The sequence below is a fragment of the Actinosynnema sp. NPDC091369 genome, assembly GCF_044757065.1.
Taxonomy (GTDB): Bacteria; Actinomycetota; Actinomycetes; order Mycobacteriales; family Pseudonocardiaceae; genus Actinosynnema.
The window spans coordinates 173,015-230,209 of record NZ_JBIVUG010000008.1 but is presented as its reverse complement, the minus strand read 5'-3'; the positions used below and the strand labels follow the sequence as shown (position 1 = coordinate 230,209).

General features: G+C 74.5%; 50 protein-coding genes (2 of these 50 only partly in view). 30 read left to right on the top strand and 20 right to left on the bottom strand.

Annotation, left to right across the window (positions count from 1 at the left end; genetic code table 11):
* Together ACIQMJ_RS28555 and ACIQMJ_RS28550 are read right to left on the bottom strand one after the other, a co-directional pair.
* Positions 1-485, bottom strand: the 5' end (the start) of a protein-coding gene (locus ACIQMJ_RS28555; RefSeq protein ID WP_499764090.1) for a permease prefix domain 1-containing protein. The gene continues 877 nt to the left of window position 1, outside the view; 485 of the gene's 1,362 nt are visible here — the first part of the coding sequence; the start codon lies at positions 483-485; its stop codon lies beyond the left edge, outside the window.
* Positions 482-850, bottom strand: coding sequence for a PadR family transcriptional regulator (locus tag ACIQMJ_RS28550; RefSeq protein ID WP_499764089.1), 369 nt, complete (start codon positions 848-850; stop codon positions 482-484). Before ACIQMJ_RS28550 ends, ACIQMJ_RS28555 begins: the two co-directional genes overlap by 4 nt.
* Before the next feature lie 211 nt (positions 851-1,061).
* On the opposite strand from ACIQMJ_RS28550, the gene ACIQMJ_RS28545 reads away from it, so the two are divergent.
* Positions 1,062-1,709: a response regulator transcription factor gene (locus ACIQMJ_RS28545; RefSeq protein ID WP_499764140.1), complete on the top strand. Its 648-nt coding sequence runs from the start codon at positions 1,062-1,064 to the stop codon at positions 1,707-1,709.
* Positions 1,706-2,974: a sensor histidine kinase gene (locus ACIQMJ_RS28540; RefSeq protein ID WP_499764088.1), complete on the top strand. Its 1,269-nt coding sequence runs from the start codon at positions 1,706-1,708 to the stop codon at positions 2,972-2,974. The genes ACIQMJ_RS28545 and ACIQMJ_RS28540 overlap by 4 nt, the downstream gene beginning before the upstream one ends.
* Positions 2,975-3,160: 186 nt before the next feature.
* Here ACIQMJ_RS28540 and ACIQMJ_RS28535 read toward each other — a convergent pair whose 3' ends face one another.
* Positions 3,161-4,657 (bottom strand): aromatic amino acid ammonia-lyase, encoded by a 1,497-nt coding sequence (locus tag ACIQMJ_RS28535; RefSeq protein ID WP_499764087.1) that lies wholly within the window; start codon positions 4,655-4,657, stop codon positions 3,161-3,163.
* 63 nt (positions 4,658-4,720) lie between these two features.
* Here ACIQMJ_RS28535 and ACIQMJ_RS28530 point away from each other — a divergent pair, with 63 nt between their 5' ends.
* From ACIQMJ_RS28530 to ACIQMJ_RS28505, 6 genes are read left to right on the top strand one after another with little or no spacing between them, the layout of a single operon-like run.
* Positions 4,721-6,277, top strand: coding sequence for an FAD-dependent oxidoreductase (locus ACIQMJ_RS28530; RefSeq protein ID WP_499764086.1), 1,557 nt, complete (start codon positions 4,721-4,723; stop codon positions 6,275-6,277).
* Positions 6,264-7,703 (top strand): class I adenylate-forming enzyme family protein, encoded by a 1,440-nt coding sequence (locus ACIQMJ_RS28525; RefSeq protein ID WP_499764085.1) that lies wholly within the window; start codon positions 6,264-6,266, stop codon positions 7,701-7,703. Before ACIQMJ_RS28530 ends, ACIQMJ_RS28525 begins: the two co-directional genes overlap by 14 nt.
* A gap of 11 nt (positions 7,704-7,714) precedes the next feature.
* Positions 7,715-9,292: an NAD(P)-binding domain-containing protein gene (locus ACIQMJ_RS28520; protein ID WP_499764084.1), complete on the top strand. Its 1,578-nt coding sequence runs from the start codon at positions 7,715-7,717 to the stop codon at positions 9,290-9,292.
* A complete protein-coding gene (locus ACIQMJ_RS28515) occupies positions 9,289-10,368 on the top strand; it encodes an alpha-hydroxy acid oxidase (protein WP_499764083.1) in 1,080 nt (359 codons plus the stop codon). Before ACIQMJ_RS28520 ends, ACIQMJ_RS28515 begins: the two co-directional genes overlap by 4 nt.
* Positions 10,359-11,744, top strand: a complete 1,386-nt coding sequence (locus ACIQMJ_RS28510; RefSeq protein WP_499764082.1) for a cytochrome P450 — start codon at positions 10,359-10,361, stop codon at positions 11,742-11,744. Before ACIQMJ_RS28515 ends, ACIQMJ_RS28510 begins: the two co-directional genes overlap by 10 nt.
* Positions 11,741-13,027, top strand: coding sequence for a cation:proton antiporter (locus ACIQMJ_RS28505; RefSeq protein WP_499764081.1), 1,287 nt, complete (start codon positions 11,741-11,743; stop codon positions 13,025-13,027). Before ACIQMJ_RS28510 ends, ACIQMJ_RS28505 begins: the two co-directional genes overlap by 4 nt.
* Before the next feature lie 19 nt (positions 13,028-13,046).
* Here ACIQMJ_RS28505 and folE read toward each other — a convergent pair whose 3' ends face one another.
* Positions 13,047-13,616: a GTP cyclohydrolase I FolE gene (gene folE / locus ACIQMJ_RS28500; protein WP_499764139.1), complete on the bottom strand. Its 570-nt coding sequence runs from the start codon at positions 13,614-13,616 to the stop codon at positions 13,047-13,049.
* 62 nt (positions 13,617-13,678) lie between these two features.
* The gene (locus ACIQMJ_RS28495; RefSeq protein ID WP_499764080.1) at positions 13,679-14,116 is read right to left on the bottom strand and encodes a hypothetical protein; all 438 of its coding nucleotides are present in this window, start codon (positions 14,114-14,116) and stop codon (positions 13,679-13,681) included.
* A gap of 82 nt (positions 14,117-14,198) precedes the next feature.
* On the opposite strand from ACIQMJ_RS28495, the gene ACIQMJ_RS28490 reads away from it, so the two are divergent.
* From ACIQMJ_RS28490 to ACIQMJ_RS28465, 6 genes are all read left to right on the top strand, one after another.
* Positions 14,199-14,906 (top strand): helix-turn-helix transcriptional regulator, encoded by a 708-nt coding sequence (locus tag ACIQMJ_RS28490; RefSeq protein WP_499764079.1) that lies wholly within the window; start codon positions 14,199-14,201, stop codon positions 14,904-14,906.
* A 196-nt stretch (positions 14,907-15,102) separates the two neighbouring features.
* On the top strand, positions 15,103-16,152 hold the full coding sequence (locus ACIQMJ_RS28485; RefSeq protein WP_499764078.1) for a sigma-70 family RNA polymerase sigma factor: 1,050 nt from the start codon (positions 15,103-15,105) through the stop codon (positions 16,150-16,152).
* Positions 16,153-16,213: 61 nt separating this feature from the next.
* Positions 16,214-16,771, top strand: coding sequence for a PadR family transcriptional regulator (locus tag ACIQMJ_RS28480; protein WP_499764077.1), 558 nt, complete (start codon positions 16,214-16,216; stop codon positions 16,769-16,771).
* Complete coding sequence (locus ACIQMJ_RS28475) at positions 16,768-17,382, top strand: GyrI-like domain-containing protein (protein WP_499764076.1); 615 nt, start codon at positions 16,768-16,770, stop codon at positions 17,380-17,382. The genes ACIQMJ_RS28480 and ACIQMJ_RS28475 overlap by 4 nt, the downstream gene beginning before the upstream one ends.
* Positions 17,383-17,658: 276 nt before the next feature.
* Positions 17,659-19,029: a glutamate decarboxylase gene (gene gad, locus ACIQMJ_RS28470; RefSeq protein WP_499764075.1), complete on the top strand. Its 1,371-nt coding sequence runs from the start codon at positions 17,659-17,661 to the stop codon at positions 19,027-19,029.
* Positions 19,030-19,033: 4 nt separating this feature from the next.
* A complete protein-coding gene (locus ACIQMJ_RS28465; RefSeq protein ID WP_499764074.1) occupies positions 19,034-20,212 on the top strand; it encodes a cytochrome P450 in 1,179 nt (392 codons plus the stop codon).
* Positions 20,213-20,245: 33 nt separating this feature from the next.
* Here ACIQMJ_RS28465 and ACIQMJ_RS28460 read toward each other — a convergent pair whose 3' ends face one another.
* Entirely contained in the window at positions 20,246-20,719 is a 474-nt protein-coding gene (locus ACIQMJ_RS28460) for a hypothetical protein (RefSeq protein WP_499764073.1), read from the bottom strand.
* Between the two features lie 433 nt (positions 20,720-21,152).
* Here ACIQMJ_RS28460 and ACIQMJ_RS28455 point away from each other — a divergent pair, with 433 nt between their 5' ends.
* From ACIQMJ_RS28455 to ACIQMJ_RS28445, 3 genes are read left to right on the top strand one after another with little or no spacing between them, the layout of a single operon-like run.
* Positions 21,153-21,479, top strand: a complete 327-nt coding sequence (locus ACIQMJ_RS28455; RefSeq protein ID WP_499764072.1) for a hypothetical protein — start codon at positions 21,153-21,155, stop codon at positions 21,477-21,479.
* A complete protein-coding gene (locus tag ACIQMJ_RS28450) occupies positions 21,476-22,531 on the top strand; it encodes a WXG100-like domain-containing protein (protein WP_499764071.1) in 1,056 nt (351 codons plus the stop codon). The genes ACIQMJ_RS28455 and ACIQMJ_RS28450 overlap by 4 nt, the downstream gene beginning before the upstream one ends.
* A gap of 31 nt (positions 22,532-22,562) precedes the next feature.
* Positions 22,563-24,116: a hypothetical protein gene (locus ACIQMJ_RS28445; RefSeq protein WP_499764070.1), complete on the top strand. Its 1,554-nt coding sequence runs from the start codon at positions 22,563-22,565 to the stop codon at positions 24,114-24,116.
* On the opposite strand, the gene ACIQMJ_RS28440 is transcribed toward ACIQMJ_RS28445, so the two are convergent.
* Positions 24,016-26,127, bottom strand: coding sequence for a hypothetical protein (locus tag ACIQMJ_RS28440; RefSeq protein WP_499764069.1), 2,112 nt, complete (start codon positions 26,125-26,127; stop codon positions 24,016-24,018). The genes ACIQMJ_RS28445 and ACIQMJ_RS28440 overlap by 101 nt on opposite strands.
* A 123-nt stretch (positions 26,128-26,250) precedes the next feature.
* On the bottom strand, positions 26,251-26,883 hold the full coding sequence (locus tag ACIQMJ_RS28435; RefSeq protein ID WP_499764068.1) for a GNAT family N-acetyltransferase: 633 nt from the start codon (positions 26,881-26,883) through the stop codon (positions 26,251-26,253).
* A gap of 163 nt (positions 26,884-27,046) precedes the next feature.
* Between ACIQMJ_RS28435 and ACIQMJ_RS28430 the strand changes: the two genes are divergently transcribed.
* On the top strand, positions 27,047-28,114 hold the full coding sequence (locus tag ACIQMJ_RS28430; protein WP_499764067.1) for a questin oxidase family protein: 1,068 nt from the start codon (positions 27,047-27,049) through the stop codon (positions 28,112-28,114).
* Positions 28,115-28,118: 4 nt separating this feature from the next.
* On the opposite strand, the gene ACIQMJ_RS28425 is transcribed toward ACIQMJ_RS28430, so the two are convergent.
* Positions 28,119-31,319, bottom strand: coding sequence for a CHAT domain-containing protein (locus ACIQMJ_RS28425; RefSeq protein ID WP_499764066.1), 3,201 nt, complete (start codon positions 31,317-31,319; stop codon positions 28,119-28,121).
* A 302-nt stretch (positions 31,320-31,621) separates the two neighbouring features.
* Here ACIQMJ_RS28425 and ACIQMJ_RS28420 point away from each other — a divergent pair, with 302 nt between their 5' ends.
* From ACIQMJ_RS28420 to ACIQMJ_RS28395, 6 genes are read left to right on the top strand one after another with little or no spacing between them, the layout of a single operon-like run.
* Positions 31,622-32,890 carry an ATP-binding protein gene (locus ACIQMJ_RS28420; protein ID WP_499764065.1) on the top strand — a complete coding sequence of 423 codons (1,269 nt, stop codon included), beginning with the start codon at positions 31,622-31,624 and terminating at the stop codon, positions 32,888-32,890.
* Positions 32,887-33,285, top strand: coding sequence for a roadblock/LC7 domain-containing protein (locus ACIQMJ_RS28415; protein WP_499764064.1), 399 nt, complete (start codon positions 32,887-32,889; stop codon positions 33,283-33,285). The genes ACIQMJ_RS28420 and ACIQMJ_RS28415 overlap by 4 nt, the downstream gene beginning before the upstream one ends.
* Positions 33,282-33,635 (top strand): DUF742 domain-containing protein, encoded by a 354-nt coding sequence (locus ACIQMJ_RS28410; protein WP_499764063.1) that lies wholly within the window; start codon positions 33,282-33,284, stop codon positions 33,633-33,635. Before ACIQMJ_RS28415 ends, ACIQMJ_RS28410 begins: the two co-directional genes overlap by 4 nt.
* Positions 33,613-34,224: a GTP-binding protein gene (locus ACIQMJ_RS28405; RefSeq protein ID WP_499764062.1), complete on the top strand. Its 612-nt coding sequence runs from the start codon at positions 33,613-33,615 to the stop codon at positions 34,222-34,224. Before ACIQMJ_RS28410 ends, ACIQMJ_RS28405 begins: the two co-directional genes overlap by 23 nt.
* A 47-nt stretch (positions 34,225-34,271) precedes the next feature.
* On the top strand, positions 34,272-35,612 hold the full coding sequence (locus ACIQMJ_RS28400) for a cytochrome P450 (RefSeq protein WP_499764061.1): 1,341 nt from the start codon (positions 34,272-34,274) through the stop codon (positions 35,610-35,612).
* A complete protein-coding gene (locus ACIQMJ_RS28395) occupies positions 35,549-36,709 on the top strand; it encodes a cytochrome P450 family protein (RefSeq protein ID WP_499764138.1) in 1,161 nt (386 codons plus the stop codon). The genes ACIQMJ_RS28400 and ACIQMJ_RS28395 overlap by 64 nt, the downstream gene beginning before the upstream one ends.
* 577 nt (positions 36,710-37,286) lie before the next feature.
* Here the strand turns inward: ACIQMJ_RS28395 and htpG are convergent.
* Positions 37,287-39,107, bottom strand: coding sequence for a molecular chaperone HtpG (gene htpG, locus ACIQMJ_RS28390; protein ID WP_499764137.1), 1,821 nt, complete (start codon positions 39,105-39,107; stop codon positions 37,287-37,289).
* 189 nt (positions 39,108-39,296) lie between these two features.
* On the opposite strand from htpG, the gene ACIQMJ_RS28385 reads away from it, so the two are divergent.
* From ACIQMJ_RS28385 to ACIQMJ_RS28375, 3 genes are read left to right on the top strand one after another with little or no spacing between them, the layout of a single operon-like run.
* Positions 39,297-40,988, top strand: a complete 1,692-nt coding sequence (locus ACIQMJ_RS28385; protein ID WP_499764060.1) for an RNA ligase family protein — start codon at positions 39,297-39,299, stop codon at positions 40,986-40,988.
* A complete protein-coding gene (locus ACIQMJ_RS28380; protein WP_499764059.1) occupies positions 40,988-43,633 on the top strand; it encodes an RNA repair domain-containing protein in 2,646 nt (881 codons plus the stop codon). The genes ACIQMJ_RS28385 and ACIQMJ_RS28380 overlap by 1 nt, the downstream gene beginning before the upstream one ends.
* A gap of 31 nt (positions 43,634-43,664) precedes the next feature.
* A complete protein-coding gene (locus ACIQMJ_RS28375; protein WP_499764058.1) occupies positions 43,665-44,252 on the top strand; it encodes a nitroreductase family protein in 588 nt (195 codons plus the stop codon).
* A 48-nt stretch (positions 44,253-44,300) separates the two neighbouring features.
* Here the strand turns inward: ACIQMJ_RS28375 and ACIQMJ_RS28370 are convergent, their stop codons facing one another.
* The 4 genes from ACIQMJ_RS28370 to ACIQMJ_RS28355 all read right to left on the bottom strand — a co-directional run bounded on the left by ACIQMJ_RS28370 (position 44,301) and on the right by ACIQMJ_RS28355 (position 49,140).
* The gene (locus ACIQMJ_RS28370) at positions 44,301-44,732 is read right to left on the bottom strand and encodes a PPOX class F420-dependent oxidoreductase (protein ID WP_499764057.1); all 432 of its coding nucleotides are present in this window, start codon (positions 44,730-44,732) and stop codon (positions 44,301-44,303) included.
* A 91-nt stretch (positions 44,733-44,823) separates the two neighbouring features.
* The gene (locus tag ACIQMJ_RS28365) at positions 44,824-45,924 is read right to left on the bottom strand and encodes a hypothetical protein (RefSeq protein WP_499764056.1); all 1,101 of its coding nucleotides are present in this window, start codon (positions 45,922-45,924) and stop codon (positions 44,824-44,826) included.
* A 7-nt stretch (positions 45,925-45,931) separates the two neighbouring features.
* Positions 45,932-47,671: an ABC transporter permease subunit gene (locus tag ACIQMJ_RS28360; protein ID WP_499764055.1), complete on the bottom strand. Its 1,740-nt coding sequence runs from the start codon at positions 47,669-47,671 to the stop codon at positions 45,932-45,934.
* On the bottom strand, positions 47,668-49,140 hold the full coding sequence (locus ACIQMJ_RS28355) for an ABC transporter substrate-binding protein (RefSeq protein ID WP_499764054.1): 1,473 nt from the start codon (positions 49,138-49,140) through the stop codon (positions 47,668-47,670). Before ACIQMJ_RS28355 ends, ACIQMJ_RS28360 begins: the two co-directional genes overlap by 4 nt.
* Positions 49,141-49,285: 145 nt before the next feature.
* Between ACIQMJ_RS28355 and ACIQMJ_RS28350 the strand changes: the two genes are divergently transcribed.
* Entirely contained in the window at positions 49,286-49,939 is a 654-nt protein-coding gene (locus tag ACIQMJ_RS28350; RefSeq protein WP_499764053.1) for a pentapeptide repeat-containing protein, read from the top strand.
* Positions 49,940-50,158: 219 nt separating this feature from the next.
* Here the strand turns inward: ACIQMJ_RS28350 and ACIQMJ_RS28345 are convergent, their stop codons facing one another.
* The 3 genes from ACIQMJ_RS28345 to ACIQMJ_RS28335 all read right to left on the bottom strand — a co-directional run bounded on the left by ACIQMJ_RS28345 (position 50,159) and on the right by ACIQMJ_RS28335 (position 52,712).
* Complete coding sequence (locus ACIQMJ_RS28345; protein ID WP_499764052.1) at positions 50,159-50,572, bottom strand: hypothetical protein; 414 nt, start codon at positions 50,570-50,572, stop codon at positions 50,159-50,161.
* A 124-nt stretch (positions 50,573-50,696) separates the two neighbouring features.
* Positions 50,697-52,061 carry a serine hydrolase domain-containing protein gene (locus ACIQMJ_RS28340; protein ID WP_499764051.1) on the bottom strand — a complete coding sequence of 455 codons (1,365 nt, stop codon included), beginning with the start codon at positions 52,059-52,061 and terminating at the stop codon, positions 50,697-50,699.
* A gap of 75 nt (positions 52,062-52,136) precedes the next feature.
* On the bottom strand, positions 52,137-52,712 hold the full coding sequence (locus ACIQMJ_RS28335; protein ID WP_499764050.1) for an LOG family protein: 576 nt from the start codon (positions 52,710-52,712) through the stop codon (positions 52,137-52,139).
* A gap of 36 nt (positions 52,713-52,748) precedes the next feature.
* On the opposite strand from ACIQMJ_RS28335, the gene ACIQMJ_RS28330 reads away from it, so the two are divergent.
* Positions 52,749-53,363 carry a class I SAM-dependent methyltransferase gene (locus tag ACIQMJ_RS28330; RefSeq protein ID WP_499764049.1) on the top strand — a complete coding sequence of 205 codons (615 nt, stop codon included), beginning with the start codon at positions 52,749-52,751 and terminating at the stop codon, positions 53,361-53,363.
* 139 nt (positions 53,364-53,502) lie between these two features.
* On the opposite strand, the gene ACIQMJ_RS28325 is transcribed toward ACIQMJ_RS28330, so the two are convergent.
* Entirely contained in the window at positions 53,503-54,222 is a 720-nt protein-coding gene (locus ACIQMJ_RS28325) for an SDR family NAD(P)-dependent oxidoreductase (RefSeq protein ID WP_499764048.1), read from the bottom strand.
* A gap of 228 nt (positions 54,223-54,450) precedes the next feature.
* On the opposite strand from ACIQMJ_RS28325, the gene ACIQMJ_RS28320 reads away from it, so the two are divergent.
* A complete protein-coding gene (locus tag ACIQMJ_RS28320; RefSeq protein WP_499764047.1) occupies positions 54,451-54,933 on the top strand; it encodes an allene oxide cyclase barrel-like domain-containing protein in 483 nt (160 codons plus the stop codon).
* Here ACIQMJ_RS28320 and ACIQMJ_RS28315 read toward each other — a convergent pair.
* Positions 54,930-55,976 carry an ABC transporter substrate-binding protein gene (locus tag ACIQMJ_RS28315; RefSeq protein ID WP_499764046.1) on the bottom strand — a complete coding sequence of 349 codons (1,047 nt, stop codon included), beginning with the start codon at positions 55,974-55,976 and terminating at the stop codon, positions 54,930-54,932. The genes ACIQMJ_RS28320 and ACIQMJ_RS28315 overlap by 4 nt on opposite strands.
* Positions 55,977-56,030: 54 nt before the next feature.
* Positions 56,031-57,195: the 3' portion of an RICIN domain-containing protein gene (locus ACIQMJ_RS28310; protein ID WP_499764045.1), read on the bottom strand. Its footprint extends 101 nt past the window's final position; the window shows 1,165 of its 1,266 coding nt (coding positions 102-1,266); its start codon lies off the right edge, out of view — the gene reads right to left on this strand; the stop codon is at positions 56,031-56,033.

Sequence of the window (57,195 nt, the reverse complement as noted above, 5' to 3'; positions counted from 1 at the left end):
AGCACGCCGACCAGCCGGGCCGGCGCGCCGCGCCGCCACGCCAGGAAGCCCGCGAGCCACGGCAGCACGAGCACGCCCGCGTTGAGCGGGTAGAAGCCGCTGTCCTCCGCCAGGCTCGCGCCGAACAGCTCCGGCGCCCGCACCGACACCGCCGCGCCCAGCGCGCAGCCCACCATCACGGCCAGGTCCCGCCGCGACCGGGCCGCCGGGCCGTCCGACCCGCCGGTCAGCACGAGCTGCTTCCACAGCCGCTCCGAGTGCTCCCGGGCGAACTCGCGGGACAGCTCGTCCAGGCTGCCCATGCGCTTGACCGCCACCAGGAACGCCTCGTCGGCGTGCAGGCCGGCGCCCATCAGGTCGTCCACCGAGCCGCGCAGGTGGTCCTCGAGCTCGTCCACGTCGGTCTGGCGCAGCTCTCGGCGGCGCTGCACGTAGTGGCGCCACTCGGCGAACTGCGCCTCCAGCCCGCCCCGGTCGTCGGTCATGCGAACTCCCCTCGCGGGAACGTGGCCAGCAGCCGGGTGTCCCCGGGCCAGATCTCCTTCAGCGCGCCCACCACCGCGTCCCACTGGCGGCGCTGCTCGGCCAGCTCGGCCAGGCCGCCGGCCGTGATCCGGTAGTACTTGCGCCGCCGCTCCCCCGCCACCGACCGCCAGCTCGACTCGACGTGCCCGAGGCGTTCGAGCCGGTGCAGCAACGGGTAGAGCAGCCCCTCGGTCCAGTCGAGCTCGCCGCCGGACAGCTCGTTGATCCGCCGGAGGATGGCGTAGCCGTAGCTGTCCTCCTCGGCCAGGATGCCCAGCACCATCGGCGTCGCCGAGGCGGCCACGAGATCCTTGGCGACCTTCACCGAGCTTCCTCCCGACGACGTACCCTAGAAGTACAAGGCATAGTACTTCTAGGTATCGCGGAGGAGCAAACAGGGCGGAACGCGCCAGTTGGGACGCAGGCGGCGGAAGTCCGATGGAACGACCCCGCCATCACGTTGACCCCACACCCGGAAGTGGGATTCTGGTGGCGTGCAGGGCAACTCCAGATCCTGGCCGGCCGACTGCTTCCGGTTGTTGCTGGTGGAGGACGACCGCGAGCTCGTGGAGTTGCTCGCCGCCGCGCTGCGCGGCGAGGGGTACACCGTGGACGTCGCGCTGGACGGGCAGCGGGGCCTGCACCTGGCGCTGACCCGCCCGTACGACGTGGTGGTCATCGACCGCGGCCTGCCCGCCCTCGACGGGCTCGACCTGCTGGTGCGGCTGCGCGCGAAGTCCGTGCGGGCGCGGGCGTTGATCCTGACCGCGCTGGGCACCGTCCACGACCGGATCGACGGGCTGGACGCGGGCGCGGACGACTACCTGGTGAAACCGTTCGACCTGGACGAGCTGAGCGCGCGGCTGCGAGCGCTGTGCCGGCGGTCGGTGGAGCTGGCGGACGTGCTGCGGATCGGGGCCGGACACCTCGACGTCGGGCAGCGGGAAGTGGTGCTGCCCGACGGCGGGCGCGTGCCGCTCACCGCCCGGGAGTTCTCGCTCCTGCGCGTGCTCGCCAGCTACCCGGACACCGTCCACACGCGCGCCTCGCTGCGGCGCGCGGTGTTCCCGGACTCGTCCGCACCATCCATTGTGGACACCTACGTGTACTACCTGCGGAGCAAGATCGACCGTTCGGTGGTGCACACGGTGCAGGGGCTCGGCTACCGGTTGGGGGCGCTGTGACTCGTTCGTGGGCCGAGGCGGAACGGGCGGTCGTCGGGCGGGCGCGGCTGCGGATCAGCGTGCTGGTGGCGCTCGCGATCACGCTGCTGGTCGCGTTCGTCGGCGGGATCGCCTACGTGGTGATGTCGCACGCGCAGGAAGCGCAGGCCAAGCGCGAGCTCTGGTACAACGCCACGTTCGGCGCGCCGTCGACGCCTCCCGGGTGCACGTGGCTGTTCATCCTGGACGACGGGGAGCTGGACGACGGCCTGCTGAAGACGCCGTTGGGCTTCCCGCTGCACGAGGACATGGAGGCGGTGCGGGCGTCGGGCCGGACCGTCGAGCGCGACCTGGAGCTCAACGGCACCCGGTACCTCGTGCTGACCCAGCGCGGCGCGGGCGACCGGGTCGCGCAGGCCGTGTTCGACATGCGCTACCAGCTCGCCGACCGGCGGCACCTGCTGCTGGCGCTGGCCATCGCCGAGCTCGGCGGCCTGCTCGCGGCGGCCGTGCTGGGGTTGTGCGTGGGACGCGGCACGGTCGCGCCGCTGGCGGAGGCGCTGGCCCGGCAGCGGCGGTTCGTCACGGACGCGAGCCACGAGCTGCGGACGCCGATCGCGCGGGCCTACACGCGGGCGCAGGTGCTGGCGCGCCGGGCCAGGGCCGCCGACCTGCCCGACGACCACCGCGACAGCCTCGACCAGCTGGCCAGCACGATCCGCGGGCTCGGCGACGTGGTGGACGACCTGCTGCTGTCGGCGCGGCTGAGCCGGCAGTCCGAGGGGCCGGCCGGGCGACCGGTGGACCTGGCCGCCGTGGCGGAGGCCGCGGTGGCGACGGAGGACGAGCGGGCGGCCGAACGGCGGATCACGCTGACCGTCGACCGGCCCCCGGGCCCGCTGGTCGTGGTCGGCGTGGAGACCGCGTTGCGGCGCGCGGTGGACGAGCTGCTGGCGAACGCGGTGCGGCACACGCCGGAGGGCGGCCGGATCGACGTGCGCCTCGGGCGGCGGGGCGACGAGGTGGAGCTGACGGTGGCGGACACCGGCGAGGGCTTCGACCAGGTCGAGGCCGACCGCCTCTTCGACCGCTTCCACCGCGGGCCGGGCGCACCGGAACGGCGGTTCGGCCTGGGGCTGGCGCTCCTGCGCGAGGTCGTGACCGGCCACGGCGGCACGGTGGAGGCCGTGGGTCACCCGGGCGAGGGCGCGCGGTTCACGCTGCGCCTGCCGGCCGCCACCTCGGCCGCCGTCGTCGGGGGCGCACTGACCACCGGCCGCCGGTGAGCCGCCCGACGGGACGGATGCTCACCGCTCGCGGCGGGAAGCGACCGCAACAGACGGCCGGCGGCAGCTGGTGGCCGGCGACTTCTGACGGCTGGCGGCCGGTGGCAGCGGCTTGCGGCGGCTGTGCCGCTGGCAGACAGTGGCTGACGGCTGGTGGCGGCAGGCGATGGGTGGGCGGCAGGCGGGTCAGTAACGGCCCGCGGTGACCAGGTCGGCGGCCAGGCGCACGTCGCCGTCCAGCGGCCGGTCCGGGTCGACCGGGGCGATGGCGTCCGAGAGCGCGTCCAGCAGCGCGGCGCAGCGGGGAGCGGTCGGGCGGCGACCGCCCACGTGGACGGCTTGGCGCAGGCCCAGGGCCAGTGAGCCGCACAGCAGCCGCAGCAGGTCGGCCAGGTCGAGGGCGCGCAGCGCCGCCTGCGTGCCGAACGGCACGACGTCCTGGTTGTGCAGGTTGGTCGGCAGGCTCTGGGTGCTCGCGGGCACGGCGGCGCGGCGGATCTCGGCGACGAACGCCGTGGTGGCCAGTTGGACGCCCTGCAACCCGTGCTGCCGCCCCGGTCCCGCGGCCAGCATCGGCGGCAGGCCGGTGTTGCGGGACGGGTCCACCAGCAGGTCCAACTGGCGTTCCGCGAGGTTGCCCACCGACGCCGTGACCACGGCGAGCAGGTCGGCGGCGTACGCGGCCGGTTGGCCGAAGAAGTTGCCGCCGTGCGCCACGAGGTCGTCGCCGGGGAAGAACAGCGGGTTGTCGCTGACACCGCCCAGGTCGGCCGCGACCACCCCGTCGACGTAGCGCAACGCGTCCTCGGCCGCGCCGAGCAGCTGCGGCGAGCACCGGATGCTGTACGGCTCTTGGAGCGCGCGCTCACCGGTCGGGACCGTGCCGGCCAGCCGGGACCGCATGCGGTCGGCGACGGTGACCGCGCCGGGGTGGCCGTACGCGGCGATCAGCCGCGGGTCGAGGAACCCCGGATCACCGCCCAGCACGTCCACGAGCAGGCACGTCAGGTCCTGCACCGCCCGGTGCGACGCGCGCACGCTCGCCACCGCCAGCGCCAAAGCGGCCGTCGTCACCGACGTGCCGTTGACCAGCGCCAACGCGTCCCGCCCGTCGAGGGTGAGCGGTGTGAGCCCGGCGCGGCGCAGCGCGTCACCCGCGGGCAGCCGCTCGCCGTCCAGGTAGGCGTGCCCCCGGCCGCGCAGCGCCTGCGTCGCGTAGGCGAGCGGGATCAGGTCGCCGCTCGCGCCGACCGAGCCGTACCGGGGAACCGCCGGCGCGAACGTCGTCGCGAACATCGCCGCCAACCCGTCCACCACGTGCCCGGACACGCCCGACAGCCCGCGGGCGAGCGACCACGTCCGCACGAGCAGCGCGGCGCGGACGACGTCGACGGGCAGGTCCGGTCCCTGGCCCGCGCCGAGGTGTGCCAGGGTGTTGTCGCACTGGTCGGCCTCGTCGTCGCGGCCGGCGAACCCGATCAGCGCGCCGAACCCGGTCTTCGCGCCGTACACGGGTCGCCCGTCGTCGGCCAGCACGGTGCGCAGGTACTCGCGGCCCCGGTCGACCCGCTCCCGCACGGCCGGTCCGACCACCACGGGCAGCGGGGCCGCCGCGCGGGCGAGGTGGTCGCCGGTCAGCGGCGCGTCGAGGTCAACCGGGGCGTCGGTCGCGGTCGTCGTCACGGCACCGACGGTAGGCAGCCGATCTCAGAGAGTTCTGAGATCCGCTGCGTAGCTTCCGAGCCCATGGCGCACGACTACCTGATCATCGGGGCGGGACCGGCCGGCGTGCAGCTCGCCGCCCTGCTGGAGCACGACGGTCGCGACTACGTCGTCCTGGAACGCGGCACCGGGCCGGGCGCGTTCTTCACCCGCTACCCCCGGCACCGCACGCTCATCTCCATCAACAAGGTCCACACCGGGCACACCGACCCGGAACGGCGGCTCCGGATGGACTGGAACTCGTTGCTGACCGACGACCCGGAGCTGCTGTTCACCCGCTACAGCGACCGGTACTTCCCGTCCGCCGACGACATGGTCCGCTACCTGGCCGACTTCGCCGCCGCGACCGGCGTCCGGGTCCACTACGACACCGAGGTCACCCGGATCTCCCGCGACGGCGACGGCGACGGGTTCGCCGTGCTCGACCGGAGCGGGCGGACCTGGCGGGCCGCGCGGGTCGTGGTGGCGACCGGGGTGTCGCAGCTGCACGTGCCGCCCATCCCCGGCATCGAGCACGCCGAGCGGTACGACACGTTCGACACCGACCCGGAGTCGTTCACCGACCAGCGGGTGCTGGTGATCGGCAAGGGCAACTCGGGGTTCGAGACCGCCGACGCCCTGGTGGAGCACGCGGCGGTGATCCACGTGGCCGGCCCGCACTCGGTGCGGTTGGCGTGGCAGACGCACTACGTCGGCCACCTGCGCGCGGTGAACAACAACTTCCTCGACACCTACCAGCTCAAGTCCGGCAACGCCGTGCTCGACGGCACGGTGGAGCTCATCGAACCCCGGCCCGGCGGCGGGTTCCGCGTCCTGTTCCGCTACGCGCGCACGGTCGAGGCGTTGCGGGAGCTGGAGTACGACCGGATCGTGGCGTGCACCGGGTTCCGGTTCGACGCCTCGGTGTTCGACGAGGGCTGCCGCCCGAAGCTGGTGATCGACGACCGGTTCCCGGAGCAGACGCCCGCGTTCGAGTCCACCACGGTGCCCGGCCTGTACTTCGCGGGCACCCTCACCCAGCAGCGCGACTTCAAGAAGTCCACCAGCGGGTTCATCCACGGCTTCCGCTACGGCGTCCGCGCCCTGCACCGCATCCTCAACGCCCGCCACCACGACACGCCGTGGCCCTCGACGGACTTGCCGGCCTCACCGGAGGCGATCGGCGACGCGCTGGTGGCCAGGGTGAACCGCTCGTCCGCGCTGTGGCAGCAGTTCGCGGTCATCGGCGACGTGGTGACCGTGTCCGGCGACGTCGCGCGCTACGAGGAGGAGGTGCCGGTCGCGTACCTCGCCGACGGCGGCCTCGGCGAGGCCGAGCACCGGTTCGTCGCGACGCTGGAGTACGGGCCGGACCACGACACCGTGGACCCGTTCGACATCACCGTCCCGCGCGTGGCGGAGAACGACGCGGCCAACGCGCACGACGCGAGCTACCTGCACCCGGTCGTGCGCCACTACCGCGACGGCGTGCTCGCCGCGACCCACCACCTGGCCGAGAACCTGGAGAACGACTGGAACCTGCCCGCGGTGCACCAGCAGCCGCTGGCCGCGTTCGTGAAGGAATGCCTTGCCGGCGCGTGACGCCGAGCCGTTCCCGCGCGCGGTGCTCGACGTCCTCGCCGCCGCGGCGGACCGGCCGGTGTTCGAACACGGCTCTCGCGCGGTGACCGGGGCGGAGCTGCTCGACCTGGTCGCGCGGATCGCGGCCGGGCTGCGGCGGGCCGGGCTGGGCCCGGGTGACGGGATCGCGCTGCGGCTCGGCGTCAACCCCGAGGCGTTCGCCACGATCCTCGCCGCGCACGCGGTGGGCGCGCGGGTGCTCGGCGTGCGGCCCGGCCTGACCGACGAGCAGGTGCGGCACCTGCTCGACCTCGACGTCGCCGCCGTGGTCACCGAGTCGGACGGGCTGACCGTCGAGGCGCTGGGCCGGACCCGCGCGAGCGGTCCGCCGGTGTGCGCGGGCCGGCCCGGCGACGTGGCCCGGCTGCTGCACACCAGCGGCAGCACGGGTGAGCCCAAGGCGTGCGCCCAGACCTACGCCGCGATGACGGCGGCGTGGACCGCGCGACCGGACGCGTGGCCGCCCGCGATCCGCGAGCTGGCGTCCCGGCTGGACCGCTACCTGGTGTTCGGGACGCTGTCGAGCCAGGTGATGTTCGAGTACGCCGTGCTGGCCCTCGCCGCCGGCGGCACGGTGGTCGTCGCCGAGCAGCCCGCGCTGCCCGACGCGATCACCCGCCACCGGGCCTCGGCGAGCGTGGTCACGGTGCCGCGGCTGGCGAAGCTCGTCGCCGCGCAGCGCCGGAACCCTGCCGACCTGTCGTCGTTGCGGGCGCTGCTGGTGTCCGGGTCGCCGCTGACCGCCGACCGGCACCGCGAGGCGCTGGACGTGCTCGGGCCGGTGGTGTTCCACGGCTACGGCCAGACCGAGACCGGCACCATCTCGATGGCGACCCCGGCCGACCCGCCCGGCACGGTCGGCGTGCCGCCGGCGTCGGTGCGGGTCGAGGTCCGCGACGCGGACGGCGCACCGGTGCCCGCCGGCGTCGACGGCGAGCTGTTCGTCCGCACCCCGGCCCAGGCCGAGGGGTACTGGGCCGACCCGGAGCGGTCGGCCGAGGTGTTCACCGGCGGCTGGGTGCGCACCCGCGACCTGGGCCGGCTCGACGCCGACGGCCACCTGACCCTGACCGGGCGGACCCGGGACGTGGTCATCGTCAACGCCACCCCGCACTACGCGGGCCCGATCGAGCGCGTCATCGCCGAGCACCCGGACGTCGCCGAGGCGTACGTGGTGGCCGTGCCGGACGACGACACCGGTGAGGCGGTGCACGCGTTCGTCGTGCCCGCCGGCGGCCGGTCACCCGACCTGGCCGCGCTGCGCGCGTGGGTGACCGCCCGGTTGGGCGCGGCGTGCGCGCCCGTGCGCGTGACCCCGATCGCGGCGCCGCCGCTCGCGCCCAGCGGCAAGCCGGACAAGCGCCTGCTGCCCCACTCCCCGAAGTAGAGGAGAAAGTCGTGTCCAGCGAGGTTTCCACGGACTGTCTCGTGCTCGGCGCCGGCCCGGCGGGGCTCCAGGCGTCGTACCTGCTCTCCCGCGCCGGGCGGGACCACCTCGTGCTGGAGGCCGGTGACGCGCCCGGCGCGTTCTTCACCCGCTTCCCCCGGCACCGCACCCTGATCTCCATCAACAAGCCGAACACCGGGTGGGACGACCCCGAGCTGAACCTGCGCACCGACTGGAACTCGCTGCTGTCCGACGACCCGGCGCTGCTGTTCACCGCCTACACGCCCCGCTACTTCCCGCACGCCGACGACCTGCTCCGCTACCTGGGCGACTTCGCCGCCAAGCACGACCTGCCGATCCGCTACGGCACGTCGGTGGTGGAGGTGACCCGGCCGGACGACTTCGTGCTGCGCGACCGGCGCGGCGACACCTACCGGGCACGGCGGCTCATCGTGGCCACCGGCGTGTCCCTGCCGTACGTGCCGCCGATCGACGGGGTGGAGCTGGCCGAGCGGTACGACGAGGTGTCCGTGGACCCGACCGACTTCACCGGACGCAAGGTGCTGGTCATCGGGCGCGGCAACTCGGCGTTCGAGACCGCCGACAACCTGGTCGAGACCGCGGCGGTCATCCACGTGGTCGGGCCGGGGTCGTTGAAGCTGGCGTGGCAGACGCACTTCGTCGGCCACCTGCGCGCGGTGAACAACAACTTCCTCGACACCTACCAGCTCAAGTCGCAGAACGCGGTGCTGGACGGGCGGGTGGTGGACATCCGTCGCGACGGCGACGGCTACCTGGTGCGGGTGGCGTTCGCGCGGGTCGCCGAGCGGATCAAGGAGATCCGCTACGACCGGGTGATCCTCGCGACGGGCTTCCGGTTCGACGCGTCGATCTTCGCGCCCGACTGCCGGCCGCGGCTGACGATCAACGACCGGTTCCCCGAGCAGACCGCCGCGTGGGAGTCGGTCAACGTGCCCGACCTGTTCTTCGCGGGCACCATCACGCAAGCCCGGGACTTCAAGAAGTCGACCAGCGGGTTCATCCACGGCTTCCGGTACGGGGTGCGGGCGCTGCACCACGTCTTGGAGCACCGCTACCACGGGGTGGCGTGGCCGAGCCGCGACCTCGCGCCCACCCCGGAAGCGGTGACCGACGCCGTCATCGAGCGGGTGAACCGCACCTCGGCGTTGTGGCAGCTGTTCGCGTTCATGGCCGACGCCGTGCTGGTCGGACCGGACGGCGCCCTCCGCCTCGTGGAGGAGGTGCCGGTGGACCACCTGCACGAGGCGGTGCCACGGGGCGACTTCGGCGCTGTCGGGTCCTACCTGACCGTGACGCTCGAGTACGGCGCGGACCACGACAGGATCAACCCGTTCGACATCACCGCGGGCCGCGTGTCCCAAGAGGACACCAGCGGGCTCGACGGCCGCTACCTGCACCCGGTGGTCCGGCACTTCCGCGCGGGCGAGCTGCTCGGCGAGCACCACCTCACCGAGAACCTGGAGAACGAGTGGGACAGCGAGGACGTGCACCGGGCGCCCCTGCTGGCGTTCCTGCGCGCCCGGCTCGCCCCGGCGGGTCCGGCGTGAGCGGCGGGCTCGCCGAGCTGCACGAGAAGGCCCGCGCGGTGCTCGACCCCGTGCACTACGACTACTACGCGGGCGGCGTCGGCGACGAGGTGGTGCTCGGGGAGAACGAGGCCGCGTTCCGCCGGCTGGCCCTGCTGCCGCGGGTGCTGCGCGGCCGGGTGACCCGGGACCTGGCGGTCGACCTGCCCGGCGGTCGGCTCGACCTGCCGGTGCTGGTCGCGCCGACCGCGTTCCACCGGCTCGCCCACCCGGAGGGCGAGGTGGCCACGGCGCGGGCCGCCGCGGCGGCGGGAACGGTGCTCGTGTCGGGCGTCGCTTCGACCGTGGCGATCGGTGACGTGGTGGCGGCGGCGAGGTCGGTGGACGCGGCCGCGTCGGTGTGGTTCCAGCTCTACCCGCAACCCGACGAGGCCGTGACCGCGTGCCTGGTGGAACGGGCGGAACGCGCGGGCTGCACGGCGCTGGTCGTGACGGCCGACTCGCCGGTGTTCGGCCGGCACCGCCGCGACGCCGAGCACGGCTTCCACGACCTGCCCGCGGGGCTCGCGGCGGAGAACATGCGGGACCTGCCCGGCGGTGCGCGGGACATCGTGATGTCGCCCGAGGTGTCGTGGGACCACCTGGACCGGCTGCTGGAGATGACGTCGCTGCCGTTGTGGCTCAAGGGGGTGCTCCACCCGCGTGACGCGGTGCTGGCGGTGGAGCACGGGGTGGCCGGGATCGTGGTGTCCAACCACGGCGGACGCCAGTCCGACCTCGCGCCCGCGGCGGTGGAGGCGCTGCCCGCGGTGGTCGACGCGGTCGCGGGACGGGCGCCGGTGGTGCTGGACGGGGGCGTGCGCGGAGGCGGTGACGTCGCCGTGGCGCTCGCGCTCGGCGCGGCGGCCGTCGGCGTCGGCCGGCCGGTGCTGTGGGGCCTGGCCGCGGACGGCGAGACCGGGGTGGCCCGCGTGCTCGACCTGCTGCGCGACGAGTTCGACCACGTGCTCGCGCTGTGCGGCGGGCGCAACCCGGCCGACCTCACCCGCGACCTCGTCGTCACGCGCGGAACGGGGGTGTCCGCGCGGTGTGGCTGACCGGGGTGCTCGCCGCCGCGGCGGTGCTGACCGCGCCGAGGTGGCTGCCGGCGCGGGTCGTGGCGCTGCGCCGCAGGGTGTTCGAGAAGGTCAACGGGGACCGCGCGATCACGTTCCCGAACGCCGACGTCGGACCGGACCGGTTCGAGGAGGTCTACGGGCACCCCGCGGCGAACGGCCGCAGCCGGGGCGCGGGGCTGTCGGACCTGTTCTGGTACTGGCTCTCCCCCGGCCCCGAGGTGCACCAGGAGCACCTGGAGGCCGGCCCGCGCTACGACGACGTGGCGCGCACGACGCGGGCGCTGCTGTCCGGGCCGGGCCACGTGCTGTCCGAGGCGGCGGCCCGCTGCACCGGGCGGGTGCTCGACGAGGTCGTCACCAAGCCGGTCACGCTGGTGCGGCTGCGCGACCTGATGATGCCGGTCTGGGCGGAGTACTTCCACGAGCTGGTGTTCGGCGAGCCGTGCCCGCCCGGGGCCCGTGACCTGATCGTGGGGCACGCCGACGACGTGGTGCGGTCGCTGAAGTGCGTCAGCCTGCGCCACCCCGCCCGGCGGACCCGGTTGACCCGCTACCTGGCCCGGCGGGTCGCGGCGGGCGACGTGCGGCGCCCGCTGCCCGCGAGCCTGACGCCCACCGAGCAGGTGCACTACCTCCAGGGCACGTTCTTCAACACCGCCGTCGTGCAGATGTCCGAGGCGATGGCGCACCTGCTGCTCGCGCTGGCGCAGCACCCGCACGTGGCGGCGCGGCTCGCGCACGACGAGCGGTACTTCGCGCACGTGCTCGACGAGACCATGCGGATGTACCCGCTGTTCGGCATCGCGCACCGCATCACCACCGCCGACATCGAGCTGGACGAGCGCACGACGCTGCCCGCCGGGTCGGTGCTGTGCTTCAGCTACCCCGACTACCACGCCACCGGCCACCCGCGGCCCGACGTGTTCGACCCGGACCGCTGGGCGCGCCCGGACTCCCGCGCGGCGCACCACATCCCGTTCGGCGTCGCCGCGAACCGGCCCTGCCCGGCGTGGCGGCTGTCCCCGCTGGCGCTGCGGGCGGCGACCGGCGAGGTGCTGCGCCGCGTGACGCCGCACTCCACCGCCACCCACACCCGGTCGCTGCCCAGCGGCGGCCCGTGCCTGCTGGTGCGCGTGGGCGAGTCGCCGCGCGGCCTGGCCGCGCTCGGCGCGTTCCTGCGCGTGCGGGACCGGTGGGAGGACGTGTGGCGCAGCGTGGTCCAGCTCGTGCTGGGCACGGTCATGGTCCTGCACGCCCACCGCCTGCGCCTGGCCGGGCGCTACTTCGACGCGCACGACACCCAAGGCCGTCCGGTGCGGCGCGAGCCGCCTTCCACCGAGGAGACCACCGAGTGAACCAGATCCAGTTCGCGCTGCGCGTGTTCGCCGCACTGGCGGTCGTGCTCGCGGCGACGACGTTGTGCGGGCGCATCGCGATGGCGGTCAAGCAGCCCAGGGTCGTCGGCGAGATGGTCGCGGGCGTCCTGCTGGGCCCGGCGCTGCTGGGCGCCGTGGCACCCGGCGCCCAGGCCCAGCTGTTCCCCACCGACGTCAAGGACACCCTGTACGTGCTCAGCACGATCGGGTTGACGTTCTACATGTTCCTGGTCGGGTCCTCGCTGGACCACGGCCTGGCCGCCGGGCGGAACATGCGCCGGGCGTCGGCGCTCGCGGTGTCGGGCATCCTGCCGACGTTCGCGCTGGGCGCGGGCGCGGCGGCGCTGTTCTTCGGGTCGCTGAGCCCGGACGGCGCCACCCGGTGGGAGTTCATGCTGTTCGTCGGCGGCGCGCTGTCGATCACCGCGTTCCCCATGCTGGCGCGGATCCTCCAGGAGCGCGGCATCGCGAACACGCCCATCGGCGGGCTCACGCTGGTCGCGGCGGCGATCGACGACGCGGCGGCGTGGGTGATCCTGGCGGTGATCATCGCGGTCGCGGCGGCGGGCAGCCCGTTCGACGCGGTGGGCACGGTGGCGGGTGCGGCGGTGTTCGCGCTGCTCATGCTCACGGTGGGGCGCTCGCTGTTCGCCAAGCTGGGCGCGCGGGTCGAGCGCGAGGGCCGGATGAGCCGCGACGTGATGGCGCTCGTGCTGCTGCTGGTGCTCGCGGCCGGGTGGTTCACCGACTACATCGGCGTGTTCTCGGTGTTCGGCGGGTTCGTCACCGGGTTGGCCATGCCGCAGTCGTCGGTCGTGCGGCGGGAGCTGGAGACGCGGCTCACGGACCTGAACTCGATCCTGCTGCTGCCGGTGTTCTTCGCGTTCAGCGGGTTGAACACGCAGGTGTCCGGCTTCGGCGCGGGCGGCGGGCTGTGGTGGCCGCTCGCGGTGATCATGGTGGTGGCGTTCGCCGGGAAGTACCTGGGCTGCGCGGCGGTGGTGCGCGTCCAGGGCTTCTCGTGGCGCTACGCGTCGGCGGTCGGCGGGCTGATGAACGCGCGCGGCCTGATGATCCTGATCTTCATCAACATCGGGCTCGCGCACGGCCTGGTGACACCGGAGCTGTTCGCGATCCTCGTCGCCGTCGCGATCGTGACCACCGCCGCCGCGATGCCGATCTACCGCGCTTCCCTGCCCGAGAGCCTGGAGCGCGGCACGACCGACCACCTGCCGCCGCCGGTGCCCGCCCGGAAGCCCTGAGCGCGCACCGCGGGGACGACTACGCCTGGACGCCGGTGAGGGCGAAGAACTCCTGCCGGGTCCGGGCGTCGTCGCGCAGCGCCCCGAGCATCGCGGACGTGACCGTGCGGGAGCCGGCCGCCCGCACGCCGCGCAGCGACATGCACAGGTGCTCGGCCTCCACGACGACGCCGACGCCGCGCGGCGCCAGGTGCTCCAGCAGCCAGTCCGCGACCTGCTTGGTCAGCCGTTCCTGCACCTGGAGGTCGCGGGCGAACAGCTCGACCACGCGGGCGAGCTTCGACAGGCCCAGGATGCGCTCCCCCGGCAGGTAGCCCACGTGCGCGACTCCTTGGAACGGCAGCATGTGGTGCTCGCACAGCGACTGCACGGGGATGCCGCGGGCCAGCACGAGCTCGTCGTAGCCCTCCTCGTTGGGGAACGTGGTCAGGTCGAACTCGCGCGGGGTCAGCATCTCGGCGTAGGCGTGGGCGACCCGTCGCGGCGTGTCGGCCAGGTGCTCCGACGCCGGGTCCTTGCCCAGCGCGACGAGCAGGTCCGCCACCGCCCGCCGGGCCGCTTCGACGTCCACGCCGGGACGCCCGTGCACCGGGTGCGGCCGTCGGTGCGAGCCCGCGGGCGGGTCGAACGAGGGGTGGCGCGCGAGGGTGGTCACTCCGCCCGCCCACCGCGGGCCGGGGCGTACCGCACCGCCAGGCGGGCCAGCGCGAGCGCGGCGACGAGCAGGCCGAAGTCGCGCAGCGCCACGTCGTAGTACCCCGGGAGGGTCAGCAGGTCGACGATGATCCCGGCCAGCCACGCGGCCACCAGCAGGCCGCCGAAGCGGGGCGCCACCGCGACCACGACGCCCGCGACGACCTCCACCACGCCGACGGCGTACATGGCCTGCTGGGCGGCGCCCGGCAGGACGCCGTCGAGCCACGGCGCCAGGTAGCGCGGCCAGTCCACGAGCAGGTTGGCGAACTTGTCGAGCCCGAACAGCACCGGCGCGACCGTGAACACGGTGCGCAGGAGCAGGAACGCCTGGTGGGCGGGGTCGGATCGCAGCACGCGACCGGTCGGCGGGACGCCGGACACCTCGGTGGCCATGACTCTCACTCCTTCTATCGACAACTTCGGCTAACCTTAGAAGCCAGCCCGACTTTTCGTCAACAGAAGTGGGTTTTAGAAAATGGGTGACGCCAGCCAGCCCGAGGCGCACATCTCGGCCGTCGCGGCGCTCGACGAGCCGACCCGCCGCCGGCTCTACGACTTCGTGGCGCGCCGACCCGCGCCGGTGAGCCGGGACGAGGCCGCCGAGGCCGTCGGCGCGGCCCGCACCACGGTCGCGTTCCACCTGGACCGGCTCGTCGCCGAAGGACTGCTGGACGTCGTCCACGAGCGCCGCACCGGCCGCACCGGCCCCGGCGCGGGCCGGCCCGCCAAGCTGTACCGGCGCTCCGCCGAGCAGATCGCCGTGTCCCTGCCCGACCGGCGCTACGAGCTGGCCGGCCTGCTGCTGGCCGACGCCCTCGCCGAGGCGGAGACCTCCGGCGAGGCGCCGCGCGCCGTGCTCCACCGCCGCGCCCGCGACCTGGGCCGCGACCTCGGCCAGGCGGCCCGCGCCGACGCGCCCGCCGACCGGGACGGCAGGCCCGCCGTGGTGGAGGCGTTGGAGAGCTTCGGCTTCGAGCCGCGCGACGCCGAGCCGGGCACGTCGATCGTGCTGGGCAACTGCCCGTTCCACACCCTGGCCCGGCAGCACACCGAGCTCGTCTGCGGCATGAACCTCTGCCTGCTCGACGGCCTGCTCGACGGCCTGGCCGCCACCGACCTGACCGCCCGCCTCGCCCCCTCGGCGGACCACTGCTGCGTGCGGTTCGACCCGGCCGACCGCTGACCGGCGGCACGACCCCGAGCGGAACGACCGCGAACACACCGGGGCCGCCCCTTCGCCGACGCCCGGTCACGGCGAAGCGCCACGGCCCCACCGCACGGCCCTGGAGCACCGGCCACGGCCCGTGGGGTGGTCGCCGTGCCGGATACTCGTGGGCGGGGCGACGCCTCACGGACCGGCGCGTCGCAGGAGGAGTCACATGTCAGGGAACCCGCCGGCCGCCGACACCACCGCGTCGCCCCAGGTCGGGCGCTCGGAGCGGGAACTGGTGGCCTCGGCGCGCGCCGGTGGCGGCGAGGCGTTCCGCGCGGTGGTCGAGCCGTACCGCCGCGAGCTGCACGTGCACTGCTACCGCATGCTGGGCTCGGTCCACGACGCCGAGGACGTGGTGCAGGAGACGTTGCTGGCGGCGTGGCGCGGGATCGGCGGGTACGAGGAGCGCGCGTCGGTGCGGACGTGGCTCTACCGGATCGCCACCAACCGCTGCCTCAACGCGTTGCGCGCGGCGTCCCGGCGCGTCCCGGCCGACCAGCCGGACCCCGGGTTCCCCGAACCGTCGCACCTCCGGGCCGAGCCGCTGCACCTCCAGCCCTACCCCGACGACCTGCTCGACGACGTCGCCGACCACGGGCCCGGCCCGGACGCGCGGTACGAGCTGCGGGAGTCGGTGTCGCTGGCCTTCCTGACCGCGGTGCAGGGGCTGCCGGCGCAGCAGCGGGCCGTGCTCGTGCTGCGCGACGTGCTCCAGTTCCGCGCCGTCGAGGTCGCGGACATGCTCGGCACCACCGAGAACGGCGTCACCAGCGCCCTCAAGCGGGCGCGCGCGGCGGTGGCCCGCGACCTGCCCGGACCGGACCGGGACCGCGCGCCGCTGCCGGGCTCGCCGCGCGAGCGGCAGGTCGTGGACGACTTCACCCGCGCGTTCCAGGCCGGTGACGTGGCCGCGATCGTGGCGATGCTGACCGACGACGTGCGGCTGTCCATGCCGCCGCTGCCCCAGGAGTACCACGGCCCGGACGCCGTCGGGCACTTCCTGGCCTCGGTGGCGCTGCGCGAGGTCCGCCGGCACGTGCTGGTCCCGACCCGGGCCAACGGCCAGCCCGCGTTCGGCCTCTACGTGCGCGATCCCGGGACGTCGGTCCCGCACGCGCACGGCATGCTCGTGCTCACCCTGGCCGGCGACCGGATCGCCGCCCTGACCCGCTTCCACGACAACGCCCTGCTGCCCGCCTTCGGCCTCGACGCCTGATCACGCGCCGGTGTCGGCCCCCGCGTTGCCCGGGCAACTATTCTAGTACTAGAATAGTGCCATGGACCTGACGCCCGCGGAGCTGACCCTCCTGGGCCTGCTGGTGGAGCGCCCCCGGCACGGCTACGAGCTGGAAGAGGTGATCACCGCCCGCGGCCTGCGGGAGTGGACCGAGATCGGGTTCAGCTCCATCTACTACCTGCTCGCCAAGCTGCGCGACCGCGGTCTGGTCGAGGAGGTCGGCGAGCCGCGCGCGGGACGCGGCAAGGCGCGCAGGGTCTTCGGCCCCACGGCGGACGGGCGCCGGGCGTGCGCGCGGGCCGCCGAAGCGGCGGTGGCCGAACTCCGACCGGTGTTCCCGCCCGTCCTCGTCGGGCTGGCCAACGAGCCCGCCATCCCGCCGGACCGGCTCCGCGCCGCGCTCGCCCGGCGGGCCGACTCGGTCGCCGCGAAGATCGCCGAGCTCCGCGCGTCCGCCGCCGCCCAACCGCACGCGCCCCGCTTCGCCCGCGCGATCTTCGACTACTCGCTGGCCCAACTGGAAGCCGAGCAGCGCTGGCTGTCCGCCTACCGGGCCGACGTGACCGGATCACCCGACCAGGAGGACGACGAGCCATGAGCGCCGAGCGCTACGACGTCAAGCGGGAGCTCAAGCAGCTCTACGCGCCCAAGAACACCGACTGGGCGCTGGTCGACGTGCCCGAACAGCAGTTCCTCGCCGTCGACGGCCGCGGCGACCCCAACACCAGCCCCGAGCACGCCCGCGCCGTCGAGGCCCTCTACACCGTCGCCTACGCGATCAAGTTCGCGAGCAGGCGCGAGGGGCGCGACCTCGTCGTGGCGCCGCTGGAAGGGCTGTGGTGGGCCGACGAGCCGGAGGTCTTCACCACCCGCGCCAAGGACCGTTGGCACTGGCGGATGCTCATCAGCCAGCCCGACTGGATCACCGAGGACGCCGTGGAGGAGGCCAAGCGGGTCGCGGCGGCCAAGAAGGACCTCCCCACCATCGCCGACGTCCGCCGGCACGTCCTGCACGAGGGCACCAGCGCCCAGGTCCTGCACATCGGGTCCTACGACGACGAAGGACCGGTGCTGGCCCGGCTGCACGACGAGTGGCTGCGGGCCAACGGCCTGCGGATGACGGGGCTGCACCACGAGGTCTACGTCGGCGACCCGCGCAGGACCGAGCCCGCGAAGCTCCGGACCGTGCTGCGCCAACCCGTCCGGTGACTCCGAGTGCGCCAACCTACCGCGCCGAGGTGACACCGGAATGACGTAATGGCGCACGGCAAATCTCACGTTCCGCCGCAGGCAGCCGCTGACCGCGCTCATTCGTGCCGCATTTCCGGGTGATCCGGCCCGCAACGTCACCCGGTGGCCTCGAACACCGTGTCGCACCCGGCTCGAACAGGTGAAGCCCACTCCACCTGATCAGGGACTGACCGTGGCCGCGATTCCCCGATAAACCTCATGTCGTTCCTCGGAATCCCGCAGAATGAGGTCGCCATGAGTTTGCAGCGCGTCATCACCGATGAGCGCGACGTGCAGGTCGCTCCCGTGTTCGCGCAGCGGATCGACGAGGACGTCATCCCCAAGGGCAGGCTGCCGGAGAACCCGATCCCCGCGGGCGTCGCGGCGGGCATCGTGCACTCGCGGCTGCTGCTCGACGGCCGGGCCGCCCTCAACCTGGCCACGTTCTGCACCACGTCCGCGGAACCGGAGCTGGAGCGGATCTACGCCGACACCGCCGCGATCAACCTGATGAACCGCGAGGAGTACCCGGCCAGCTCCGACATCGAGCAGGAGTGCATCAACGCGCTGGCGGGCCTGTGGCACGAGGACGACGGCCGGTTCATCGGCTGCTCCACCAGCGGCAGCTCGGAAGCGGCCATGCTCGCCGGGCTGGCGATGCTGCGCCGCTGGCGCGAGCGCGGCGGCACCGGCACGCCCAACATGGTCTTCGGCAGCCACGTCCACGTCTGCTGGCCGAAGTTCTGCAACTTCTGGGACGTCGAGGCACGCGTGGTGCCGCTCGAAGAGGGCCGCACGACCCTCGACCCGGCGCTCACCGCCGAAGCGGTGGACGGCAACACCATCGGCGTCGTCGCGGTGCTCGGCAGCACCCAGGACGGCCGCTACGACCCGGTCGCGGAGATCGCGGCGGCGCTCGACGCGGTGGCGGCCGAGCGGGGCGTGGACGTGCCGCTGCACGTGGACGCGGCCAGCGGCGGTTTCGTCGCGCCCTTCCTCGACGTCGACGTCGCCTGGGACTTCGCGCTGCCCCGGGTGGTGTCGATCAACGCGTCCGGCCACAAGTTCGGCCTGGTCTACCCGGGGTCGGGGTGGTGCCTGTGGCGCGATCCCGAGTACCTGCCCGAGTCGCTGGTCTTCGACTGCAACGTGCTCGGCGGCCACCACCCGACGTTCACGCTGAACTTCTCCCGGCCCGCCTCCGGCGTGATCGCGCAGTACTACCAGTTCCTGCGCAACGGGATGGCCGGCTACCGGATGATCGCGCAGCGGTGCCAGGAGGTCGCCCGGCACGTCGCCAAGGGCATCGAGGCCGTCGGGCCGTTCGAGATCGTCGGCGACGGCGAGGACCTGCCGGTCGTGGCGTTCCGCCTGCGCGACCCGAAGGCCGTGGGCTTCACCGTGTACCACCTGTCCGAGGCGCTCAAGGGCGACGGCTGGCACGTGCCCGCGTACAGCCTGCCGCCGAACCTGGAGCACGTGCACGTGCTGCGCGTGGTGTGCCGGCAGGGGTTCACGCTCGACCTCGCGGCGAAGTTCCTGGAGAGCCTGGCCAAGCACACCGAGAAGCTGGGCAGCCACCCGTTCCCGCTGCCCGAGGCGACCGCCCCGTCGTTCACGGACTGACGCCGTGGTCACCATCCGGGAGTTGGAGACCGACCCCTACCCCGCGTACGCGCGGCTGCGCCGCGACGAGCCGGTCAGCTGGGTGCCGGAGGCGCACCAGTGGCTGGTCACCCGCTGGGACGACGTCCGCACCGTGCTGACCGACACCGGGAGGTTCACCACGGACCAGCCGTCGTCGCCGATGCACGCGCTGTGCGGCGGCGCGCCCATGCTGTTCCGGGAGGGGCCGTCGCACCGGGACGTGCGGGAGGCGTTCCGGCACGACTACGACCCCCACCGGGTCACCGACTACGTCGACACCATCGCCCGGCCGATCGCGCACCGCGTCGCCGACGACCTCGCCCCGACCGGTGGCGGCGACCTGGCCGCGGACTACTTCGAACCGGTCACCGCGATCGCCATGGCCGCGCACCTCGGCGCCGGGCCCGAGGGGGCCGACGAGCTGCGGCGCTGGGGGAAGGTGCTCACCGACGTGGCGAACAACTTCGGGCGCGACCCGGCGGTGGACGCGGGCGCGGCCGGGGTGATGGCGGACGACGCGGCGGTGACCGCGCTCGTCCGACGGTTGCGCGAGCAGCCCGACCGGTCGGTGATCTCCCACCTGCTGCACGCCAACCGGCGCGGCGCGGAGGCCCGGCCGGACACCGACGTGCTGCCGGTGCTCAAGCACCTCGGGTTGAGCGTGATCGAGCCGGGGTGGTTGGCGGCGTGGACGCTGGTGGCGTTGTGGTCGCAGCCGGAGCAGCTCGCCGCGGTCCGCGCCGACCGGGCGCTGCTGGGCGCGGCGGTGTACGAGGCGTTGCGGTGGAGCGGACCGGTCGGCGTGCTGGGCAGGCGCACGACCCGGGACGTGACCCTGGGCGGGCGGGACATCCCGGCGGACAGCCAGATCGCCGCCGCCATCGCCTCGGCCAACCGGGACGAGGAGCAGTTCACCGAACCGGACCGGTTCGACCTGCACCGCGACGTCCGCACGCACCTGGGCTTCGGCGTCGGTCCGCACGGCTGCCCGGCGCACCCGCTGGTCACCGCCGCGGCGCGGACCGCGCTGGACGTGCTGCTGGAGCGGATGCCGGGCGTGCGGCCCGCACCGGGCACGCGGGGGAAACCCCACGGCTGGAAGCTGCGCCTCACCGGACCGCTGCCCGCCGTGTGGGACGTGGCGGCCAGGAAGGTGTCCTGATCGGTGTGCCGCGCGTGCGGCGGCGTTCCGCCGTCAGAGCCGCCGCACGCGCAGCACGCCGGTCCACATCGGGAGCGTGAACTCGCCGCGCCGGGTCCGGGGATCGCCCGCGAGGAAGGCCCTGATCCCGTCGAGCAACGCCTCCCGGTCGCGGGTGGGCAGGGCCAGCACCCCGGCCCGCGTCGCGAGCGTCGCCACGAGGGACTCGGCGGTCCGCCGCTGCCCGTGCGGGAACTCGGCCTGCTCCGGCGCGCCGAACCGGACCGAGCCGCCACCCGGCAGGTGCGGGTCGGCCGTCGCCGCGCGCCACCCGGTCACCGCGTCCCGCGGCCCGACCGCGGCGGGCCCGGCGACCCGCCCGAGGTCCGCGACCCAGTCGACGCGGTCGTCCAGGACGTTCCACAGGCCGGCCAGCACCCCACCCGGCGCGAGGACCCTGCCGATCTCCGGTCCCGCGACCGCCAGGTCGAACCAGTGCAACGCGTTCCCGGCCACCACGGCGTCCACCGACCCGTCCGGCAGCGGTATCGCCTCGGCACTGCCTGGAGCGCGCGCACGGACGGCAGCGCGCGGCGCAGCTCGGCCGGCATCGCCGGGTCCGGCTCGACCGCGACGACGTCGAGCCCCAGCGCCACCAGCGTCCCGGTCAGCTTTCCCGTGCCCGCCCCGAGGTCGAGCACGCGCGGACCGGGCGCGGACTCCACCGCCCACCACACCGCCGCTCGCGCGTAGTCCGGCCGGTGCTCGGCATAGGCGGCAGCCGCCGTGCCGAACACCGAACGCAACACCTTCCGCTCCTCCACCGCGCTCACCCCTGTCCGCCAAGCGATCCGCCACCGGCAAGCACACCACACGCCGACCCTGGCACCTTGCTGCCGGCGCTCCGCCGGCAGCCGACGCCGTGGGCACGATGGGCGCAGCCGAGCGGAGGGAGCGGGCAGTGGCCGGAACGCCGGGCGGTGCGGAGATGGCGCCGCGGGACACCGAGGACGCGATGACCGGGCTGGCACGCGCGGCGGGTGAGTTCGGTGGTGCGTGGAGCGCCGCCGAAGGGACGTTGTCGAGCCTGGAGGCACAGCTGGGAGGCGGCCGCATGGGGCAGGCGTTCCTGGGCGTCTACGGGCCCGGGGCCGCCGGCACGGCAGGCATGGTCACGGCCGGCGTCCGGGCGCTGCGGGCGGCGGCCGGCGCCGGGCTCGGCTCGGTGTCCGACTACGTCGAAGCCGACCGGGCGGGCCGGCGCGCGTTCGACGGGCTGCGCTCATGACGGCGCTCCCGCCGGAGGGCCCGCTGTGGCAGGCGGTGCGGGCCAGGGTGCCCGACCTCTGGCCCGTGGACAGCGAGGTCGTCGCCGCCGACCTCGCCACCGCCCTGGACGGCGTCGCCGACTCGGTCGAGGCCGCGCTCGGCCGGACCGCCCACGCCGCGGGCACGACCGGAGCCGCCTGGGGTGACACGTCCGGCGGCCTGATGACCACCGGCCTGGGCAGGCAGGCCGCGCGGATGGCCGACACCGCGGCCCACGTGCGGCAGCGCTCGGCCGGCGCGCGGGCCTACGCCACCGAGATCACCGGCGCCAAGACCGACATCCGGACCACCGTGGAGGCGAACGAGCCCGTCTTCGCGTTGCTGGACGGCCTGCCCGCCCCCTGGGGTCCGCCGCTGCGGGAGGGGTTCGCGGACCTGGTCGCCGCCGACCTCTCGGCCGCCGTGGACCGCCGGGTGGCCGCGGTGAGCGCCCTCCGGCTGCCCACCCCGCCGACGCACGAGCAACTGCTCTCCGACCCGGGCTACCAGGTGGACGACGACGAGCTGACCGAGTACCTGGGCCGCACCGTGACGGTGGAAGAACGCAGGGCCATCGAGGAGTTGAGCCTGTCGGAGAAGGTGGACTTCTTCCACTCCTACTTCCAGGCGATGGAGGGTGGCAGCACGGTCTTCCCGGACGTCGGCCGCGCCGGCGAACTGGACAACCACCGTGACGCGTACCGGCACGCCTTGTGGAACGCGCTGCTCACCGAACGCCTGGGTGAGGACAAGGCCGCCGAGCTGACCACCCTGCACGAAGGGGTCCCCGACGACGAACACCCGCTGGACCCGGTGCGCGAGGCGATGGACATGCACAACAACGAGGTGGGCCGTCGGATCGCCGCGCAGGCGCCGCCGGGCACCGCGCTCGGCCCCCTGATCGAGCAGGCCGTCCGGGACGGCAAGCTCGTGGTGATCGACGACCACGGCCGCCTGGTGCCCAGCGACTACGACTTCGAGCGCCCGCCCGAGCGTTCCGACGGCCGCGGGCGGTACGGCGGAGGCGGGTGATCCGGAGGCCGGGCGGGGCTATGGTCGCGGTGTGGGAGGGGGCGACGCGGCACGCGCGATCCTCGTGGGCTGCGCCCGGTACGCCGCGCTGCCCGACCTCCCCGCGGCGGACCGCAGCGTGCAGGCGTTGCGCAGCGCGTTGATCGGCCCGGAGTCCGGCTGGCCGATGTCGCGGGTGGCGGTGGTGGGCGACCCGGTGGGTGCCGTGAAGGCCGCGCGGTTGGTCGAAGGGCTGCTGCGGGACGACGCGGACGTGCTGGTCTTCTACTACGTCGGGCACGCGCGGTTGTCCGACGACGGGGACGTGAAGCTGGCCGTCGCCGACAGCGATGTCACCGACGAGTCCACCTGGTTGCGGGCCCGGGACGTGCTGGGAGCGGTGGGGGCGCACGACGCCCGCACCAAGCTGGTCGTGCTGGACTGCTGCTTCGCCGAGGTGCCGCCGGGCCTGTCCGACATCGACGACCTCGCCGACCGGGTCGAGCGAGCCACCCTCGGCTTCGGGGCACTGGTGTTCTGCCTGGCCAGCAGGGAGGGCGTCTACGACGACCGGGCCGGCGGCCTGACCTGGCCGGCCCGCGCCCTGGTCCGGTCCGCGCCGGACCGGCTCGACCCGGCCGAGGTCGCCCGGGAGGTGGCCCGGCTGGCCCCGCCCGCCGGCCGCCTGCGCCCGGCACCGGTCCAAGCCCCGCCCCGGAACGACCACGAACCGGCCGCGCCGCGCCACCTCGGCCCCGGACCCTCGCCCCACCCCGGCCCGCCGACCGGCCCCGAGATCCCACCCGACCCCGAAGCCCCGCCCGACCCCGACATCGCACCCGACCCCGAAATCCCGTCCAACCCCGAAATCCCACCCGACTCCGGGATCCCGCCCGACCGCGAAATCCCACCCGACCCTGCACCCCCGGCCGACCCCGGTCCCGGAGTCCTCCCCCGCGAAGACCACGAGCCGGTCACCTTCCGCGTCTCGATCCCGCGCCCGGTCCGCGCGGTCGAGGTGGTGGGGCGGGCGGCGGCCACGGCGATCGGGCCGTGGTTCGGCCTCACCCTCGGCGGCAACGGCCTGACGACCGTCATGTTCACCCTGGTCGCCTGGGCGGTGGTCGGGGCCGAGGTGCACGTGGCGTGGTGGCGGCGGGTCGAAGTGGGCACCGCGCTCGTCCTCCGCCGAGCGGACCTGGGTTCGCGCCTGGGGTTCGGGACGAAACCCCTGTCGGTGGACTGGGCGCGTGCCGGGTTCGAACGGGTGGTCGTCGGGCGGGCGCGGGGGTTGACCCGCGTGACGCTGCACGTGTCACCGGAGGCCGCCGCGCGGGTGTGGAACGACGTGCCGTTCACCGGGTTCGGCGGGTACCGCCACGGGGTCGTGGCCGGCGCGGAACGCGGTTTCGCGTGGCCGCTGGGGGACGTGCACGCGCCGGTCGAGGACGTGGCGGCGGCGTTCCGGGCGGCCGTGCCGGCGGGCGTCGCCGTGGACGTGGTGCTCACCGTCGAGCCGCGCTACCCCCGCCCGCGGCGCTGGGCGCTGGTGACGTACCTGGTGGTGTTCGGCGGCGTGCTCGCCGTGCTCGCCTTCGTCGGATGAGGTGCCGCCCCGGCAGGGCGGTGAGCCGCACGGCGACGCCCACGGCCCCGTACACCGACCCGGTGATCAGGACGACCAGCGCGGAGAACGCCAGACCCGCGGCGAACCCCGCGGGCACGGCCGCGACCCGCACGGCGACCTGTTCCGGCCAAGCGGCCCGGCCGAGGTCAAGGTCGAACGCCGCCGCCAGCCCCACCAGCGTGCCCAACCCCGCCATCAGGCCCCACATCCGCGTCCACAGCAGCCACCGCGCCACCCGCCACGCGGCCCCGACCCGACCCGCGCGCAGCGCTCCCGCCCCGACGTACGGGTGCGCGGCGGGCGGCGGGCCGAACCCGGTGTCCTGCGCCAGGACCGCCGCCCTGACCGCGGTCAGCACCCGCGCCGCGTGCTCGGCGTGCCCCGGGAAGTCCAGCTCCGCGGACCCGACCCGCAGGGTGGCGAAGTCCGCCGTCACGGTGGCCGCCGCGAGGTCCGGGTAGGCCAGCACGGCGTGGGCTCGCCGGTAGCGGACGTGCGCGGCGCGGTCGGTGAACCACACCCGCGCATCGCCGAAGTCCGACCGGGAGTCCAGCACGGCGATCACCGGGTCGGCCCCGACCTCCGCGTCACGCGGCCGCAGGTCGGGCGCGACGCGCAAGGTGACCGGGAACGGTCCGGGCAGCGCGGCGGGCAGGTCCAGCAGGGCGTCGCGGATCGCGGTGGCCCGGTGCTCCAGGAACGTGTCGGACAGCGCCGCCGCGCGGGTCAGGGCGTAGACCGGCGTGCCGTCCACCCACAGCTGCACGTCGTCGCCGACCACGAACCGGGCGGGTGGTCCGTCGCGGCCGAGCCGGAACGCGGGCCCGGTCCGCGCGCCGTCGACCAGCACGACCGGCTTGCCCACCGCGGACGGGCGGTACTCGACGACGTGCCGCCGTTCCCCGTCCTCCACCCGCAGGACGAAGTCCACGCCACCGGTGCGGACCCGGTCGGCCCGCCACCGACCGGCGCCGATCCGCACCGGCGGCACCGCGACCGGTTCGACGGTCGGGGCCGCCGGGCGACGCGAGCGCGGTGACCACAGCGATCGCGTCCACCGGCGCGCGGTCTCCGCCCACCGCCCCGGCCGGCGCACACCGGCCCGGTCGTAGACCTCCGCCAGCGAGCGGGAGAACACGCTCGCCACCCAGATCCGCACGCTGCCCGGGGCGTCACGGCCGTCGAGGTGCCGCAGGCGTGGCGTCCAGTCGGGTTCGAACCAGACCGCCGCGCGCGTGTAGGCGTGCGCGCCGGCGGGAACCGGCGAGGTCCGGGGTCGGTACTCGGGCAGCCCTTTCGGGAACACGTCACCGGTCGACTCGCGGAACGACCGGTACTGGGCGGCGTCCCGGCACACCAGGACGACCACGCGGTCCGCCGGCACCCCGGCCACCACCTGCTCGGCCTCCCACCGCAGGCTGGGCCCCGGTCCGGCGGCCAGCAGCACCAGCCGCGCCCGGTCCAGGCCCGCCAGCACCTGGTCACGCCACGCCTCGTCGGCGGAGAAGTGCCGCGGCGCGCCGGCCGGCGGCAGCTCGTCCCCGGGCCGGCCGAGCGCGACCATCCGCCCGAACGGGGCCAGCGCCGCCGCCAGCTGCTCCTCCTCGGTGCGCGTCGTGCCCCAGAGGTCCATGACGTGCTCGCCGCGTTGCTGCGCGGCGAACCCCTCGTCGTCCACAAAGGACCGCAGGAACAGCACCACGTCACCGGACAGCCCGTCCAGCGAGGGCAGCACCGCCACCGCGTGCCGCCGCCCGCGCACCACCGCGCGCCGCCCGAACGCCAGCAGCGCCACCCCGCCGACACCGCACAGGACCGGCCGCAGCGCCGGGTACGGGCCGGACCCGGCGCCGCCCTGCGCCACCACCAGCAGCACGAGCCCCAGCGCGAACGCGGGCCACCCGAACAGCCGCAGCAGCAAGGCCCGCGCGGGCGATTGCCGCACCCGCGTCGCCGGGCGCGGAGCGGGCTGGTCCCGGACCTCGACCAAGCGCACCCCCGTCCGCGCCGCGTGCGGTGACTCCCCGAACCCGCGATGCTACCGATCCGGACACCCGTCACAGCGCCGGTTCAGGGGCGGCCGGGTCAGCGCGGCCGGGTCAGCGCGGCCGGGTCAGGGCGTCGCCGGCTCCGGGAGGTGCGCCGCGACCACGTCCGAGTCGACCCGCCACCCGAGCGATTCGTACAGGTGACGCCCCACCGCCGTGCTGACCAGGACCGCGACGCCCGCGCCGCAGTCGGCCGCGCGCGCCCCGATCGTGCTCATCACGTGCCGCCCCAGGCCGAGCCGCCGGTGCGCGGGATAGGTCTCCACCTGGTCCACCACCGCCGCGCCGCCGTGCACCGCGAACCGGCCGCGCGCGGCCCGGTCACCGCTCGGGGCGTCCACCACGATCTCCTCGAACCCGCGCTCGGGCACGACCCGGGTCCGGTACCCGTCCGGCGCGGACGTCACGGCACCGCCGCCGAGCGTGGAGCTCATCAGGAACTCCGGGTCACCCACCACCCACTCCGGACCGAGCAGCGGCACCACGTCCGCCCGCGGTGCGCAGACCTTGAGCCAGGTGCCCGGCCCCGTCAACGCCGCCGCCCGCCCGCGCACCGACGCCGAACCGGCCACGACGAACCGCACCCGGTGCCCCGGCGCGCCCACGTCGATCCGGAACCCGTCGGGCTCCTCCACCGGTTCCGGCACGGCGCGGCACAACGACCAACCCCACACCCATTCCCGCACGCGTTCGTCCACGAGATCGACACCTTAGCCGCGCCCTCCGGCCGGTGCCGCCGAGGCCGCGACGACCCCCCCGGGATCGGCACGACCTCGCGAGGCCCAGCGGGCACGCCACCCTTGACCTCGACCATAGTGGAGGTTGAAGACTCGTCGCCACCACAGGGCACCAGGAGGGGCGATGGCACTCGGAGCAGGCGGCGGCGTGCTGGACGAGTTGTACGAGCGGCTGCACGGGACCGGGCCGGAGTTCGACGGGTGGCTGTCCAACCACGGGCCGATGGCGGTCGAGGCGATGATCCGCGCCGGGCACGCGGACGGGACGCCCCGGTGGCTCGACCGGTACGCCCGCCGGCTCGCCGAGCTGCCCGCCGCCGGCGACCCGGTAGCCCTGGACCGGCCGGAGTCGTGGCGCGCGGCGCTCGGTGACGAGCGACGGCTGGGTGACTGGATCGCGTCGTTCACCCGGGAACTGGCGGACCACCCGTGGCGCGACGTCCTGGTCACGTGGTGGCCGCGCCTGCTGCCGGGCATCGTGGCGGGCGCGACGCACGGCGTGATCCGGGTGGGCCACGCGGTGCGCGTGCTGCTGACCGAGGAGGCCACGCCCCCGCGCGTCGCCGAGCTGGCGCACGGCCTCGGTTACTGGGCGGCGCGGTGGCAGGAGCTGCCGGGCTTCGTCGGGCCGGCGGGGACCGCCACGGCACCGCGAGCGCTGGCCGCCGTGCCCCGCGTCGGCGACCAGACCGGGGGGATCGGCGCGCGGATCGCCCAACTGGGCACTGTGGACGGTTGGTCCAGCGCCCTGGCCGCGCTCCGCGCCCCGGTGGACCCGGAGGACGCGCGGGCGTTGCTCACCGGACTCGTCGACACCGCCGTGCTGCGCTACCTCACCCACGGGCACGGTTCCGGCGTGATGCTGGTGCACGCGGCGACCGCGCCCAACGCCGTGCTGCGCACGCTGCCCGCGCTGCCGACGGACCTGTGGGGGCCGAGTCTGTCAGCCGCGTGGGCCGCGAGCGCCGCCGTGTCCGCCGCCTACGCCCCGGCGGCGGCTCCCGAGTCGGCCACGCCCGCCGCGCCGGACGGTCCCGACGCGGCGGCCGACGTGCTCGCCCGCGCGGTGGACCACGGCGACGAGCACGCCGTCAAGTTCGCCGACACCGCGGTGGACACCTTCGCCCGGACCGCGAACCCGGACGCGTTGGCCGCCGCCGTCCGCGCGACGCTGCTGATCCGGCCCGAGTGACCCGTCACTCCCCCGACCCCACGCACAGGAACGGTCGGTGCAGCGGGTCGACCGCGACGATCCCGGCCAGCGCCCGCCCCGGAGGCTCGCCCGCGGCCAGGGCGGTGTGCAGCTCCCGCATCACCGCCACCGTCGTCTGCTCGGCGACCCGCGCGACCGCCACGACGACGGTCCGCACCCCGGCGACGAGCAGCCCGTTGGCGAACCCGAGCGCGACCTCCCCCGGCACGCGTTCGGCCGACCCGGGCAGCACCACCAGGTCCGGCGGCTCCTCCAGCTCGCCGAACTCGCGCGCGTGCAGCGCGCGGTCGGCCAGCACGACCCGGGAGAACACGAAGTTCTCCGGCTCGTGCTCCCGTCGGGCCACCAGGTGCAGGAAGCGCGCGCCGTCGGCGCGTTCCAGCACCGCCCGCACCCGCGGCGCCACGACCTCGGCGCGCGGGTGCAGGTCCGCCAGCTCCGCGATGTCGGCGCGGTCGGCCGCCATGCCCGGCCCGATCACGAACACGCCCCGGTCCGCCGCCCGCGTGCCGTCCCGGCGCCGGGCGGCCGACCACGCGCCGACCGAGGGTGCCACCACCAGCGGGCGGCCGTGCAGCGACGGCAGCGCGGACCACGGGACGCCCGCGAGCGGTTCGGCGGGCACCACCACCAGGTCGCGGTCGCCGACCAGCCCCAGCAGCGGCCGCACCACGTGCCGGTCCAGCTCCGCCGCCGAGCCGCCGGCCTGCGCGGAGGTGAGCCCGACCACCCGGTCGGACAGGTCCACCACCGCCGAGGCGGAGTCCAGGTCGGCCCGCAGCAGCCTGGCGTGCCCGACCGCGCCGGCCAGGTCCAGGTCCACGACGTGCACGCGCCCGTCCACGACGACCGTGGCGATCAGCCGCTCCGCCGTCGCCGCGAACCCGACCAGCGCCCGCGCCCCGAGCCGGTCGGCCACCACGTCGAGCCGCACGCCCCCGTCGCCGCCGGTCGGACCCGGGCGCTGCGGCCGGAACTGCTCGGCGATCTCGAACACCCGCCGGGGGTCGTGGTCGCGCAGGGCGATCCGCAGGGCCAACGCCCGCAGGGCACGCCCGTAGACCGTGCTCGCGGGCGCGACGCCGATGCCCGCGGCCGGGCCGTCGGACCGGCCGACCTCCGCGTACCCCTCGGCGGCCAGCGCGATCGCCACCTCGGGCTCGCCGAACCGCTCGATCAGCTCGGCCTCGCACAGCACGTGCAGCAGCCGCTGGTCGGTCGACGTGCCCAGGGTCGGCGGGGCGACCTCGCCGAGCAGCGCGTCGGCCCGGTCGAGCTGCCCGGCCGCCACCGCGAGCCGCACCCCGAGCAACCGCGCGTAGTCGGCCTCGTCGCGCATCCCCAGCTCGGCCAGGCGCGCCGCGGTCGCCAGCGCCTTGTCGATCATCCGGTTGGGCGATGTGCCCGGGGCGTCGAGCGCGCCGGCGCACACCGCGGCCAGGTAGGTCAGCGAGCAGACCGCCGCCGCCCTCAGGTCGTCGCGCTTCTCGAACACCCGCTGCGCGGCGCGGGCCAGCCGGATCGCCCGCGACGGGTCGCCGCACGCCAGCGCGGCGACCGCGGTCAACCGGTCCGCCTCGGCCAGCTCCGCCGTCATGCCCGCCACCCTCAGGTGGTCGCCGAGCAGCGGCAACGACCGCAGCGCGCCGGCGCACAGCCCGGCCGCGACCTTCGCCTCCTGCTCGTCCAGCCTGATCCGGTACGAGTAGCGGCGCCGGCTCTCCGCGAACACCGGGGCCGCGGCCGCGAAGTGCCGCAGCGCCACGGGCAGGTCCCCGGCGGCCCGGGTCAGCAAGCCCAGGTCGTGCGCGAGGTGGCCGACCTCCTCGGCGTCGACCCCGCGGGCGGGCGCGTGGTCCAGGACGGCCTCCAGGTTGAGGCGCTCGGTGGCGAACCACGCCCGGTCCGGCTTGACGCCGCCGGTCGGGGCGGCCACCGCGCGCCGGTGGCTCTGCCTGCCACCGGTCACCTGCTTCACGGCGTGCGCGGTCAGCCTCCGGTAGTGCTCGAACAGCCGGGAGAACGACCGCCGCACCTCGGCGGCGGCGAAGTGCCCGGCCGCCAGGTCCCGCGCGTAGGCGGCGAGCAGGTCGTGCGTGCGCAGCCGCCCGTCCGCGACCTCCTCCACGAGGTGCACCCGCAGCAGGTCGTCCACGGCCCGTCGCACCTCGGACGCCGGCAGGTCGGCCAGCGCGGCGAGCGCGGGCACGTCGTACTCGCGGCCCGGGTGCAGGCCGAGGAACCGGAACACCAGGCCGCAGCGCTCGTCCAGGGTCTTGAGCGACCACGAGAACACCGTCCGGATGCTGTGGTCGTCGTCGGCCACGCCGAGCAGGCGGCGTTCGTCGGCCAGCTCCTCGGCGATGTCGGCCAGCGGCGTGCGCCCCCGCACCGCCGCGATCTCCGCGGTGATGCCCAGCGCCAACGGCAGGCTCGCGCAGCTGCGCACCAACGCCCTGGCCGCGCCGGGCTCGTCGTCCACCCGCGGCCCGACCGTCGCCCGCAGCAGGCGCAGCGCGTCGTCCAGCGGCAGCAGGTCCAGGTCGACGCCGTGGGCGCCGTAGCGCACCCGCAGGGTCGACATGCGGTCCCGGCTGGTGACGACCACGAAGCACGACGGGCCGCCGGGCAGCAGGGGCAGCACCTGGTCGACCCGCCCCGCGTTGTCCAGCACCACCAGCACCCGCCGGTCGGCGAGCAGGGTGCGGTAGCGGGCCGCGCGCTCGCCGCCGTCGCTGGGGATGTCGGACACGCCCAGGGCGCGCAGGAAGCCGGCCAGCACGTCGTCGGGCGTCAACGGCGGCTCGCGGTCGTAGCCGCGCAGGTTGACGTAGAGCTGCCCGTCGGGGAACTCGTCGGCCACGCGGTGCGCCCAGTGCACGGCCAGGGCGGTCTTCCCGACCCCCGCCGTGCCGGACACGGCGGAGATCACCACGCCGGACGTGCCGCCGCGCAGCCGCGCGTCCAGGTCGGCGAGCTCGCGCTCCCGGCCGGTGAAGGCGCCGACCGACAGCGGGAGCTGCCGGGGCCGCCGCACGGGCGGTGAGGTGGAGACGTGCACGCCACCGTGGATGTGACGCGACTGCACGACGATCCCGCTGGTCCCGGAAACCGCGTTCGAGTGCCCGGCCACGTCGTCCCCGTCCACCACCACGACCTCCGCGACCTCACTGGAGGCACTCACGGTAGCCGCCGGAGAACAACGTCGCCGCGATAGGGCGGCGGGCTCGGACGAATTCGCCGGAGCACAATCGGGAACCGGCCGCCGAATGCGCTTTGACCTGCGAATTCCACACCTCCCATTGGCCGGATTCCGGGCCGCCGGAATTGTCCACTGTGGACATATGGTAATGCTTTTCCGGACCGGGTTGCTCCATTGGAGGGAGACTGCGGCAACCACTTGGCGTCCACCGAAGTCCCGTGATAAAGATCAGAACCCTGCTCGGCGCACTGACATCCGGCAGCTCGCCCGCACCAGAGGAATTGATGGACCGACAAACACTCGCGATAGCGTTCTGGCTCCTGCTCGCCATCGTGCTGATCACCCTGTTCCTGCTGGTACGCCAACAACGGACCACCCGCGCCTTACGGGTGCGGGCCGAACGGGCCGAGGACCTGGCCCGCACCCGCGCCGAGGAGGAGCGGCACCTGGTCGAGGCGCGGCTGCCCGCCCTGGCCGAGTCGCTGGGCCACCGGCCCGTCGAGGTGCCCGGCCCGAAGCGGGCGGAGGCGGCCGAGAGCCACGAGCGGGTGCTCGCGCTGTTCGCCGACTCCGTCCGGCAGGCCACCGAGCGGGGCGAGCAGTCGGCCCGCGCCACGCTCAAGTCGATGATGCGCGCGGTGCAGAGCCTGTCCAACGAGCAGCAGGTCGCGATCTCGGCCATGCAGGAGCGGCACGACGACCCCGACGTGCTCGCCGGCCTGATGCGCATCGACCACATGAACTCCCAGCTCAACCGGCGCGCCCAGGCCACCGCGGTGCTCTGCGGCTCCTGGCCCGGGCAGCAGCGGTCGGCCTCGCCGCTGACCGACGTGGTGCGCGGCGCCACCTCCCGCATCCGGGACTACCTGCGGATCAACCTGCCCGCCGAGTCCGACGTCGCGGTGGTCAGCCGCGCGGTCGAGCCGGTCGTGCTGGCCGTGGCGGAACTGCTCGACAACGCCGCCCGGCACTCGCCGCCCAACACCAGCGTCGAGGTCAACTTCCAGCAGGCGCACAACGGCATGGTCGTGATGATCGACGACGGCGGCGTCGGCATGACCGTCGAGGAGCTGAACCGCGCCGCCCGGCTGCTGGCCGGGGGCGGCGGGAGCGACATCAACCGGCTCGGCGACCCGCCGCAGGTCGGTTTCGCGGTCATCGGCGTGCTGGCCAAGCGCTACGGCTTCCGGGTCTCGGTGGACACGCGCTCGCCGTACGGCGGTGTGCGCGCGGTGGTCTTCCTGCCGACGGAGCTGCTCACCCGGGTGAGCAAGCCGACCATGCCCGACAACGCCGTCGCGCTGCCGCCCGAGCAGCGCCGGCCGCCGGCCGCGGCGGTGGACGCCGCCGTGCTGGGGCGCACCTCCGGCGGCCTGCCCCGCCGACGGCGGACGCAGCCCGCCGACCAGGGCGTGCCGCCGTCGGCTCCGCCCGTCCCCACGCCGACCGACCAGCGGATCGCGACCGGGCTGGCCGCCTGGAAGCGCGGCACCGAGTCGGGCCGCGCCACCACCCCGCCGCCGCCTGTCGCTGAAGGGAACACCCAGGCATGAACACTTTGGGTTGGATGCTCGACGACGCCCTGAAGATGCCCGAGACGCGGCACGCCGTCCTGCTGTCGGCCGACGGGCTCCTGATGGCGCACTCCGCCGGCATCGGCCGCGACGACGCCGAGCGGCACGCCGCCGCCATGTCGGCGTTGCAGTCGCTGGCCCGCGCCACCGCCGAGTTCTGCGGCCAGACCAGCGCGGAGTGGCAGCAGACGGTCAGCGAGTTCGTCGGCGGCTACGTCTTCCTGGCCGCCGCCGGGCCCGGCGCGTACCTCGCCGTCTCGGCGACCGACCGGGTGGACATGGAAGCGGTCTCCTTCCGCATCCAGGAGCTGGTCCAGCGGCTGGGCAAGGAACTGACCAGCCCGCCGCGACAGGGTGCGGGCAGCCCGGCGTGAGCGACGACAGGCGCCTGCAGGGCCTGGTGCGGCCGTACGTGGTGACCGGCGGTCGCGCCCACGCCAGCCGCAACACCTTCGACGCCGTCACGGTCGTGATCGCCACCCGCGAGCAGGTGTCCGGGCTGTCGCCGGAGAAGAAGCGGCTGATGGAGCTGTGCCGCGGCGGCGCGCTGTCGGTGGCCGAGATCGCCGCGCACCTCTCGCTGCCGATCAGCGTGACCAAGGTGCTGCTGTCCGACCTGGTCGACAGCGGTCACATCGCCACCCACGCCGCGGTCTCGCACACCGCCCGCCCCGACATGAAGCTGCTGAAGGACGTGCTCGATGGCCTCCGTGCTCGCCTCTGACCGGCCGGCCCCGGACGGTGTCTACCTGCGCGACACCGTGCGGACGGCGGTGAAACTGCTGGTCGTCGGCCCGTTCGCGGTCGGCAAGACCACCTTCGTCGGCACGCTGTCGGAGATCCGTCCGCTGCGCACCGAGGAGACGATGACGCAGGCGGGCGCCCTCGTCGACGACCTCGCCGGCGTCGACGGCAAGAGCACCACCACGGTGGCGCTGGACTTCGGCCGGCTGACGTTGAGCGACGAGCTGGTGCTCTACCTGTTCGGCGCGCCCGGCCAGCAGCGGTTCACCCGCGTCTGGAAGGACATCGCCTACGGCGCGCTGGGTGCGCTCGTGCTGGTCGACACCCGCCGATTGGAGCAGTCCTTCGAGGTCATGAGCCTGCTGGAGGAGCTGGGCATCCCGTACGCGGTGGCGGTCAACTCCTTCGACGGCGCGCCCGCGTTCCCCGGCGAGGAGCTGCGCGACGCGCTGGACCTGCTGCCCGGCACACCACTGATGTCGTGCGACGCCCGCGACGTGACCTCGTCCACGCAGGCGCTCGTCACCCTCGTCGAGTACCTGTTGACCCGCAACCAGGAGACCGTGTGACCTCGCAAGCCGCCCCCGGGCAGGCATGTCCCGCACACCAGGGCCGGATGCCCCTCTACGGCCCCGAGTTCGCCGCCGATCCGGCCGCGACCTACCGGGCCCTGCGCGAGCACGGGCCGGTCGCGCCGGTCGAGCTGGCGCCCGGTGTGCCCGCCAGCCTCGTCGTGGGCTACTCGGCCGCGCTGGACGTGCTGCGCAACCCCAGCGCGTTCCCGCGCGACCCCCGGCAGTGGCAGGCGAAGATGCCGCCGGACTGCCCGGTGCTGCCGATGATGATGTACCGGCCGAACTGCCTGTTCACCGACGGCGCCCACCACGCGCGGCTGCGCGCCGTGGTCACCGACAGCCTGGCCCGGGTCGACGTGAACGCGTTGCGCGCCCACGTCGAGCGGACCGCGGACCGGCTGGTCGCGCGGTTCGCCCGCAACGGCGAGGCCGACCTGCTCGGCGAGTACGCGCAGCTGCTGCCGCTGATGATGTTCAACCACCTCTACGGCTGCCCGCCGGAGCTGGGCGACCGGCTGGTGCTCGCCATGCGCGACATCTTCGACATGGTCGAGCCGGAGAAGGCCAACGCCGAGCTGACCCGGTGCATGCTGGAGCTGATCGCGCTCAAGCGGCAGCGGCCCGACCAGGACATGCCGTCGTGGATGATGGCCCACCCGGCCAGGCTGACCGACGAGGAGCTGATCCACCAGCTCATCGTCCTCATGGGCGCGGGCACCGAGCCCGAGAAGAACCTGATCGCCAACGGCATCCGGCTGCTGCTGGCCGACGACCGGTTCGCGGGCAGCCTCTCCGGCGGCAGCCTCCCGGTCGAGGAGGCGCTGGACGAGGTGCTGTGGACCGACCCGCCGATGGCGAACTACTCGGCGAGCTACCCGGTCGAGGACATCGACTTCGCCGGGATCCGGCTGCCCGCCGCCGAACCGGTGGTGATCAGCTTCTCGGCCGCCAACAACGACCCCGCGCTGGCCGGCCAGCAGCGCTCGGGCAACCGCGCCCACCTCGCCTGGAGCGCGGGCGTGCACTCCTGCCCGGCGCAGCAGCCCGCGCGGCTGATCGCGTCGGTGGCCATCGAGAAGATCCTCGACGCCCTGCCCGACATGCGGCTGGCCGTCCCCGTCGACCAGCTGGTCTGGCGACCCGGCCCGTTCCACCGCGCGCTCACCGCGCTCCCCGTGCGTTTCACCCCGGTAGCCGTGCCCGTCCACCCCGACGAGTCACCTGGAGAAACCCGTTGGAACGATCAGCCGACGCCGTCGTCCTCGACCCCATCGTCCTCGACCCCACCGGCCGTGACGTCCACGCCGAGTCCGCGGCCATCGCCGCCCGCGGCCCGGCGACGTTGGTGGAGCTCCCTGGCAAGGTTGTGGCGTGGTCGGTGACCCGCCAGGACACCCTGCGCGACCTGCTCGGCGACCCGCGGGTCTCCAAGGACGCCCGGCAGCACTGGCCCGAGTACAGCAGTGGCCGGATCTCCGAGGACTGGCCGCTGCACCTGTGGGTGTCGGTGCACAACATGTTCACCGCCTACGGGACCGACCACCGCCGGTTGCGCTCGTTGGTGTCCAAGGCGTTCACGGCCCGGCGCGTGGCGGCGATGAGACCGTGGATCGAGCAGATCACCCACCGGCTGCTGGACGAGCTGGACGGGCCGGACGTGGCGCGGGAACCGGTGGACCTGCGCGAGAGGTACGCCTACCCGATCCCGATCGAGGTCATCTGCCAGCTGTTCGGCGTGCCCGCCGAGGCGCGGTCGGAGCTGCGGGAGGTGGTCGACGGGGTCTTCGACACCACGATCACCGCCGAGGCGGCGCAGGCGAACGCCGTGCGGCTGTACGGGATCATGCACGAGCTGGTCGCGGCGAAGCGGGAGAACCCCGGTGACGACCTGACCAGCGGCCTGATCGCGGTGCGCGAGGACGACGGCTCGAAGCTGGAGGAAGCCGAGCTGGTCGACACCCTGATCCTGGTGATCTCCGCGGGCTACGAGACCACGGTGAACCTGCTGGACCAGGCGATCACCGCGCTGCTGACCCACCCGGAGCAGCTGGCCGCGGTGCGGGCGGGGACCAGCGGCTGGGGCGACGTGATCGAGGAGACCCTGCGCTGGCAGGCCCCGATCGCGAACCTGCCGCTGCGGTACGCCGTGGAGGACATCGAGCTCGGCGACGGCGTGGTCATCGCCAAGGGTGACGCGATCCTCGCGGCGTACGCGGCGGCGGGCCGGGACCGGGCCGTGCACGGCGAGACCGCCGACCGGTTCGACATCACCAGGGCGGACAAGACCCACCTGGCGTTCGGGCACGGGGTGCACTACTGCCTGGGCTCCCCGTTGGCGCGCATGGAGGCCGAGATCGCCCTCCCGGCCCTGTTCGCCAGGTTCCCGGAGATGCGCCTGGCCGTGCCGCCGCACGAGCTGGAGCCGGGCCAGTCGTTCATCTCCAACGGCCACGAGTCCCTGCCGGTGCGGCTGAAGTAGCACCCCGACCCGGGGGCGCGTCACGCTGGTGCCGCGCCCCCGGTGTCAGAACGGCTCGAAGGTCCGCACACTGCCGGCCAGGTCCCAGCCGAGCACGTCGCGCTCGCTGCGGCTGGTCGCGAGCTCCCGCATCACTGCCGTCATCGACCGCCTGGTCCGGGTCCGGTACGAGCTCCGGCTCGGTGTGGCGCACGCGTTGTTCGGCGTGCTGCTGCGCGAGCCGGCCAACCCCGACGTCGGCGCGCCCGCTTCCGAGTACTGGCCAGGCGATCCACGCGTCCGACCGAGTCGTGTCGCCCAGCCTTCTCGCCCCGAGGACGGTGACCGCGCCGTTCCGCCGGGCCTGTGGTCGGGATCGGTCTGCTGGGCGTCGTGCGGCGGGAGCGGGTGTGGCGGTGGTTCCTGCGCCGGGCCGTCGGCGTGGACGTGGCGCACCGGCCGGACGCGCGGCTGGTGCCGGCCGTGTTCGCGCGCAGCGCCGGGCACGACGTGACGCTGCGACCGGGCCCTCGGGTGGGTGCTGGACTTCGTCCGGGCGGGCTCCCGGCGGTGACGGGAGCCCGTGCGGGTCACGACCTCACAGGGCCCGCTCCAGGTGCTCGGACATCAGCCGGACGAAGCGGGACGGGTCGGGCAGGTCGCCGCCCTCGGCCAGCAGCGCCATGCCGTGCAGCAGTTCGGCCGACTCGGCGAGGGACGCGTCGTCGCCGCCCCGGTCGGCGAACGCCCGGTGCAGGCCCGACACCAGGGCGTGGTCGGGGTTGAGCTCCAGGATCCGCTTGACCGGCGGCAGCTCCTGCCCCATCGCCCGGTACATCTTCTCCAGGGTCGGGGTCAGGTCGTGGGCGTCGCCGACGACGCACGCGGGCGAGGTGGTCAGGCGCGAGGACAGCCGCACCTCCTTGACCTTGTCGGTCAGGGTGGTCGTCATCCACTCCAGGAACCCGGCGAAGTCCTTCTGCCGCTCCTCGGCCTGCGCCTTCTCCTCCTCCGTCTCCAGGTCGACCTGCCCCTTGGCGATCGACTGGAACGTCTTGTCCTTGAAGCCGGGGACCGCGTCGACCCACATCTCGTCGATCGGGTCGGTGAGGATCAGCACCTCGAAGCCCTTGGCCCGCAGCGCTTCCAGGTGCGGCGAGTTCTCCACGGTGGTCCGCGAGTCGCCGGTCATGTAGTAGATGTGCTGCTGGTCGTCCTTCATCCGCTCGACGTACCGGGCGAGCGTGGTCGGCTTCTCCGGGTCGGCCGTGGAGGCGAACGAGGCGATGTCGAGGATGGCGTCGCGGTTGTCGGGGTCGCTGAGCAGGCCCTCCTTGACCGCGCTGCCGAACTCGCGCCAGAACGTCTCGTACGACTCCGGCTTGTCGGCCATCAGGCCCTTGACGGTCGAGAGCACCTTCTTCACCAGCCGGCGGCGCACGAGCTGGATCTGGCGGTCCTGCTGGAGCAGCTCCCGCGACACGTTCAGCGAGAGGTCCTGGGCGTCCACCACGCCCTTGACGAACCGGAGGTACTCCGGCATCAGCTCTTCGCAGTCCTCCATGATGAAGACGCGCTTGACGTAGAGCTGCACGCCCCGCTTGCGCTCGCGCATGAACAGGTCCAGCGGCGCCTGCGACGGGATGAACAGCAGCGCCTGGTACTCGAAGACGCCCTCGCCGTGCATCCGGATCGTCTCGAGCGGCTTGTTCCAGTCGTGGCTGACGTGCCGGTAGAACTCGGCGTACTCGTCCTCGGTGACCTCGGAGGCGGGCCGCGCCCACAGCGCCTTGCGCGAGTTGATCGTGGTCGGCTCGCCGCCGTCCTCCTTGGCCATCCGGATCGGCCAGGTGATGAAGTCGGCGTACCGCTTGACGATCTCGGTGATCTTCGCGGTCGAGGTGTAGTCGGCCAGGTGGTCCTCGGGGTCGGCCGGCTTGAGGTGGAGGGTGACCGACGTGCCCTGCGGCGCGTCCTCGACGTCCTCGATCGTGTAGGTGCCCTCGCCGGTGGACTCCCACCGGACGCCCTCCGCGCGCGGGTGCCTGGTCACCAGGGTGACCTTGTCGGCGACCATGAACGAGGAGTAGAAGCCGATGCCGAACTGGCCGATGAGGTCCTGCGAGGCGGCGGCGTCCTGGGACTCCTTCAGCTTCTGCAGGAACTCGGCGGTGCCGGACTTGGCGATCGTGCCGATGAGCCCGATCACGTCCTCGCGGGTCATGCCGATGCCGTTGTCGCGGATCGTGAGCGTGCGCGCCTCCCGGTCCACCTCGATGGCGACGTGGAGGTCCGACGTGTCCGCGACCAGGTCCTTGTCGCGGAACGTCTCCAGCCTGAGCTTGTCCAGCGCGTCCGAGGCGTTGGACACCAGCTCGCGCAGGAACGTGTCCTTGTTCGAGTAGACCGAGTGGATCATCAGCCGCAGGAGCTGACGCGCCTCCGACTGGAACTCGAGCGTCTCCACGTTCGTCCTTTCTCTTCCGACCGTCCTCGACCCGTCATCGTATCCAGTGCCGGGCGCGGTGGGGGCACCGCCGAAAACCGGTCGATCGGCCGGGCCGCGGGCCCTATCGTCCACGCGGGGTTCCGGCCGGTGGGAGGGGTAATGCGCACGGCTCACCAGCGCACGGCTCACCAGCGCACGGCCTACCCGCGCACGCCGCACCTGCCGTGGTCGCCCGGGGCGTCGGCGGACGACGTGCGGGTCGCCGACCTCGACGGGCTGCGCGGCCGCGAGGTGGTGGTCACCGAGAAGCTGGACGGCGAGAACACCACCCTCTACGTCGACGGGCTGCACGCCCGGTCGCTCGACTCGGCGCACCACCCGTCCCGGTCGTGGGTCAAGGGGCTCCAGGGCCGGATCGGGGCGCGGCTGCCCGAGGGGTGGCGCGTCTGCGGCGAGAACGTCCACGCACGTCACTCGATCGGGTACGAAGGGCTGGAGAGCTGGTTCTACGGCTTCTCGGTGTGGGACGGCGACCGCTGCCTCGACTGGGACCGGACCGCGCGGTTCCTGCGCGACCTGGGCGTGCCGGTGCCGCCGGTGCTGTGGCGCGGGGTGTTCGACGAGCGCGCGCTGCGGCGGCTGCGGGTCGACACGGCGCGGCAGGAGGGGTTCGTCGTGCGGACCGTGGAGGGGTTCGCGCGCGAGGAGTTCGGGCGGCGGGTGGCGAAGTGGGTGCGCGCGCACCACGTGCGGACCGACACCCACTGGATGACGGCCCCGGTGGTGCAGAACGGGCTCGGACCGTCGTCGGTGCTGTGGGACGTGCGGTCGGGCGCGCCGGTCGACGTGCCGGCGCTGCTCGGAGTGCTCGGGTGCGACGTGGCGGCGGCGGACGTGGAGGCGGCCGAGGCGGTGGCGGCGGAGTCGACCGGGCAGGCCCGGCTGACGGGCGTGCTCGCGGCGGCGCTGCACCGGGTCCGGCGCGGCCGGGTGATGTCGGCGCTGGCCGGTCCGGTCGGGGTCGGGGTGGCGCGGCGGGTCGGTGACGTCGTCGGGCTGCACCGGCTGCTGCACCGGCCGTTCCCGGACGAGGAGCGGCGGGCCGGGTTGCTGCGCCTGTCGACCGCCGTGGACCTGGACGTGCTGCACGCCGTGTCGGCGGCCGTCGCGCCTGACGCGGACGCGCGCGACCAGGTGGCGTGGTCCGCGCTGCACGCCGAGGACGTCGGGTCGTTCGACGGGCTGCGCTCGGGGTTGCGGGACCGCCTGGGTGGTCGGGCCGCGGACCGGTGCTGGGCCGAGGCGCGGGACGCGAGCCTGCGGGCCGGGCGGGTGCTGGGTGTGGAGGAGGCGGTCGCGGCGACGTGGCGGTGGCGGTCCGGCGACTTCCCGGAGCTGGTGCACCTGGTGGGGCTGTCGGGCAGCGGCAAGTCGACGTTCGCCGCCGGGGTGGCCGCGCACACCGCGGTGTCGTTGGACGAGCTGCGCGACGAGGCGGGCGACCGGGCCGACCAGCGGGCGAACGCCGAGGTGCTGCGGGCCGGGCTCGACCGGCTCGACGCCGCGCTGCGCGCCGGCCGGACCGCGGTGTGGGACGCGACGTCGCTGGTCGAGCCGCAGCGGGCGGTGGTGCGCGCGGTCGCGCGGCGGCACGATGCGCTGGTGACGCAGGCGGTGGTGCTGGTCGACGAGCGGGAGGCGGCCCGGCGCAACGCGTCCCGGGCGCACCCCGTGCCGGTCGCCGTGCTCGCCGCGCAGGCCCGCCGGTTCAGCCCGCCGTACCCGTGGCAGGCCCACCGCACCTGGTACGTCGGCGCGGACGGCGTCGTGGACGACGACGGGGAGCCGTGATGCGCACGAGCGAGGAGGTCTACCACCAGGTCCGCTGGGACCCGCGGTTCGACCCGGCGCGGTTCGTGCTGGGCGTGCAGCAGCGCGGGGCGCGGCCCAAGCGGGTGGCGCTGCCCGCGTTCACGCCGGGCGGCGAGGTGCCGTGGCACCGGGTGCTGTTCGTGGAGGCGGACGGCGAGGTGGTGTGGGACCGGGCCGCCGGGCTGGACCGGGTCGGCGAGTCGGGCGCGGGCCGGGTGCGCGCACCGCGCCGCCTGCGCGCACCGCTGTTCACCGCGAGCACACCGCACTCCTGGGACCCGCTGCACGGCTGGGCGCCGGCCGAACCCGCCCGGCCCACCGGCACCTCGGCCGCGGCCTTGCGCGTCCTCACCTGGAACGTGCTGTGGGACCGGTACGACAGCGACCTCATCGACACGGCCCGCCGCCGTCCCCTGCTGCTCGGCGAGCTGGCGGCGGCCGACGCGGACGTCATCGCGTTGCAGGAGGTCGAACCCGACCTGCTCGCCGCGCTCCTCGCCCAGCCGTGGGTGCGGTCCGCCTACACGCTCGACGTCGACCCGACCGGGCCGGACGTCGACCGCACCGGGCTGGTCGTGCTGAGCCGGGTGCCGGTGATCGAGGCGGCGAGGTTCCCGCTCGGCGCGCACAAGGCCGTCGGCGCGGTCGTCGTGGAGACCGCGGGCGGGCCGCTCGTCGTCGCGGCCACCCACCTGACCAGCGACCACACCGCGAACGGCCCGGCCAAGCGGCGGGCCCAGCTCGCCCGGGTCGCGGAGGCGTTCGCCGGGGTGGAGGGCGACGTGGTGCTGGTCGGCGACTTCAACGACGGCGGCGGCCGACCCGGCGCGGCGCTCGGCATGCGCGACGCGTGGCTGGAGGCGCGCGACGACGAGCCGCCCACGTTCGACCCGGTGGTGAACCCGCTGGCCGCGGTGTCGTCGCTGTCGGGTCGGCGGTCGCGGCTGGACCGGGTGTTCGTGCGCGGCCGGGTGCGCTGCGCCGGGGCGGAACTGGTGGGCGACCGGCCCGCCGACGGGCTGTTCGCCTCCGACCACTACGGGGTGCTGGCCCGGTTGGCGGCCGTCGTCCCCGAGGACGGCGACGTGCTCGACTCGCCGCCCACGCCGCGCACCGCCGTGGTGTGGCTGCCGGGGCCGTGGGAGGAGGTCGAGCGGGTTCGCCGCGCGCACGACCGCCGGGCCGACCGCTGGCCGCCGCACGTGACGCTGCTGTTCGGGTTCGTGCCCGAGTCCGACTTCGAGCGGGCCGTGCCGCTGCTGGCCGAGGCGGTCGCCGACGTGCCGCCGTTCCCGGTGCGGGTGGAGGGCGTGCGGGAGTTCGGGCCGGACGTGGTGTGGCTCGACCCGGCCGCGGCGGACGTCGCGCCGTGGACGGCGCTGCACGACGCGGTGCGGCGGCGGTTCCCCGGCTGCCGGACCCGGGACGACTTCACCCCGCACCTCACCGTCGGCGCGTCGCGGCAGGCCGCCGAGGGCGTCGGCCCGCGGTCGGACCGGGTGGCCGAGGTGGTGGTGCTGTCCCGCCGGGGTGACGGGCCGATGCTCCCCCGCGCGGTCGTCGCGCTGGGCACGGGCGAGGTGCGGTGGGTCGAGGAGCCCGCCGCCGCCCCGCCGCCGTCGCTGGACGCCGTGGCCGACCGGGTCACGCGCGCGTTGTCCGACGCGCTGGACGTGGTGCACGTCGTCGGCTCGCGGCGCATGGGGTGCGGGTTGCCCGACGCGGACCTCGACCTGGTGGCCGAGGTGGCGGACCGCGCGACCGCGGCCGAGCGGGTGGCCGCCGCGCTGCCCGACGTCGCGGTCCGGCCGGTGGTCGGCGCGCGGTCGCCGGGGTTCCGGTTCGCGGTGGCGGGTCTGGGGGTGGACCTCGCCGTGGCCGGTGCCGACGGGGTCGCGCTGAGCGCCGTCGGCGACGCCGAGGCGGTCCTGGCGGCGGTCGGCGACCGCGCCGGTGACTTCGCCCGGCTCGCGCGCCTGGTGAAGGCGTGGGCACGGGCGCGCGGGCTGGACTCCGCGCCGTTCGGGGGCGTGCCGGGGCTGGGGTGGGCGGTGCTCGCCGCGCGGACCGTGCGCGAGTGGGACGGGCCGGACCTGGCGGCCGGGTTCTTCGCGACGTGGGCGGCGTGGGACTGGCGCGACCCGGTCGGCCTGGTGGCGTCACCGCCGCGCACCGGGTCGCCGGTGACGGTCATGACGCCGACCGCGCCCGTGCGCTCGTGCACCGAGCAGGTCGGCCCGGGGTTCCGGGACCTGCTGACCGCCGAGCTGTACCGGGCGTGGGAGATCGTGGAGTCGGGGGCTGCCGGGCTGTTGTCGCCGCCGGACGCGCACCGCGCTCACGCCGCGTGGGCGCTGGTCACCGTGCCGCACGACCTCGTCGGCCCGGTGCGCGGCCGGGTGCGGGCGCTGCTCGCGGCGTTGGAGGCGGCGGGGACGCCGGACGCGCACGCGTGGCCGCGCCCGGTGCGGCGCGGTCCGGACGCGGTGCGGTTCGCGATCGGGTTGGGCCGCCGTCCGGTGTCTGCCGCCGTGCTCGCCGATGTGGTTGCCTCGTGGCGGAGCGGGTTGCGCGGTGTGGAGGTCGTCCGGGTGGGCAACGGCGACGTGCCGACCCTGCGCTGAGCCCGGTGTCGGTCGAGGGACGGGGGTTCCCGTGGAGTTCCAGGACGTGGTGCGCCGCAGGCGGATGGTGCGGCGGTTCACCGACGAGCCGGTGTCGGACGAGGCCGTGCGGCGGATCATGCGCAACGCGCTGCGCGGCCCGTCGGCCGGGTACTCGCAGGGTCAGGCGTTCCTCGTGCTGCGGGGCGAGGAGACCGCCGGGTTCTACGAGTCGCTGCGCCACCTGTGGACCTACGACACGGTGAAGACCGCGCCGGTGGTCGTGGTCGCGTTCGCGGTGAAGGACGCCTACCTGGACCGGTACGCCGAGCCCGACAAGGGGTGGACCGACCGCAGCGAGGACCACTGGCCGGTGCCGTTCTGGTACGTCGACACGGGCATGGCGGTGCTGCTGGTGCTGCAGACCGCGGTGGACGAAGGGCTCGGCGCGGTGTACTTCGGCATCGGCGCGGACGACTTCGACCCGCTGCGCGAGAAGTACGGCGTGCCGGCCGACCACGTGCCCATCGGCGCGATCGCGATCGGGCACGGCGCCGAGGACGAGGTCCCGGAGGGCGCGTCGGCCCGGTCGCGCAGGCGCCGGCCGTTCGAGGAGGCCGTGCGCTTCGGGCGCTGGTAGGCGTGCGGTCCGTGCGGTTCCCGTGAGCCCGGGAACCGCACGCGCGCGTCAGCCCAGCTTCTGGCCGTACACCTTCCCGACCTCGATGGTGAGCAGCACCCGCCGGTCGGACACCATGACCGACCGGTACTCGTCCCAGTCGGGGTGCTCGCCCGCGGCGGCGCGGTAGTAGTCCACCAGCGCCTCGACCTCCGGGCCGTGCGGGTCGTCGCCGGGCCCGGTGATCGTCGCCGTGCCCTCCGCCGTGGCCCACCGCCCACCGTCCGCGCTCGTGACCTCCAACGCCACCCGCGGGTCGCGGCGCAGGTTCGCCACCTTGGCCGTGCCCTCGGTGGTCGACACCCTGATCACGCCGGCGTCCCGGTCGTAGGCGGGCGTGATCGGGGACAGCTGCGGCCGGCCGTCGGCCTTGATCGTCGCGAGCACGCCGATCCGGGCCTGCGCGAGCAGCGCGTGCGGGTCGAACCCTGTGTCGGTCATGCCGGCACCAACCCCCGACCCGCGGCCCCGTATTCCGGCACCGCGCATTCCGGCTCACCGCCACCCTTCGGGGTGAACTCCGGCCGGGTGCTCAGGCCAGGAGCGCGCGGAGCCCGTCCCGGTCGGAGGGCAGACCGGCGCGGCGGAACCAGAGCACCGGGTTGGACACCCCTTCCCAGCACTCGTCGTTGTCCACGACCGCCACGAGGAACCGCCGCTGCGCACCGGTGAGTGCCCGCTCCGGGTTGAAGCCCTCGGGGAACGCCCGGACCAGCAGCGGCCCCCAGTCGCGGTCGACGGTGTAGGAGTTGGTCATCCGGGCGACCGCCACCGCGGCGTCGACCACCTCCTCGAACGTGGTGGTCCGCCGCAGCAGCGCCTCGACCAGCGCGAACCGGATTCGGCCGTCGAGCTGCGGCGGGTTCTCCGCGAACCACGAGTCGGCGGCGACCGGGTCGCACAGCGCCGACCGCAGCTCGTCCAGCGCGGCCGGGTCGCCGTCGAGCGCCGCGCCGAGCGCCGCGCAGGCCCGGACGCCGGGGTGGTCGTCGGCCGACAACGACGGTGCGACCACGCCCCAGGCACCGAGGGTCAGCGCGACGCCCGCCCGTTCCACCGGTGTCGCGTGCCGCGCCGCGGCGACCAGCCGGTCGGCCAGGTCGCCGCGCCGGTCGGCCAGGTCGGGCGCGGCGACCAGGTGGGTGACCGCGCCGATCGCGGCCTGGCGCACGGCGGGGTCGCCGTCGTCGAGGAACGGCACGACCCGGGCGTACAGCTCCGGCCGGACGGCCCGGCACGCCTCGACCGCTCGCACCCAGTCGTCATCTTCGTCGTACTCGTCCTCGTCGTCGTCCTCGTAGGCGGCCGAGGCGGCGACGTTCCCCAGCCACTCCAGCAGGGACGCCCGCAGCGGGCGTTCGCGCTCGTCCCACGGAAGTGCGCTCTCGCACCGGATCCGCACGCGCGGGTCGTCCAGGACGCCCGCCACGAACAGCGCGACCGGCGCCGTGGCCGAGCAGATCGTCTCCTGGTGCAGGATCACGGCGTCGAGGTAGGCGAGCACGTCACCGCACACCTCCGCGTCCTCGCTGAGCAGCCCCACCAGTCGTTCCGGGACGTCGCCCGCCGAGTCGTAGGCGTGCGAGAGGCTGTCCCAGTCGGTGTCCTCGAGGACGGCACGGGGTGAGCGCATGCCGTGATCATGCCGCAGGCCCCTGCCGGGACGTCCGGCCCCGGTGACGCCCGGCGGCCGTGGACAGGGACACCGCGAGCGTCGCCAGGAGCAGCAGCATCGCGGTCGGGGCGAGGGCCGCCCAGGGGGCGCGTTCCAGGTACGGCAGGGACTCGGCCAGCATCAGGCCCCACTCCGGCGCGGGCGGCGGGGTGCCCAGGCCCAGGAAACCCAGCGAGGCCAGCGCGAGCGCGATGCCCGGCAGGCGCAGGACGGCGTGCCGGGCGACCGGGCCCGCGACGGCGGGCAGCACGTGCCGGGTCAGCACCCACGTCGGGCCGGCGCCCAGGGCGCGCAGCGCGTCGACGTGCGTGGCCGCCCGGTTCTCCCGGACCAGGGCCGCGGCGTGGGCGGCCAGCGGCGGCCACGAGACCAGGCCCACCGCGACGGACGCGCCCACCGGGCCGGGACCCGCGGTCGCCGCGACCAGGATGCCCGCGATCACCGGCGGCACGGCGTTGGCGGTCTCCGCGACGCCCTCGGCCAGGCCCGGCAGGAAGCCGAGGACCAGCGCCACGGCGAACGAGCACGCGCACACCAGCACCGTGACGGTGAGCGTGGCCGCCGCCCCGTGCCCGACCCGGGCCAGGACGTCGCGGCCCAGCGCGTCCGTGCCCAGCGGGTGCGCCCAGCTCGGCGGCGAGAGCCGGGCGGCCGGGTTCACCCGCAGCGGGTCGCCCAGCAGCCCCCCGCACACGACGACGGCCGGCACGACCGCGCTGACGGCGACGACCACGCGGTGGGACCGGCCGGGAGGCGTCGGCACGGGCGGCGGCGCGGGCAGTGCCGCGGCCCGCAGCGCCGGCCCGAGCATCCACCGCCGGGCGACCGCCACGAGCGCGCCGCCCACCGACCCCAGCAGCACGAGGACGAGCACCGACCCCTGCAACAACGGCAGGTCCTGCGCCTCCGCCGCGCCCAGCGCGGTCCGGCCCAGCCCCGGCACGGCGAACACCACCTCGACCGCGACCGCTCCCCCGGTCAGCCCCACCGCGACCAACCCGAACTGCGGTAGCACGGCCGGCAGGGCACGCCGTGCCGCGGCCCGGCCGATGACACCCGGCGAGCAGCCCCACGACCGCCACAGCGACACCCAGCGCTCCTCGAACACCGCGGGCACCGCGTCGTCCACCAGCCGGCCCAGGATGCCGCCCGCCGGGAGGCCCAGCGCCAACGCGGGCAGCACCAGGTGCCGCGGCCCCTGCCAGCCGTACGGCGGGAACCAGCCCAGCCACACCGACAGCACCACCAGCAGCACCGTCGCCACCAGGAACTCCGGCAGCGCGGCGAGCACGGCCGCCGAAGCGCCGGTGCGCGTCCGGGCCGTCCCCCGCGCGCCGCGCACGAACGTCGTCGCCGACAACGCGCAGGCCGACACCAGCGCCACCACCAGCGCCGCGCCCATCAACGCCAGCGACACGCCCGACGCGGCCAGCACCGACGGCAGCACCTCGCCACCCCCGACCCACGACCGGCCCAGGTCGCCCCGGACCACGCCGCCCAGCCAGTCGCCGAACAACGCGACCGGCCCGGCGTCCAGGCCGAGCTCGCGGCGCACGGCGCCCAGCGCCTCCGCCGTCGGCTCCTGCTCGGCGGACCGGGCGCGCAGCACCGAGAGCGCCGGGTCGCGCCCGGACAGCCACGGCAGCAGCCCGATCACCGCGACGACCGCGGCGAGCCCGCCCGCGCGGGAGGCGAGCGCGATCACCGCAGCCGGGTGGCGGACGTGATCAGCGTGCGCTCGCGCGGGTCCTTGGCCGAGTCGACCACCGACGTCGCGTCGCCCTGGATCACGCGTTCGTGCAGCATCGGGATCGCGGCGTCGGTCCGCAGCACGGCCGCCTCGGCCGCCAGGATCGCGGCCCGGCGCTGGTCGCCCGCCTCGGTCGCGGCGGCGGCGCGCACGGCCGCGTCCACGTCGCCGTCGCAGAGCCGGGCGATGTTGAACGAGCCCGCGCAGGTGAAGTCCGACTGCACGTACGCCACCGGGTCGCCCGAGTCCAGCACGGTCGCCCGGGACAGGATGAACGCGTCGAACTTCCCGGCCAGCGCGTCCTGCTCGATGTGCGCGTACTCGCGGACCACCTGCGTCACGGTGAAACCGGCGTCCTCCAGCTGCTGCTGCAACACGGACGCGACCTCGGGCAGCTCGGCGCGGTCGGAGAAGGTGGCCAGCGTGATCGCCGTCCCGGCCGGGTTCGCGGCCCGCGCGCGTCCGGTGAGCGGTGCGCGTCCGGCGGCGGCCCACGGCAGCGCGGGCCCGAGCAGCCCTTCGGCGACGTCGGCCCGGCCCTCGTAGACGCTGCGCACGATCTCGTCCGCGTCGATCGCCTCCCGTGCGGCGGCACGCAGGCCCGGGTCCTGGAACGGCCCGGACTTCGTGTTCAGGTACAGGGTGTTGGTGCGGGGCATCGGCACCTCGGTGACGGTCGCCGGGTCGAGCAGCGCGGCCTGCGAGACGGGCACGGCCTCGGCGATGTGCGCCTCGCCGGCCCGGATCGCGGCGGCGCGGGCGGTGCCGTCGGGGACGAACGACACGTCGATGCCGTCGGCGGCGGCCTTCGGGCCCCAGTAGCCGTCGTAGCGGTCGAGCGTGGCTGTGGTCGTGCCGTTGACCGCGACCAGCTCGAACGGCCCGGTGCCGGTGCCGACCGGGGTCACCACGCCGTCCGGGCGGTAGGCGCTCTCGGCGAGGATCGCCAACTGCGGCGAGGAGAGCCGTTGCGGGACCAGGGGGTCGGGGGTGCCGGTGGTGACGACGACGGTGTCCCCCGCCGCCGCGGCGGTCAGCTCGACGCCGTCGAGGATGCGCGGCTTGGGTGACGCGGCGGTGGCCCGGGTGAGCGTGTTCGCGACGGCCGCGGCGGTCAGCGCCGTGCCGTCGTGGAAGGTGACGCCCTGGCGGACGGTGAACTCCCAGGCGTGGTTGTCGACCCGCCGCCACCCGGTCGCCAGACCGGGCCGCGCGTTGCCGTCCGCGTCGAGGGTGACCAGCGTTTCCGCGGTGGACCAGCGCGACAGCTTGAACGCGTCGTCGCTGAACGGGGTCAGGCCGGAGCGCGGCGGTTGCAGCATCGCGAGCTTGATCCGACCGCCGGGTCGCTCCGCGTCCGGGGCGGCGAAGCACCCGGTCAACGACAGGGCACAGAGGGCGATCAGGGTGATGCGGTGGCGCACGGGAGACGTCCAAGCGTTCGGTGACAGAGCCCGGCGAACCTAACAAAACGATAATCGTTCCCAGTAGTCGTTGTGGCCACCGCCACCCCGTCCGGGCACGTCGTCACCCGGCCGGCACCGCCCCACCACCGACTACGATCCGCCCATGCGCGAACCCCGGGCGCTCGCCGACCTGCCGTACGCCGCCTACCTCGAAGACCACGACGGGCGGGGCTTGGCGGCGGGTGGTGACTACAACGTCGTCCACATCGCCGACCGGGACTTCCCGAACCCCGCGGCGGGCAACGCGCGGTTCAGCGAGTCGGCGCTGTCGGGTGTCCGGTTCACCGACGGCTCGCTGCGGCGGGCGCGGTTCAACGACGTGTGGCTGCACGGCGCGCAGGTCATCGGCACCGACCTGGCCGAGTCCGGGTGGCTCGACGCGGAGGTGGTGAACAGCGCGTTCGCCGGGGTGGCGATGTTCGAGGCCGGGCTGAGCCGCGTCACGTTCTTCGGCTGCAAGCTCATCTCGGTCAACCTGCGCGGCGCCGTGCTGCGCGACGTCGCGTTCGTCGACTGCGTCCTGCGCGACGTGGACTTCTCCGAAGCCGGGCTGACCGACGTCGCGTTCCCCGGCTCGACGCTGGAAGACCTGCGGTTCGAGGGCGCGACGCTGAAGAAGGTGGACCTGCGCGAGGCGGCCGGGTTGGGCATCCGGGCCGGCCTCACCTCGTTGCGCGGCGCGACCATCACCTTCGCCCAGGCACTGGACCTCGCGCCCTCGTTCGCCCAGGCGCTCGGCATCACCGTCAAGGACTGATCACGGCACGGGCAGCGTGACGCGGAACGTCGCGCCCGCGCCGGGGTGCAGCGGATCGCGTTGCAGGACCAGCGCTTCCTCCGTGGGCAGCGCGACCAGCCGCCGGTCGGTCGCCGCGTGGTGGCCGGGCCCGTGACCACCCGGGTCCGGCCGATCTGGCAGAACTCCGCCCGTGTGGTGCGCGGGTACCGGTGGCCATTCCCCCAGCCGGGCGGTCGGTCACTTCTCCTGGTGGTAGAAGCACACCACGCTGTTGATCGTGAAGTTGTCGTACTCGTTGCCCGGCTTGGGGTCCTTCAGCTTGAGGGCCCGCACCCGGAAGGTGTTCTTGCCGTTGTTGAGCAGGTCGCCGGAGAAGGCCGTGTGCTGGGAGTGCCAGTGGTTCGAGGCTTCCGCCCGCAGCTTCGGATCGGACCAGTGGTTGGCGCGAATGCGCCCGATGAACTGGTCGTTGATCAGGATCTCCGGGGCGTACTCCGACAGGGCGGTGAGACCGATGACGTTGAGCGAGATCACCGCCGGCTTGCCCGTGTAGACGCCGGACGTGTCGAAGTCGGCCCAGAACTCGTGCCCTCCGTCGCCGATCTCGACGAAGCCCTTCACTACCACCTCGAAGTCCGCCAGCACAGTCATGTTCTCCCACCTTCCGCCGTCGAGCCCGGTCGAGTGCAGGAGCAGGCGGATCCGGTCCGTGATACGCCCGGCGCGGTCATTCACCCGATCGAGTGGGCACCCGGAGGACGGGCTCACCGCCGGCTCAGGTGGCGCTCCGCTCGCCCCTCGGCGCGGCGCGCATGCTGAAGTGCAGGTACGGCGTGCCGTCCGGCAGCGTGTAGAAGACCACCGGCGACCACGGCTCGTGCTCGTTGCGGCGGGCGGCGAACAGGCCCTCCTCCACCGGCACGAGCACCGCCTCGGTCACCGCGTTGATCGAGGCCAGCTCGCCGGTGCTCTCGCCGCGCAGGCGCAGCACGCCGTCCCGCTCGCTCACCTCCACGTCGTAGCCCTCGCGCAGGTACGAGCCGACGTACCGGGAGAGGTCCACCGCGGGCGGGTCGGCGGGCGGCTCGAAGGTCGGTACGACGACCCCCGCGTGTTCGGCCAGCAGTTCGGCGAACAGCCGCTCGGAGACCTCGGCGGGCACGCCGCCGTTGGTGAGCAGCACGGCCGCCACCCCGGCCCCGGGCACCACCCGAAGGAACGCCTTCTGCCCGACGGTCGCGCCGTCGTGCCCGATCACCGGGCCGCCGGGCCAGTCGTAGGTGATCCACCCCAGGCCCCAGCACATCCGCGACGCGTGACCCGCGGGCAGCTGCACGAACGGCCGGTGCATCGCGGCCACGTGCTCGGCGGGCAGCACCACCGCGCCGTCCGGCGCCCGGCCGCCGTCCAGGTGCAGGCGGGCGAAGCGGACGACGTCCGCGGCGGTGGCGTTGATCGTGCCGGCCGGTCCGGCGGAGCGGGCCAGGCCCCACACCGGCGCGGGCACCGGCTCCTCGCCGGGCTCGCCGAGGTGGCCCAGCGCGGAGCGGAACCTGAGCACGTCCTCGGGCAGGGTCACGGTGCGGTGCGCGCCGATCGGGTCGAGCAGGCGCTCGCGCAGGGCGACGTCCCACACCTGTCCGGTCAGCACCTCGATGATCCGGCCGAGCACGGTGAACCCGCTGTTGCAGTAGGACATCGTCGCGCCCGGCGGGTGGTTCTGGCCGAGCCGCGCGCACGCCGCGACGTAGGCGGCCACGCAGTCGTCGCCGCGCCCGGTGTCGTGGAAGAAGTCGCCGTCGATGCCGCTGGTGTGCGACAGCAGTTGGCGCGGCGTCACGGTCTTGGTGGCCTCCTCGTCGGCCACGGCGAACTCGGGCAGCACGGTGACGACCGGCGCGTCCAGGTCGAGCGCGCCCTCGGCGACGAGCTGCATGATCAACGTGGCCGTGTAGAGCTTGGTGATCGAGCCGATCTGGAACAGCGAGTCGGTGGTGGCCTCGACGCCGGTGCCGAGGTGCAGCACGCCGGTCGCGCACTCGTGGACCTCGCCGTCGACCAGGACGGCCAGTGAGGCGCCGGGCACCCGGTGCGCCTCGCACAGCTCGGAAAGCCTCCGCTGCCAGTGGTTGATGTCCATCGCCGGCTCCCCCCGGGTGGCGTGAAACTTGCGAAAACGGTTCGCATTGACCCACACCGTACCGATTTCCGTGATCTAAGGCAGGGGTTTGTCGTCGGTCCACCGGTAGTCGGGGGCCCGGTAGTCGCGGATGCGTACGAGCAGCCGGTCCAGGTCGTCTTCCACCAGAAGCATGTCCCGGTACGGCGGCTTGAGGAACCCCTCCTCGACCATGTGGTCGACCATCGCGACCAGGTGGCCGAAGTAGCCGTCGACGTCCAGCAGCGCCACCGGTTTCGCGTGCAGGCCGAGCTGGGCCCACGTCCAGACCTCGAACAGCTCTTCCAGCGTGCCCGCGCCGCCGGGCAGCGCCACGAACGCGTCGGCGAGCTCCGCCATCAACGCCTTGCGCTCGTGCATGGTCGTCACGACGTGCAGTTCCGTGAGATTCCCGTGCGCCACCTCCCACTCGACGAGGCTGCGCGGGATCACCCCGACGACGGAGCCGCCCGCGGCCAGCGCGCCGTCGGCCAGCGCGCCCATCGTGCCGACGCGCCCGCCGCCGTAGACGATCCCGATGCCCCGTTCGGCCAACGCGCGGCCGACCTGCCCGGCGACCTCGACGTGCCGCACCCGCCCGCTGGAGGAACCGCAGAACACGCACACCCGCATGGGCACACGGTAGGTTGGTCGCAGCGGGAGGACATCGTGGACGAACGGCTCCGCGCCAAGTGGGACGAGTACGCGCCCCGGTACGAGAAGGACATTAGGCTGTTCGAGCGGCTCCAGTTCGGCGGCGGCCGGGAGTGGGTCTGCCGCCGGGCCGCGGGCGACGTGCTGGAGATCGCCGTCGGCACCGGCCTCAACCTCCCCCACTACCCGCCCGGCGTGCGGCTGACCGGCCTCGACTTCAGCCCGGCCATGCTCGACCGGGCCCGCGCCCGCGCCGCCGCGCTCGGCCTCGACGTGGCGCTGCGCGAAGGCGACGCCCAGGCCCTGCCGTTCGCCGACGCCTCGTTCGACACGGTCGTGTGCACCCTCGGGCTGTGCGGCATCCCCGACGACCGGGCCGCCATCGCCGAGATGCACCGCGTCCTGCGACCGGGCGGCGCGCTGCTGCTCCTCGACCACGTCGGCAGCCACCACCGGCCGCTCCGGTTCGCCCAGCGCCTGCTGGAGAAGGTGACGCTGCGGCTGATCGGCGACCACCTGACCCGCCGCCCCCTGCCACTGGTGGAGGCGGCGGGCTTCACCGTGCGGCGCAGCCAACGGCTCAAGCTCGGCACGGTGGAACGCCTGGTCGCGGTGAAGGCGGCCGACTAGCGCGTCACCCGGACGGGCCGCGCAGCGCCCGCGCGCCTGGCCCGGACACGGGCGGGATCGGGCGAACCGGGCCGGCGACGCGCGTCGTCGACCGAAAGGTGATCCGCCGGGTGTCCGGGTCCGGGCGAGTCGGCGCTCGTCAGCGGCCCAGGCCCGCGCCGCCGTTGACGCCGATCACCTGGCCCGTCACGTGGCCCGCCTCCGGCGAGGTCAGGAACGCCACCACCGCGGCCACGTCGGCGGGGGTGCCGGCGCGGCCGTTGGCCGGGTTGCCGACCAGCTTCTTGCGCCGCTCCTCCGACAGCGTGCCGCCGAAGAACTCGGTGTCCTCGGTGACGCCCGGCGACACCACGTTGACCGTGATGCCGCGCCCGCCCAGCGCGAACGCCAGGTCGGCCGTCCACGCCTCGACCGCCGCCTTGGCCGCGCCGTAGCTACCCGACCCGCGCCGGGCCGCGATGGAGCCGAGGGTGACCACCCTGGCGTCGTCGGCCAGCCGCGGTTCCAGCGCGGTCGTCACCAGCACGGCGCTGAGCACGTTCGACTCGAAGTTCGCCAGCCACAGCTCGCGCACGTCGGCCAGCCCCTCGGGCGCGGGGCGGCGGCGGGCCGCGTTGCCGCCCGCGTTGTTCACCAGCACGTCCACGCGCTCGGGCAGATCGGCCAGCGCCGCCCGCACCGCCACCGGGTCCGCGGCGTCGAACACGACCGCCCGCGCCCCGATCTCCGCCGCCGCCGCGGTGAGCACGTCCTCGCGCCGGCCGGTGACCACGACGTCCAGCCCCCGCTTGACCAATTCGGCGGCGACCGCCTTGCCGATACCCGTGCCACCACCGGTCACGACCGCTGTTCTCGTCATGCGTGGTTCTTATCAGCCGAATTACCGGTGGTCGATCCGCTTCCCGGACCAATGGGAGTTCACATTCATGACCCGATTCACATCCGTGATTTTCCCACGGTCGGGTGAGTTCATGTCGCACGGTCGAGGCGCACTTTTCCATCGAACGTGGAGTTGACCGACCACGCCCGCCGCCGCCGAACTATGTTCCGACGCCGAAGGCGTTTTCCCCGCACCGGAGGTGTCGTCGTGCAGGTCAACCCGTGGCTGGTCCTCGCGCTCGTGGGCGGTCTGGTGGGCGCGGACCAGGTGCGCGCCGAAGAATCGCCCACCGAGGCCACCGTGGAGGTGCTGACGAAACGGACGTTGATGTCCGCGCCCGCCGCACCCGGCGTCGGTCTCGGGTTCGTCAGCGGCGGCGAACTGCTCCAGCCCGACGGCACCACCCGGATCGGCGAGGGCTATTCGCACTGCGGCGTGATCGCGGTGTCGGTGGCGGTGCCGCCGGAGGTGACCGCGCACTGCACGTCCGCGTTCCGGCTGCCCGACGGCGAGCTGCACCTGTCCGGTCTGCGCAAGTACAAGTCGATCGAGTCCGGTTTCGAGGACACCACCGTCGCGATCACCGGCGGCACCGGCGCCTACGCCACCGCGCGCGGCGAGGGCAAGGTGACGCGGGCCGGCTCGCAGGGCGTCGGCTACCGGTTCGTCTTCACCATCGCCGACAGCTAGTCGACCAGCAGGTCCCCGGACACGGGCACGAGCGGCGCGCGGCGGTTGTCCACCACCGCCAGCGCCGGCCGCGGTCCGCCGCGCCACTGCCCGCCCGCCAGCGGGACCGCGGCCACGCCGGGCGCGGGACCCGCGGTCCAGTCGAGCACACCGGCGATCGTGGCCACCCGCGTGGACGCCAGCACGTCGGCGACCGCACCGGGGCCGTCCGCCTCGCCCACCGCGTGCACGGCCACCTCGAACAACGCGTGCGCGAGCCCGAGCGGCTGGAGCCACGGCGACCCGGTGGCCGCCTCGTACGCGCGCGCCAGGTCGCGCGGCGTCCGCCCGCCCCACCCGACGTGCTCGTGCTCCGGCGTCCACGACACGATCGTGGCGACCCGGTCCAGGCCGTGCCGCGCCACGCCGAACGGGTACGTGAGCCACCGCGAGCACGTCACCAGCCGGGGCCGCCGGGCCCGCACCACGGCGGCCAGGTCGGCGGCCGTCGCGGCACCGGTCACCACCTCCACGTCACCGACCTCGGGCACGACACCGCTGGACTCCCGGTACGGCAGGTCGACCAGGTGGTGCCCGCGCGCGGCGGCGACCGGGGCGAACCACCGGCGCAGCGCGACGCCCTGCGGGCCGTCGTTCCACGCGCAGCCGACGGTCCGCGCCGGGCCCAGCCGCTCCCACAGGTCGGCGAACACGCTCGCGATGTCGTCCACGCCCCAGCAGAAGTGGAACGCGGGGCCCGGCCGCCGACCGGCGTCGAACACCTGCCAGGGCAACGTCGTGGACACGCACGGCACGTCGTGCCCGGCGCAGGCGTCCACCACCGCGGGCAGCGTCGCCGTGCCGCCCAACGTGACCACGACCCGGACCCCCGCCTCCACCAGCGACCGGGTCGCCGCACGGGCCCCTTCCGGCGTCGAGCCGCTGTCGCGCACCACCACCTCGGCGGGCCACGGCAGGGCGGTGGCGACGTACTCCAGCGGCGCGCCGAGCGGCGCGAGGCGTCCGGTCGCCGCGAGGACGACGCCGATCCGGGGCTGTGCCACGGCGGCAACCTAGCGACCGCAGCCGTTCCCCGATCGGGTGATCCCCCGGTGTTCTCAGGCCGGGTCGAGGTCCCACACCTGGTCGGGGGACGGGCCGACCGGGCGCTGCACGACCGGTGCGCCGGCGGCGCCCGTGACGGACAGGGCCAAGCCGGAGTGCGCGAACACGAGCCGGTAGCCCGCAGTGGGGTTGCCGCGCACGCGCAGGGTCTGGTTGATCCCGCTCGACCGCGCGAACTGGATCGCCTGCGTCCCGTCGGCCAGGCTCGACTCCGGCAGGTCGAGCGCCTTGCCGCTGTGGCTCGCGACCAGCTCCCACCCCTGCGGGTTGGCCTCGAACCGCCACCGCTGGTTCGGCGTCCCGGTGTGCGGCCAGCCGATGACCGGCGCGGCGTCGGCCGTCGACGCGTCCAGCACGGCCAGTTCCAGTCCGTTCGCCCGGTTCCGCACGGTGTGGTGGCCGCCCATCACCGGCCCCCGGGCCGCCGACGGCAGCGGCACGACGAGGTCGCCGAACCACGCCGGCCCGGCCACGTACCGCCGGCTCAGCAGGCCGTCGTAGAACCCGCCCGCGGGCGGGCAGTCCACCGGGCCGTTCGGGCAGATGTCGCCGTCGCGCACCGCGTACGTCCGGAACACCGCCCGCTTGAACGCCGCGTCGGCCGCGTCGAGGTTCGCCGGCTCGTCGCGGATCGTGTAGTCGCGGTAGTGGACGACCTCCGGGTTCGACGGCACGTCCTGCAACGCGGTCCCCACGAGCCGGGCCGTGGCGACGTGGTCGCGGTGGAAGGAGAAGTCCTCCAGCGGCCGGGCGGCGGTGTGCTGCCCGTGCAGGTCCGCGGTCGGGTCGGTGGTGCGGACGACGTCCGGCGCGAAGTCCGCGATCACCGCGCGCAGGTAGGCGACGAGCTGCGCGCGGCCGGTCGTCCGGGCGGGCGCGTGGTCGAGCGGGCGGCCGGTCAGCGGCTGGTCGCGGGCGTACAGCAGCCACAGCCGGTTCGGCGGCGCGGTGGCGTTGTCCGGCAACCGGTTCTCCAGGATCGACACCCGCGGGCCCAACGTCCACAGCGTGGCCGCGAGGTTCCCGGCCGAGTGCGCGTACGACCGCCACGGCGTGCCGGTCAGGCCCGCCGCCTGCGCGTACGCCTCCCGGACGCCGAGTTCGCGTTGCTCCATGTACGTCGGGTACGTGTGGTAGTCCGACGCCACGAGGAACACC

Excerpts from the sequence above, each read along its gene's own strand:
- htpG (WP_499764137.1), bottom strand. The coding sequence starts at position 39,107 with ATGATCCACTCGGTCTACTCGAACAAGGACACGTTCCTGCGCGAGCTG.
- ACIQMJ_RS28385 (WP_499764060.1), top strand. The coding sequence starts at position 39,297 with ATGCGCACGGCTCACCAGCGCACGGCTCACCAGCGCACGGCCTACCCG.
- ACIQMJ_RS28380 (WP_499764059.1), top strand. The coding sequence starts at position 40,988 with ATGCGCACGAGCGAGGAGGTCTACCACCAGGTCCGCTGGGACCCGCGG.
- ACIQMJ_RS28335 (WP_499764050.1), bottom strand. The coding sequence starts at position 52,712 with ATGCGGGTGTGCGTGTTCTGCGGTTCCTCCAGCGGGCGGGTGCGGCAC.
- ACIQMJ_RS28495 (WP_499764080.1), bottom strand. The coding sequence starts at position 14,116 with ATGGCCACCGAGGTGTCCGGCGTCCCGCCGACCGGTCGCGTGCTGCGA.
- ACIQMJ_RS28370 (WP_499764057.1), bottom strand. The coding sequence starts at position 44,732 with ATGACCGACACAGGGTTCGACCCGCACGCGCTGCTCGCGCAGGCCCGG.
- ACIQMJ_RS28420 (WP_499764065.1), top strand. The coding sequence starts at position 31,622 with ATGGACCGACAAACACTCGCGATAGCGTTCTGGCTCCTGCTCGCCATC.
- ACIQMJ_RS28325 (WP_499764048.1), bottom strand. The coding sequence starts at position 54,222 with ATGACGAGAACAGCGGTCGTGACCGGTGGTGGCACGGGTATCGGCAAG.
- ACIQMJ_RS28480 (WP_499764077.1), top strand. The coding sequence starts at position 16,214 with ATGGACCTGACGCCCGCGGAGCTGACCCTCCTGGGCCTGCTGGTGGAG.
- ACIQMJ_RS28345 (WP_499764052.1), bottom strand. The coding sequence starts at position 50,572 with ATGACTGTGCTGGCGGACTTCGAGGTGGTAGTGAAGGGCTTCGTCGAG.
- ACIQMJ_RS28475 (WP_499764076.1), top strand. The coding sequence starts at position 16,768 with ATGAGCGCCGAGCGCTACGACGTCAAGCGGGAGCTCAAGCAGCTCTAC.
- ACIQMJ_RS28365 (WP_499764056.1), bottom strand. The coding sequence starts at position 45,924 with ATGCGCTCACCCCGTGCCGTCCTCGAGGACACCGACTGGGACAGCCTC.
- ACIQMJ_RS28340 (WP_499764051.1), bottom strand. The coding sequence starts at position 52,061 with ATGGACATCAACCACTGGCAGCGGAGGCTTTCCGAGCTGTGCGAGGCG.
- ACIQMJ_RS28415 (WP_499764064.1), top strand. The coding sequence starts at position 32,887 with ATGAACACTTTGGGTTGGATGCTCGACGACGCCCTGAAGATGCCCGAG.
- ACIQMJ_RS28430 (WP_499764067.1), top strand. The coding sequence starts at position 27,047 with ATGGCACTCGGAGCAGGCGGCGGCGTGCTGGACGAGTTGTACGAGCGG.
- ACIQMJ_RS28450 (WP_499764071.1), top strand. The coding sequence starts at position 21,476 with ATGACGGCGCTCCCGCCGGAGGGCCCGCTGTGGCAGGCGGTGCGGGCC.
- ACIQMJ_RS28490 (WP_499764079.1), top strand. The coding sequence starts at position 14,199 with ATGGGTGACGCCAGCCAGCCCGAGGCGCACATCTCGGCCGTCGCGGCG.
- gad (WP_499764075.1), top strand. The coding sequence starts at position 17,659 with ATGAGTTTGCAGCGCGTCATCACCGATGAGCGCGACGTGCAGGTCGCT.
- ACIQMJ_RS28400 (WP_499764061.1), top strand. The coding sequence starts at position 34,272 with ATGCCCCTCTACGGCCCCGAGTTCGCCGCCGATCCGGCCGCGACCTAC.
- ACIQMJ_RS28485 (WP_499764078.1), top strand. The coding sequence starts at position 15,103 with ATGTCAGGGAACCCGCCGGCCGCCGACACCACCGCGTCGCCCCAGGTC.
- ACIQMJ_RS28405 (WP_499764062.1), top strand. The coding sequence starts at position 33,613 with ATGGCCTCCGTGCTCGCCTCTGACCGGCCGGCCCCGGACGGTGTCTAC.
- ACIQMJ_RS28530 (WP_499764086.1), top strand. The coding sequence starts at position 4,721 with ATGGCGCACGACTACCTGATCATCGGGGCGGGACCGGCCGGCGTGCAG.
- ACIQMJ_RS28350 (WP_499764053.1), top strand. The coding sequence starts at position 49,286 with ATGCGCGAACCCCGGGCGCTCGCCGACCTGCCGTACGCCGCCTACCTC.